The sequence below is a fragment of the Micromonospora sp. NPDC049230 genome (genome assembly GCF_040647875.1).
Lineage (GTDB): Bacteria > Actinomycetota > Actinomycetes > Mycobacteriales > Micromonosporaceae > Micromonospora.
This window is the reverse complement of the sequence record NZ_JBEZCZ010000010.1, coordinates 113,862-171,532: the sequence shown is the minus strand read 5'-3', so window position 1 is coordinate 171,532 and position 57,671 is coordinate 113,862. Positions and strand designations below refer to the sequence as shown.

The following is a 57,671-nucleotide window of genomic DNA, read 5'->3' as shown; positions in this document are numbered from 1 at the left end:
CTCGCCCGGTCCGAAGACCGAGCGCAGCGCTCACCGCCGGTGGCGAGCTGACGGGTAACGCGATGTTGCGATCCTCTCCCGGTCCGAAGACCGGGCGCAGCCGCCAGCCCGGTCGAGCGCCTCGTAGCTCTCGTAGCCGTTGCGATCCTCGCCCGGTCCGAAGACCGGGCGCAGCCAGTTCCGGAGGGAGCATCCCGGATTCCACGTCCCAGTTGCGATCCTCGCCCGGTCCGAAGACCGGGCGCAGCAGCCCGCGACCCCGACGTACGTTGGGGTCAAGGTCGTGTTGCGATCCTCTCCCGGTCCGAAGACCGGGCGCAGCGATGGCCTTCGCATACTTCGCCTTGCTGGTCAGCCAGTTGCGATCCTCGCCCGGTCCGAAGACCGGGCGCAGCGTGCGTGTGGTTGGTGTTCTTGTTCCGGTAGGCGACGTTGCGATCCTCGCCCGGTCCGAAGACCGGGCGCAGCCGAGCTGCAAAAGATCATCCGGCAGACCATCACCGCGTTGCGATCCTCGCCCGGTCCGAAGACCGGGCGCAGCTTGCACGGCTCGACGTCGACGCGCTGCCGGTCATCGAGTTGCGATCCTCTCCCGGTCCGAAGACCGGGCGCAGCGTTTGAACGGTGGTCGATCGCGTCGCGCGAGTCCGGGTTGCGATCCTCGCCCGGTCCGAAGACCGGGCGCAGCACGCCGCCGTGGTACTCCATCCACCAGTCGTTCTTCATGTTGCGATCCTCGCCCGGTCCGAAGACCGGGCGCAGCGCTCGCCGCCGCACTCGGCGCCGCGCTGGGCAGACCTGTTGCGATCCTCGCCCGGTCCGAAGACCGGGCGCAGCGGGCGAGCATCTTCAGGCGTGACCAGTCGGTGTCCTCGTTGCGATCCTCGCCCGGTCCGAAGACCGGGCGCAGCACCAGGGCGACGACCGCGCCAAGGTGGTGACACCCGTGTTGCGATCCTCGCCCGGTCCGAAGACCGGGCGCAGCGCCGCCGCCGGCCCACGCCACGTGGGTGGTTGTGGTTGTTGCGATCCTCGCCCGGTCCGAAGACCGGGCGCAGCACTGAGCCGGTGGGGCAGTTGGGTCCGTGGCTGCTGGAGTTGCGATCCTCGCCCGGTCCGAAGACCGGGCGCAGCTCGGCGGGGTGGCCCTGGCTGCCCGTGACCCTCGGGTGTTGCGATCCTCGCCCGGTCCGAAGACCGGGCGCAGCTCGCGATGACCGCGCCGGTCAGCGGGTTGATGCCGTGGTTGCGATCCTCGCCCGGTCCGAAGACCGGGCGCAGCCAGCGACGTCAGCGGAATGGACGTCTCCCCGGAGAAGTTGCGATCCTCGCCCGGTCCGAAGACCGGGCGCAGCACCACGTCGGCATCCTGTTCCAGCGACCCCGACTCACGTTGCGATCCTCGCCCGGTCCGAAGACCGGGCGCAGCGGCAGCGTCGAGTGCCGGGTTCCAGCGACGCTGCAAGTTGCGATCCTCGCCCGGTCCGAAGACCGGGCGCAGCGAACGGTACGCCCGGGGCCAGTTGATAAAGCTCAAGGTTGCGATCCTCGCCCGGTCCGAAGACCGGGCGCAGCGCCCCTCCTTTCAGGTGCCGCTACCCACGGCTGAGAGGTTGCGATCCTCGCCCGGTCCGAAGACCGGGCGCAGCCACCAAGGCCGTGAGGGGAATTGTCAAATGAGCGCAGGTTGCGATCCTCGCCCGGTCCGAAGACCGGGCGCAGCCGCCCCGGACGCTGCCCGCGCGTGGCCTGCCCACGACCGTTGCGATCCTCGCCCGGTCCGAAGACCGGGCGCAGCCAGCGCGAGCCCCGGCGGCGGTGCGCGCTTCCAAGTCGTTGCGATCCTCGCCCGGTCCGAAGACCGGGCGCAGCACCGCATCCGCCCCCGGCGCGCCCGACTGCTCGCCGTGTTGCGATCCTCGCCCGGTCCGAAGACCGGGCGCAGCTCCTGGGCCAAGATCCGCCGTAGTCCGCCGGCTACTCGCCGTTGCGATCCTCGCCCGGTCCGAAGACCGGGCGCAGCGAGTCGGTGTTGGTGTCCTTGTCTCGGATGCGCACGTTGCGATCCTCGCCCGGTCCGAAGACCGGGCGTAGCCGCTCGCACGGGTTGACAGGACGGCCGGCAATCACCAGGTTGCGATCCTCGCCCGGTCCGAAGACCGGGCGCAGCGGCCGACGCCTTCGCCTACGTGGCGACCCTGCTCGGCGTTGCGATCCTCGCCCGGTCCGAAGACCGGGCGCAGCGCCTCATGGCAGCGCCGATCCGTCAGGCGCCTTGTTCAGTTGCGATCCTCGCCCGGTCCGAAGACCGGGCGCAGCGCGCGGTCGGCGTGCGCCTGGTCCCCGCGGGCCAGGTTGCGATCCTCGCCCGGTCCGAAGACCGGGCGCAGCTAGAGGGCGAGGAATCGCTAACCGCAATAGCGGCTATGTTGCGATCCTCGCCCGGTCCGAAGACCGGGCGCAGCAACGGGCCGGCACCACGATGTCCGCCGCGCATCCGGGTTGCGATCCTCGCCCGGTCCGAAGACCGGGCGCAGCCTTCGGCCCGAACGACGAGTGGAAGACCCGCCCGAAGTTGCGATCCTCGCCCGGTCCGAAGACCGGGCGCAGCCGAGCAGCTCTACGAGGCGATTCGCCGGCCGGACAAGGTTGCGATCCTCGCCCGGTCCGAAGACCGGGCGCAGCGGCTCGTGAACAGCCAACATTCAATTTAGCCAGTAGTAAGCCATCAGCAACCACGCCCTGAAGAATCCCAATTAGTACAATTTGCCGGCTAGGAACGTCAGGCTGTCCGGGTGACTACTGGGGGTTCCTAGATCACGAACAGGCCGCAGGGCCAACATGCCGTGGCAGATCGGCCGGCCGACCGACGTTGATGCACCACTGGCGCAACAGCAACATCCTCAACCAAGCCACCTCGGGCAGTACGGACCGCACGATCTTGACCTGGTTCCCGCAGTCGCTAACCCCGGCCGTCGAGGCGACCGAAACACGATCCTCGACACTCACCTCGTCGTCACCGCCGCCGGGTTCGTCACGCTCGGCTCTACAATGACTGCTCTTTGTACGGCTTCGCTAACCAGCAATTGCATCTGATCGACCTGGACGAGTACCGATCGAGCCCTTCACCCTCGGCGCCGGCCGGCTTCCCGGATCACGCCGTTACGTGGCGCCGGAGGATTTGGTCTGCGGCGCGGTCATCGACGAGCACACCACTATCTACACGCTCGACCCCACGCTGCACCAGCTTCTCGAATCAGCCTCCGGCTGACAGGCACCGTGCGGCCCAGACGGACTGTCGCCGACTGGCGGTGCAGGCCTCGCCGACCGCCCGCCACCCGAGGGTGACAGTCCTAGTCCGCGCCCGGCATCTCGCAGCCGAGCGACAACCCCCACGCCAACGCCGTCTACCACCATCCGCCAGGGCTGGCCGCGAGGCTCCGCCCAGCCGACCGACACCACGCACTCATTACTCGACGTAACCGACCGACTGGTCGGCAGTCAGCTACGTTCCTCGATCGAGCGAGGCACCCCTCCTGAGACGCCCACCTATGTCTCGACAGCACTTCACCATCCACAATGCATTCGATGCATGCAGATGGGCGGATGGACTTCCCCAGGATTTCCCCATAACGCCAACCGAAAGCGTTCTGGGGTGACCACAAATATCCCACAAGGTAATCACTCAGCCACACTGCGTGGCCACGCCGATCGACCCTCCAGCACCTGCCCTGAGCTGCCAAAACAGCCCCGGATCAGCCCTTCAACAACTCCCGCGCCATGACGATCCGCTGGACCTGGTTGGTGCCTTCGTAGATCTGGGTGATCTTGGCGTCGCGCATCATCCGCTCGACGGGGTAGTCCCGCGTGTAGCCGTAACCGCCGAGCAGCTGCACCGCGTCCGTGGTGATCTCCATGGCGGCGTCGGAGGCGAAGCACTTGGCCGCCGCGCCGAAGTAGGTCAGGTCGGCGTCGCCGCGCTCGGACTTGCCGGCCGCCGCGTAGGTGAGCTGCCGGGCGGCTTCCAGCTTCATGCCCATGTCGGCGAGCATGAACTGGACGCCCTGGAACTCGGCGACCGCCTTGCCGAACTGTCGACGCTCGGCCACGTACCCCTTGGCGTAGTCGAGCGCGCCCTGCGCGATCCCGACGGCCTGCGCGGCGATGGTGACCCGGGTGTGGTCCAGGGTCTTCATGGCGGTGGCGAAGCCGGTGCCCTCCGCGCCGATCATCCGGTCGGCGGGGATCCGCACGTTGTCGAGGTAGACCTCGCGGGTGGGCGAGCCCTTGATGCCGAGTTTCTTCTCGGGTGCGCCGAAGCTCACACCGGGGTCGGACTTCTCGACCACGAAGGCCGAGATGCCCCGGGAGCGGGCGGCCGGGTCGGTGACGGCGAAGACGGTGTAGAACTCGGACACGCCCGCGTTGGTGATCCACCGCTTCACGCCGTTGAGCACCCAGTGATCCCCGTCACGAGCCGCGCGGGTCGTCATGGACGCGGCGTCGCTGCCCGCCTCGGGCTCGGAGAGGCAGTACGAGAACATCGCCGCACCGGAGGCGACCGGCGGCAGGTAGCGGCGCTTGACCTCCGCGGAACCGGACAACAACAGCGGCATCGTGCCGAGTTTGTTCACCGCGGGGATCAGCGAGGAGGACGCGCAGGCGCGGGCCACCTCCTCGATCACGATGGCGGTGGCCAGCGCGTCCGCGCCGGCGCCGCCGTACTCCTCGGGGATGTGCGGGGCGTGGAAGTCGGCCGCCCGCAGTGCCTCGTAGGACGCCTTGGGGAACTCCCCGGTCTCGTCGGCCTCGGTGGCGTGCGGGGCGACCTTCGCCGTGCAGACGGCACGCGCCGCCTCCCGGATCGCCTGGTGCTCCTCGGGCAACTGGTAGACGTCGAACGACTCGCCTGCGGCCATGTTGGCCCCTCCCCTTCACCGCTATCATGCGCAGTCTCTGACGACTCCTGACCGCCGACCGCGCAGACTGAAGACTAGCGACTGCAGTTCGAGTGATGTTACCGGCGCGTAGGTATGGGCATGAGGGTGCACCCACGCCGCTGGGCGATGATGGAGGAGAACAGTGAGCCACCCCTCCGGTGCCCCGCCAGGTGCCGCAGAATGCGACGCGACGACGCGCCGCCAGTGCGAGCGGAGAAGACAGGCGTGACGATCCCCTACCCCACCATCCAGCCGACCCCCGCCATCGCCGCGGTGACACCGCCCTCGGGCGCGCCTCGGCCGCGGGTGACGTTCCTGGGGACTGGTTACCTCGGTGCGACGTACGCCATCTGCTACGCCGAACTGGGCTACGACGTGCTCGGATTCGACGTCGACGCCGACAAGATCGCGACGCTGAACGCCGGGCAGGTGCCGATCCACGAGCCCGGCCTGGATGAGCTGCTGCGGCGCAACCTCGCCGCCGGCCGCCTCCGCTTCAGCACCGACATCGCCGAGACCGCCGACTTCGGTGACGTGCACTTCATCTGCGTCGGCACCCCGCAGCGGGCCGACGGGATGGGCGCCGACCTGTCGTACGTCGAGGCGTCGGTCACCAGCCTCGCGCAGCACCTGACCCGCAAGGCGCTGATCGTCGGCAAGTCCACGGTGCCGGTCGGCACCGCCGAGTGGGTGGAACAGCTTGTCGGCAAGCACACCCCCCACGACCTGGGCGTCGAGGTGGCGTGGAGCCCCGAGTTCCTCCAGGAGGGCTTCGCCGTCGACGACGTCCTGCGCCCCAACCGGATCGTGGTCGGTGTCAAGAGCGAGTGGGCCAACGGCATGCTCTACGCCGCGCACAAGGGCGTGTTCGACCTGGCCGCCACCGAGGACCGCGAGGTGCCCCTGGTGGTCACCGACTTCGCCACCGCCGAGCTGGTCAAGGTCGCCGCGAACGCCTTCCTGGCCACCAAGATCTCCTTCATCAACGCGATGGCCGAGGTCTGCGAGGCGTCCGGTGGCGACGTCACCCAACTGGCCCGCGCGATCGGTTACGACCCGCGGATCGGCAACCGGTTCCTCCAGTCCGGTCTCGGCTTCGGTGGCGCCTGTCTGCCCAAGGACATCCGGGCCTTCCAGGCCCGCGCCCAGGAGCTGGGTGCCGGCGAGGCGCTGCGCTTCCTGCACGAGGTCGACCTGATCAACCTGCGCCGTCGTACCCGGGTGCTGCAACTCGCCGCGGATCTGCTCGGCCGCCGCTCCGGTCCGGCCGGCCCGGACTTCTCCGGCACCCGGATCGCCGTACTCGGTGCGACCTTCAAACCCAACACCGACGACGTCCGCGACGCTCCGGCGCTCGCCGTCGCCGCGCTGCTGCACAAGGCCGGCGCCGAGGTGCACGTGTACGACCCGCAGGGCACCGAGAACGCCCGCCGTGCGGTGCCGGAGCTGACCTACGAGACCGGCATCAACGAGGCGGTCACCGGCGCCGACCTGGTGTGCGTCCTCACCGAGTGGGCCGACTTCCGCAACGCCGACCCGGTCGCGCTCGGCGAGTTGGTCAACGGCCGCAAGGTGGTCGACGGTCGAAACTGCCTCGACTCGGCGCTCTGGACCCAGGCCGGCTGGCAGTACCGGGGCATGGGCCGCCCCTGATCGACGGACGTCGCCGGCCGGCCATCGAGCATCTCGGTGGCCGGCCGGTGTCGTTGTTTGCCCCGGACCCGCCGACAAGAGTCGAAATCCGCGCCAGCTTTGGGCATGCTGCGACAGTGGGAGTCCACAGTGCGGGTGGAGGGGTGTCGTGGCGACCTTTCAGTGCTCCTCGTGCGGTCGGGAGATCAAGCCGGCCGTCCAGTGCCCGCATTGCGGGGCTGACCAGCCGCAATGGGTCGAACACCTCGCGGATATCGAGCGTTCGATCGCGGAGATGAAGGCGCGCGACGCCGCCATCGCCCGCGAGCAGCGGCAGATCGCCGCGAAGATGCAGGCCGCGCTCTTCCAGCGGGACATCCTCGCCCACGCAGGTGAGGAACGACTCAAGCAGGCCACCCGGCCGCGTCGAGTGCTCCGCCGCCGCCCCGGCCGCCGACCACCGACCGCCACCACCGGGGCGCCGCCCCGGGTCCCCCGCCAGGGCACTTCGCCCGCACCGGAGGACCCGCCACCTCCGCCGCCGCGGGCGAGCTGGTTGGACGCGGACGATCCCGAGCACCCTCCGGAGGCCTCGTCACGCGAGGTACAGAACATCCCTCTCGGGCTGGGCGCGTTGCTGCTCGCGGTCTCCGCGGTGGTCTTCGCCGTGGTCGCCACCAGCTCGATGGACGCGCTGGCCCGGCTCGGCATCCTGCTCCTGGCCACCGTGCTGATGCTGCTCGCCCCGCCGGCGCTGGCCCGCCGTGGGCTCACCTCCACCGCCGAGACCATCGCCGCGGTCGGCCTGCTGCTGGTGCCGCTGGCCGGCAACGCCCTCTGGGCGGTGGACCGGATCGGCGCCGGCGGCGCGTCCGGCACTGTCTTCGCCGGGGTGATCTTCGCGGTCACCGCGGCCGCCGCTTTCGGGTACGCCGGCTGGACGGGTCTGCGCGCACCCCGGTTCGCCACAGTGCTCGCCGCGCAGCCGGTGCTGCCGCTGCTGGCGTACGACCGGATCACCGGCCCGGGCGGCTGGGCGCTGGTGCTGGCCCTGGTCGCCCTCGTCGACCTCTGGCTGGCCCGCTCCGGCGTGGCCGTGGAACGCCCCGCCCGGCAGGACCTGCCACCCTCGGAAACCACGTCGGCACCCCGGCAGCGCAGCGGCGAGACCCGGCCGGAGGGCGACCCGGAGGAGGCCGCCGAGCTGATCGACGCCAGCGCGGGTTCCGCCGACACGCGACCGACCCGTCCGGTTCCCGGCCTGCGCGAGCTGACCTGGCTGCTGCACGCGGTGGCGGTCGCGGTCGCCCTGGCGTACGCGACCACCGCCCTCCTGCGGGCGCAGACCGTGCCGACCGCGACCGGCGCCGGGGTGGTGCTGCTGCTGGCCGCCCTGGTCGGGCTGGCCGGTGCGCTGGTGCTGCGCCGCCCGCCGCTGCCCGACGTCGCGGCGGGCATCGTCACCCTCGCCGTGATCGGCGCGCTCAGTCGGATCGCCTCGGTGGCCTTCCCGGGCCGGGCGCTGCTGTTGATCGCGGCGGTCATCACGGTGACCGGGCTGGCCGTGCGTGCGGTGCCCGAGGCGGCCCGACGCGGCCCGCAGATCGCCTCGGCGGTGGCGCTGACCGTCAGCGGTCTGGTGGTCGCCGGAGGCGCGCTGCGCGCCGGGTTGGCGCCGGTCCGGGCGGCACTGCCCGCCTGGGGTGCCGACCTCGACAGGTATCCGGCCGAGTTGGCCGCGGCGGTCGGGCCGACCTCCTGGCAGTTGGCCGGCGCGGCGTTCCTGCTCACCATCGCGGCGGTGCTGGCCCTGCCCACCGAGATCCGCAGTGAGTTCGCGGTCGCCGGCGCGGCGCTCACCGCGTTGGCCGTGCCGGCGTCGCTCGGCCTCGGTTGGGCGGCGGCGCCCTGGCCGATGGTGATCACCGCGATCGGCATCGGGGTCATCGGCCTCTCCGCCCGCACCGACCGGGCCGCGGCGGCGCACGCCATCGGGGCGGCAGTGGTGGGCCTACTCGGCGCCGGCGCCAGCCTGTCGCGCCCGGCCCTCACCGCCGCGGTCCTGCTCACCCTGTTCGCGGCCGGCACACTTGTCGCGCTGGCACCCCGGATCCGGATCGCCTCGGCCGCCTCCGACACGGTCACCGCCTGGGCCGCCGGAGGCGCGGCGTTCGCGCTGCCCGGGGCGGTGGCCGCGTTCGTGGCCGCCAGTGTGCCGACCGATCCGACCCCCACCCCGGCCAGCCTCCGGGAGGTGACAGTCCCGGTCCTGGCGGCCAGTTTCCTGGCGGTCTGCGTGACGCTCGGCTACGCGGCCATCGTGCAGGTGTCCCAGCGCCGCATCCCCGTACCGCTGTCGGTCGGCACGGGGTTGGGCGCGCTGCTGGTCACCGCCGCCGCGTTCGGGGCACCCGGCGCGACCGTCGCCGACGCCTGGGTGGGCGCGTTACTGCTGGTCGCGGCGGTGCTGCTCTTCCTCGCCCCGTCCATCGACGCCGGCCGTCGCGCCGATCTCACCCTCGACGGCTCGGATCTGGCCGCCGCGGCGGTCACCACCGCCCTGATCGCCACGCTGGTGCGGATCGGTGCGGTGTTCGCCCCGGGCGGGCAGTTGGCGGTGGCCGCCGCCCTGCTGTTGGTGGTCGCCGTGGGGGCACGCAGCATGCCGGAGGAGTGGCGACGCGGGCCGATCCTCGGCCTCGCCGTCGGCGGTCTCCTCATCGGCGTACTCGCCGGTTGGTCGGCGGCGCGCGGTGGGGTCGGCGTGCTGGCCACGCCCGGTCCGATCTGGCAGGGCGACCTGAGCGGCTGGCCGGCCTCGCCCGTTGGTGGCGCCACCTGGCAGGCGCCTGTCGCGCTGGCGCTGTTGGCGCTCGCGGCCGGCATCCTGCTCCCGCCGCCGTGGCGGTGGGACGTGTCGGGCGGGGCCGTGGTGCTCGCCACGATCGGCGCGCCGGCAGCGTTCGATCTGGCCTGGTGGTCGCCGGTCCTGGTGGGCGGAATGGTCGCCACCGTCTACGGGATGGCCGCGGTGGCCACGGAGGAGGCGCGGGCCGGGCTGTCCCGGGCGACAGTGGCCGGGGTGGTCGCGCTGCACGCCGCCGGAGCCGGTCTGGTCCGACCCTGGACCACGGCACTGGCCCTGGGCAGCATCGCGCTGATCGGCGTGGTGGTGGCGACGCTGGCACGCGTCCTGGCCGGCCCACAGGTGACCGACATCGACACCGAGGGGATGCCACCGCACCTGGTGCTCATCGGTGGCGCGGCCGTCGGTGGCGCCTTGCTCGCCCTCCCCGGTGCGGTGGCGGCACTGGCCGCCGAATTCGAGAACTCGACGCAGGTGGTGCTGACCGCCGCGCTGGCCGCGTCCAGCCTCGGCCTGGCCGCCGTGGCCGCGGTCCGCCGGCAGGTGCCGCAATATCTGCCCTGGGTGAGCGTCGCGGTGGTCGGCGGGGCCAGCATCAGCGCCCTCGCCGCCATCCCCACCGGCCTCCCCGCGGGTGTCTACGCGGCCGCCGCCGCCCTGCTGGGCGTGCTGGCCGAGCTGATCCGTGCGGCAACAGTGCCGCCCACCGGCTCCGCCCAGCCGGTCCGGCGCTGGGCGGTACGCCTCGACGGCGCGCTACGGCGACTGCCGGACGACCCGGAGCGACGCCGCTGGCGGGTCAACCCGGCGGCGGGTGCGCTGGCCGCGGCGGCCCTGCCAACCGCCCTGGCCCTCGCCTCGATCGCACCCGCGCTGGTTGCCGCGCTTGTCGAGCCACACCGCACCCTGACCCGGATCTGGCAGGGCCCGCCGCCGGAGCTGCTCACCCCACCACCGGACGTGGTCAATCCGACGCACGTGCTGACGGCTCTGCTGCTCACCGCGACCGCCGCGCTCGCCGCCACCGGCTTCAGCGGTGGTCGACGTTCCCGTGCCGTCCCCGTGGTGCTGCCCGGAGCCGCCGTCACGCTGCTGATCGCACCCATCGCGCTGGGCTGGGGCTGGCCCGCCGGCACCGTTGCCGCGCTCGCCGTCTTCACCATCGCGATGCTCGGCCTCGCGCTGACCCCACCGCCGCCGCTCGTCGAGCGGGCCCGCTCGCTGCGGCTGGCCCGGGTGCTGGTGTTCGTCATCGGTCTGGCCGGTGGCAGCGCCGGGCTCGCCGGCAGCCTGGCCGACCGGCAAATGACCCTGTTCACCCTCGGCAGCGGTGTCGGCGTCGGCATGGTGGCCGCCCTGTTCGGCACCACCCAACGGGCGCGCATCCTCGGCTGGCTCTTCGCCTCACTCATGGCGCAGCTCTTCGTCCTCACCGTCGGCCTGGTCGCCGGGCTGGCCGCGGTCTGGTCCGCGTTCGGAGTGCTCGCCGTGGGGGCGGTCCTCCAGGTGCTCGCCGCGACGCTGCCTCGACTCCGCCGCCCCGAGGCGCGGCGGGAAGCCTCCACAGTGGAGTGGACCGGGTACGCTGCGGCGCTCATCGCGTTGGCCCTCGCCTTCGACTCGCCCCGACACATCGCCGCCCTGCTGGCCGCCTGGGGTGCGGTCCTCGGCGTGGCGGCGACCCGGCCCGGTCGCCGGCCGGTGGAACGCCGGATCCTGTTCTGGGCGGTGGTGGTCTGCGAGATCACCGCGTGGTGGATCCTGATGCGGGTCGCCGAGGTGGCGCTGCCCGAGGCGTACACGCTGCCGTTCGCCGCGCTGGCCCTCCTCGTCGGCGTCCTGGAGCTGCGGCACCGACCGGACCTGAGCAGTTGGGTGGCGTACGGGCCGGCGCTGGTGGCGGCCTTCGTGCCGACGCTGGCCATCGTGCTGGCCACCGAGTCCAGCACGCTGCGGCAGATGCTCCTGCTCCTCGGCGCGGTCGCAGTGTTGATCTTCGGCTCGTCCAGCCGGCAGCAGGCACCGGTGATCGTCGGCGCGTCGGTCACCGCGATCACCGCGATCCACGCGCTGTTCAGCCTCGGCCCGTGGCTGGTGCTCATCCCGGTGGGCATCGTGCTACTCGTGCTCGGCGCGAGCAACGAACGCCGCCGCCGCGCCCAGGAACGCCTCCAAACCGCCCTACGCGGCATGAGATGACTAACCGGAGGCTGAGTGAGTGGGCACGACGAGCGGTCCGGGTTCCAGGACCAACCGCCCTCGTGTGTCGATCATGGAGTTGTGGTGGGTGACAAAAGCCCCGTAGTGCCTTCTTTTCGGCACCACAACTCCATGATCGACGCGGCTGCGGCCTGACCGGGAGGGTTAGGGGAGTGTTGCCTGGAGGTTTGCTTCCTTCTCGGCCACCAGCTTCTCCAGGTCTTGCTGGTAGGTCGTCATCCTGGCGCGCAGGTTCTCGTCGCTCGCGCCGAGGATGCGTACGGCCAGCAGGCCCGCGTTGCGGGCGTTGCCGATCGACACTGTGGCGACCGGGATCCCGGCCGGCATCTGCACGATGGACAGCAGCGAGTCCATGCCGTCGAGGTGCTTCAGCGGCACCGGCACACCGATCACCGGCAGCGGCGTCACCGACGCGACCATGCCCGGCAGGGCGGCGGCACCGCCAGCCCCGGCGATGATCACCTTCAGGCCCCGTTCCGCGGCGTCCCGGCCGTACTCGATCATCGCGACCGGGGTCCGGTGCGCCGAGATCACCCGCACCTCGTACGCCACACCGAAGTCGTCGAGCACCTCGGCGGCGGCCCGCATGGTCGGCCAGTCCGAGTCGCTACCCATGATCAGCCCGACCGTGGTCACCGGGGTCTCCTTCTCGACCGATGTCACTCGTGCCCCTCGCGCAGCCAGCGGGCGGCCCGTGCGGCCCGTGCCCGTACGTCGTCAAGGTCGTCGCCGAGCACCGTGACGTGCCCGATCTTGCGGCCGGGTCGCACCTGCTTGCCGTACAGGTGCACCTTGGCGCCCGGCTCGGCGGCGAAGAGGTGGTGCAACCGTTCGTCGATCGACATGCCGCCCGGCTCGCCGCCCAGCACGTTCGCCGACACCACCACCGGGGCGGTCAACGCGGTGTCGCCCATCGGGTAGTCCAGCACCGCCCGCAGGTGCTGCTCGAACTGTGAGGTGCGGGCACCCTCGATGGTCCAGTGCCCCGAGTTGTGCGGGCGCATCGCCAGCTCGTTGACCACGACCGCGGGCCGGCCGGCCTCGTCGCGCACCTCGAAGAGCTCCACGGCCAGCAGACCGATCACACCGAGCGCGGTGGCCAGGTCGATGGCGAGTTGCTGGGCGGCGACCGCCAGCTCCTCGCCCAGGTCGGGCGCCGGGGCCAGCACCTCCACGTTGATGCCGTCGGACTGCACCGTCTCGACCACCGGGTACGCGGCCACCTGACCGAACGGCGAGCGGGCCACCTGCACGGCCAACTCCCGCCGCAGCGGCACCCGCTCCTCGACGATCAGCCGGGTGCCGCCGGCGAGCAGTGTGGCTGCCAGTTCGGCGGCCTGGTCGGCGTCGTCGACCATCCAGACGCCCCGACCGTCGTAGCCACCCCGAGCGGCCTTGAGCACCACCGGCCAGCCGACCTGCGCGCCGAAGCCGACCAGGTCGGCGGGCTCGCCGACCGGGCGCCACGCCGGGTTGGGCGCACCCAACTCGGTCAGGCGTTCCCGCATGACCTGCTTGTCCTGGGCGTGCAGGAGCGCGTCCGCCGGCGGATAGAGAGTCACCCCTTCCGCCGCCAGCGTGCGGATGTGCTCGGAGGGCACGTGCTCGTGGTCGAAGGTGACCACCTCGCAGCCCTTGGCGAAGGTGCGCAGGGCGGCCAGGTCGGTGTGGTCGCCGTACTGGACGTCGGCGGCGACGAGCGCCGCGCCGTCTTCGGGGGCGGTCGCGAGCACACGCAGTGACTGGCCGAGGGCGATCGCGGCCTGGTGGGTCATCCGGGCCAACTGGCCGCCACCCACCATGCCGACAACAGGCAGACCGGTACGGGAATCCATAGCGCGGCCAGCCTATCCGGGCCCTCGGCGCGCCCACCCGGTGGGCCGGCGACCCGCCCCGGAAGCGCCGGGGAGGCCAGCCGGTGTGCGGCGTGGGCAACTACTGTGCGCTCAGCCCAGCTCGGCAACCAGCTCCTCGACCGAGGTGACCGGCCGCTGGCAGACGAAACCCCGGCAGACGTACGCGGCGGACCGCCCGTCGACAAGCGGCCGGTCGGCGAGCAGCGGCACACCGGGCTGGTCCGGACGCCCGGCGACGACCACCGCACCGGGCGGGGCATGCCGGTGGGCAGCGGCCACCAGCGGGTCCCCGGTCGGGTCGTCGGTCGCCACGGCGATCTCGTACGGCCCGGAGAGCAGCGCCTCGCCGACCATGGCCGCGTACCCGGCGAACCGGGGGTGCTGCCCGACGATCGGCGCGACAGTGGCGAGGGCCGCCTCGGCGGCCTCCCGGTAACGCGTCTCCCCGGTCAGCGCCGCGTACGCCACCAGCCCGGCGACCAGGGCCGACCGGCCGGACGGGGTGGCGTTGTCGGTCGGGTCGGCCGGGCGGGCGACAAGCCGCTCCGCGTCGTCGGCGGTGTCGTAGAAGGCACCACCGGGCGCCGCGAAGTGTGCCAGGGCGGCGTCCAGCAGCGCACCGGCCAGCGTGAGCCAACGGCCCTCGCCGGTGAGCTGGTGCAGCGCGCAGAATGCCTCGGCCACACAGCCGTAGTCCTCCAGAACGCCGGCCGGATCGCCGACCTTGCCGTTGCGGGAGACCCGACGCAGCCGGCCATCCACCAGGTGTACGGCGGCCAGATGCTCGGCCGCGTCGCGCATGGCGCCGTCGGCGACGATGGTGACGCCCTCCATCAGGTTGGCGTCCTCGTCCTGCGGGGACGCGGACAACGCGGCAACCTGGAGAAACTCGACGATCGCGGTGATCGCCAACCCGTTCCAGGCGGCCACCACCTTGTCGTCGCGCGCCGGCTGCGGGCGGGTGTCCCGGGCGGCGAGCAGTCGGCCCACCACCTGCTGCCAGCGGGCGCGGACCTCGGGTGCGGCGTCGTCGACGTCCCGGGCCAGCCTGAGCACGCTCATGCCGTGTTCGAAGGTGCCCTTGTCGGTCACTGTGAACAGGTCGGCGGCAAAGCGGCCGTCCTCCTCACCCAACGCCTCGACGAGCTGGGTGGGCGTCCACGCGTAGGTGAGCCCCTCGACGCCCTCGGTGTCGGCGTCCAGCGCGGACGCGAAGCCCTCCCCCGGCCGGTGCAGCTCGTCGGCGAGGAACCGGGCGGTGTCCCGGGCCACCCGGCGAGCCAACGGGTCACCGGTGAGCCGCCACAGCTGGGTGTAGACCCGCAGCAGCAGCGCGTTGTCGTAGAGCATCTTCTCGAAGTGCGGCACCGTCCAGTGCGCGTCCACCGAGTAGCGGGCGAAACCACCGGCGAGCTGGTCGTAGATGCCGCCACGGGCCATCGCCTCGGCGGTGTGTCGGGTGATCTCCAGGCTGCGCGGGTCACCCGTGCGCTGGTGGTGACGCAGCAGGAAGAGCATGTTCATGTGCGGTGGAAACTTCGGGGCGCCACCGAAGCCGCCGTTCGTCGCGTCGTACTCACCGGCCAGCCTGCCCGCCGCGGCGTCGAGCAGCGGCGCGTCCAGCGGGGCGGTGGGGCCACCCACGGCCTGCGCGCCACCGATCGCCTCGACCACCGCGGCGCCCTGGCCCAGCACCACCTCCCGTTGCTCCCGCCAGGCGGTGGTGACCGACTCAAGCAACTGGACGAAGGTGGGCCGCGGGAAATAGGTGCCGCAGAAGAACGGCGTGCCGTCCGGGGTGGCGAAGACGGTCATCGGCCAACCGCCCTGGCCGGTCATCGCCTGGGTCGCGGTCATGTAGACGGCGTCCACGTCCGGGCGTTCCTCACGGTCCACCTTGATCGACACGAAGTTGTCGTTCATCAGGGCGCCGACCTGCTCGTTCTCGAACGACTCGTGCGCCATGACGTGACACCAGTGGCAGGCGGCATAGCCCACCGAGATGAGCACCGGCACGTCCCGCCGTTTCGCCTCGGCGAACGCCTCGTCCGACCAGGGCCACCAGTCGACCGGGTTGTCGGCGTGCTGGAGCAGATAGGGGCTGGTGGCGTCGACGAGTCGGTTCACCCGACGACCATAACCACCCCCGGCGAACCGCGCCGGGCGCTCGCCCGGTCCGGCCGGACCCGTCAGGAGGCGCCGTCGGCGCGCAGCCGGAACACGTTCGACTCCGCCGAGTCCCGTAGCGACCCCAGGACGGCACCGATCTTGTCGGCCGGCATCGGTTTGAAGAAGTGGTATCCCTGCGCCGAGGTACAGCCCAGCTCGGCCAGGGCCATCCGCTGCTCGGCGGTCTCCACCCCTTCGGCGACCACCCGCAGCCCCAGCTCGTGGGCCAGGCCCACTGTCGTCCGGACGATCGCGGCGGCCTCCGGCGAGTCGGCCATCCGGATCACGAACGAGCGGTCCACCTTCAGCTCGTCCACCGCGATCCGGGTGAGGAAGGTCAGCGACGAGAAACCGGTGCCGAAGTCGTCGACAGCGAGCTGCACGCCCATCGACCGGAGCGTGGCCAGCACCTCGTCGATGACCTCCAGCTCGCTCATCACCACCGTCTCGGTGATCTCCAGGACGAGCCGGTGCGGTGGCACCTGATGGCGGCGCAGCGCCTCGGCGATCTCCGCCGGCAGGCGGGGGTCGAGCAGGCTGCGCGCCGACAGGTTGACCGAGATCGGGACGTCGAGGCCCTCGCGGGCCCAGCCGGCGGCCACGCCGAGGGCCTTGTCCAGCACGTAGCGGGTGAAGGTGCCGAGCTGCTCGCTGTTTTCCACCGGCCGGATGAAATCGGCCGGGCTCAGCCACCCACGCCGGGGGTGCTGCCAGCGGATCAGCGCCTCCACCCCGGTGGGCGCGCCGGTGGCCAGGTCGACAGCCGGTTGCAACGCCAACACCAACTGGTCGTCGACCTTCAGCGCCTCGCGTAGCTCCGCCAGCAGGGCAAGCTGATCGGTGCTGGCGGCGTCGCGGGTGCCGTCGTACGCGGCGACGTTGCCGCCGCCCTCCTTGGCCTGGTACATCGCGATGTCGGCCCGACGCAGCAGCTCGGTCAGGTCGGCGGTGCCGGCGTCGGCCACCACCACCCCGACGGAGACCTCGATCGACATCCGGACGCCGGCCACCTCGGTCGGCGCGGCCAGTCGCTCGGCGATCTCGCGGGCCTGGCGCAGTGCGTAGGCCATCGGAGCGGCCCGGTCGCCGAGCACCGGCACCGCGGTGAGCAGCAACGCGAACTCGTCGCCACCGAGGCGACCGAGCAGATCGCCGGGGCGGGCCAGCACAGTGAGCCGGTTCGCGGTCAGCCGCAGCAGTTGGTCGCCGGCGGCGTGACCGAGGGTGTCGTTGACCTCTTTGAACTGGTTGATGTCCAGCAGCAACAGCGCCACCGGATGATCGTGCGCGAGCTGCCGCAGCGACTGATCGCCCTTACCGAGCATCGCGGCCCGGTTCGCCAGCCCGGTGAGCGGGTCGTGCACCGCCTCGTACGACGAACGGGCGGTGACCAGTCGCAGCTCCCGGTGCGTCGCGGCGTCGTGCAGCGCGGCGGCGAGCGCGTCGCCGAACGCGGCCACCGCGTCGCGTTCCCGGGCGTTGGGCGGGGCCGAGCGGGGAAACCGGACCCGCAGCCGACCTACCGGCGCGGCACCGACGGACAGCGTCCGGCTCAGCTCGTGCTCGTCCGGATCGGGCAGGTCCGGTGGGCCCGTCTCCCGGTCGACGAACTGGCCGGTGGCGTCCCCCCGGTACCGGTGCCACAGGCCTTCGGTACGAAACACCTCGACGTCCACCAGCTCGGCGTTGAACAGCGTCAGCGCCCCGGTGACCGCCGCACTGGCCACGCCCCGCTCGTCGAGCTGGTTGAGGGCCGCCGTGGCTTCGGCGAAGGCTCGCCAGGTGCGACGCTCCTGATCGGAGCGCAGCCGGTAGCGGTAGGTCTGTTGCAGCAACCACAGCAGCGGTGGGAGCAACAGCAACCAGCGTGGGTCCAGCTCCAGCATGGCCACGACCACCAGACCGACCGCGACGTTGCCGACGAACATCAACAGTTTGCCGCGCAGCGCGGCGAGCAGCGGCGGCCCGATCGGCAGCCCGTGCCGCAGGCCCAGCGTCACCCCGCCCAGCCAGGCGGTCACCAGGAGGTAGGTCACCGACCCGGCGATCACGGCCAACGCCAGCATCGGGGTGGGCGGGGTGAGCAACGGCCGCCCCAGCGCGGTGGCCACGGAGACGGCGAGCGCCGACGCGGCGGCCAGCGACGCGGCGATCCGGACGATCTCCAGGGCCGGCCGACGGTCGGTGTGCAGGGAGAGCATCGTCCAGGCCAGGCCGGTGCCGAGCAGCGTGGCGGACGGCAACCAGCCGGCCGGTGTCAGATAGAGGCAGACGATCAACGCCGCCTCGCCCCAGGTGATGCTGACCATGCCCGCGGCCGACCGGAACCGCAGCCGAGCGAGCTGGGCGAGAGCGAGGACGGCGACCGCGATGCCGAATCGGGCCGGCCCACCGAGGGAGTCGTCGGGCGGCAGCCGGGCGGGCAGCGTCAACCCGACCGCGGAGGCGATCAGGGCGGTCACGGTGACGGCGGCGGTGAGCACGAGCAGGCGGCCTGGCGTGCCCCGCACCCCGAGCCGGTCGAACGGAGCGCCGGCCGGACCGGAGGTCATCGACCTCCCCCGTCAGCCGACCGACCGACGATACGGTGGGCGGCCGGTGCTGTGCTGGTCATCGGCGCCCCCTTCCGCACGCGGCTCGGAGACTTTTGGTCCCCCGGCGGAAGGCTAAGCCAAACCGGGTGGTCGCAACAGGGGGCGACCACCCGGTTCGGCGTGATTCACGTGCGGGCTACCCGTTCCGGTGCTGCTGGTGCCCGTTGGGACCAGGGGTGGATGAATCACGCCCTCCGGTCCCGTCTGTCGGATCGACGACTGCCGCATCGATCCTGGTCGGGTCGACCGGCCCCGTCTGCTGCGGAAACCGGTCCGGCAGGCGGCGCAGCCGAGAATTCATGTTGCGGATCAGCAGGATGGTCGCGGCAGCCAGCAGCAGGATGAGGAAAAGGCCCATCGGCCCGGCCAGACCACCCGTGCGGGTGTCTCCGAAGTTGTTCTCCGCGAGCACCTGGGCAGCGGTCAGCATGGCGTTCCTCCGATATGCGGTTGGTTACAGGGTAGCTCCGCCCGGAATCAGCGTGCGTGCGCCGTCTCCCGCACCCCCGCGAAGAGATCAGACTCGGGTAGCGGACTGTCGACCATTGACCGGGCGAGCTGAAAGTCCTCGGTTGGCCAGGCACGGCGCTGCAACTCCATCGGAACGTGGAACCAGAAGCCGTCCGGATCGACCTGGGTCGCGTGGGCGCGCAGCGCGTCGTCGCGGACCGGGAAGTACTCGGAGCACTCCACCCGGGTGGTGATCCGGGGGCCCTTGTCCGGCCGGTCCTCCCAGCGCTGGAGCCACTCCTCGTAGGGCGACTCCTTGCCCGCGGCCAGCATGCCCTCGTGCAGCGCCATGATCTTGGCCTTGGAGAAGCCGATGTCGTAGTAGAGCTTCAGCGGCTGCCAGGGGGCACCCAGCTCCGGGTAGCGCTCCGGGTCACCGGCCGCCTCGAACGCGGCCACGCTCACCTTGTGGCACATGATGTGGTCCGGGTGCGGGTAGCCGCCCTCCTCGTCGTACGTGGTCACGACGTGCGGACGGAACTCGCGCATCAGCCGCACCAGTGGGCCGGCGGCCACCTCGACGTCCTGTAGGGCGAAACAGCCCTCCGGCAGCGGCGGCAGCGGGTCGCCCTCGGGCAGCCCGGAGTCGACGAAGCCGAGCCAGGCCTGCTCCACACCGAGGATCGCCCGGGCGGCGTCCATCTCGGCGCGGCGGATATCGCCGATGTTGGCCCAGACGTCGGGGCGGTCGAGCTTGGGGTTGAGCACGCTGCCGCGCTCCCCGCCGGTGCACGTCACGACCAGGACATCCACGCCCTCGGCGACGTATTTGGCCATGGTCGCCGCGCCCTTGCTCGACTCGTCGTCCGGGTGCGCGTGCACGGCCATGAGTCGCAGCTGCTCTGCCAACTTTGGCACTCCTCGTCTGTGCCGGCCGGTGGACCCGACCGGGCTCGACCGGCGGACCTGCCGGGATCGTTGCTCACCGCACCCTGTCACCGGCCAGCACCGCAGGGCATGACCTGCCATTCCTGCCTCTGGACCGGGTGGGAGGATGGACTCTGTCATTCTTGCCGATGCTGCCGACAACAACGCCAGGAGATACCCGCCGGTGACCGAGACGCACGCCACAATTTCCGCCGGCGCTCCGGTTTTTCCGGCCGGACGCTACGGCCGTCGCCGGGCACCCGGCGGAGAACGCCGTCGCACCCTACTGGCCGCACTCGTGCTGCTGGCGCTCGTGGGAACGCTGACGGTGATCTCGGTGCGGCTCTACCGCCAGTACGGCGACCCTGTCTACGACGCCCAGGTGATCACCTACACCGACATCACGGACACACAGGTGGTTGTCGACTTCCGGGTGACAGTGCCGGCGGGCGGCTCGGCGGTCTGTGTGCTGCGCGCCCGCGACCGCGCGGGTGCCGAGGTGGCCCGCGACCAGATCACCGTGACCGCGCAGCCCGGCAACCGGCACGTGACGACCCGACACCGCCTCAGCACCACCGCGCGGCCGTTCATCGGCGAGGTTCTGCGCTGCCGACCCCCGTCCTGAGCTGCCCAAACAGCCTTCGCCGCCCGACTCGGAGGCCGCCTACCCGGGGTGTTGGATCCGGACACCCGCGGTGATGGCCGACACGCTGTGTCGTACCGCACTGGTAACTTGGTAGCTCACCTGTCAGCCAGCCACGCACAACTGAGGAGAACGCCTGTGTCCACTGGCAACGAGGCGCCCGCCACCTGGCTGTCCCAGGACGCGCACGACCGTCTCCAGGCCGAGCTCGACGAGCACATCGCCAACCGTCCGGTGATCGCCGCCGAGATCAACGCTCGGCGTGAGGAGGGCGACCTGCGGGAGAACGGCGGCTACCACGCCGCCCGCGAGGAGCAGGGCAAGGCCGAGGGTCGCATCCGCTACCTACAGGAGCTGCTGCGCACCGCGAAGGTCGGCGAGGCGCCGGCAGCGGACGCGGTGTCACCCGGCATGGTCGTGACGATCTACTTCGACGACGACGCCGACGACACCGAGACCTTCCTGCTCGGCTCGCGGGAGATCGCGGCCACCACCGACCTGACCGTCTACAGCCCCGAGTCCGCGCTCGGCAAGGCGATCCTGGGCGGCCGGCCGGGGCAGACCTGCACCTACACGGCCCCCAGCGGCGCCGACATCAAGGTGACAGTGGTCAGCTTCGAGCCGTTCTCCGGCTGACCCGCGCCGCCCGCGCGCGCCGCCGACCACGTCACGGCCACGCGAGGCCAGGTCCCCGTCACGGCCCCGCGAGCCGCTAACCGCCATCGCGAGCCGCTGACCGGCCTCGCCCGGGCGAGGCGCTGACCCCGGCACCGTCCGCGTGACGAGCACCTGCTTCCGAGGCGTGGCACCGACAGGTGTCACGCCTCGGCGGCGAAGACCACCTGGTAGCCGCTGGCCCGCAACGCGCTGATCAGGGTGTCCGAGTGCTCCACACCCCGGGTCTCGACCGACAGCGCCACCTCGACCTCGCCGAGACTGAGGTGCGGGTTGGCCCGTTGGTGCTCCACGTCCACCACGTTGGCCCGGTGCTCGGCGATCTGACTGAGCAGCGACGCGAGTTGTCCCGGCCGGTCCGAGCAGCGCACCGTCACCCGCAGGTAGCGACCCGCGGCGGCCAGACCGTGCTCGATCACCCGGAGCATCAGCAGCGGGTCGATGTTGCCGCCGGAGAGCACCGCGACGACCGGCGTCTCCACCTCGACCACGCCGGCCAGCAGCGCGGCGACGCCGACCGACCCGGCCGGCTCGACCACCTGCTTGCCGCGCTCCAGCAGCATCAGCAGGGCCCGGGAGATGTCCTCCTCGGAGACCGTGACGATCTCGTCGACGAGCTTGCGCACGTGATTGAAGGTGATCTCGCCGGGCCGACCGACCGCGATGCCGTCGGCGATGGTGAAGAAGGCGGGCAGTCGGACCGGCTCCCCGGCCACCAGCGAGGGAGGGAACGCCGCCGCACCGGCCGCCTGGACACCGATGATCCGGACGTCCGGCCGCAACGCCTTCACGGCGACCGCCATGCCCGAGATGAGACCGCCGCCACCGACCCCGGTGATGATCGTCTTGACGTCCGGGCACTGTTCGAGGATCTCCAGCGCCACGGTGCCCTGGCCGGCGATCACGTCCGGGTGGTCGAACGGGTGGATCAGCACCGCACCGGTGCGCTCGGCGTACGTGTGCGCGGCGACCAGCGACTCGTCGACGGTGTTGCCTGCCAACTCGACCTGCGCGCCGTACCCCTTGGTGGCTGCCACCTTCGGCAGCGGCGCGTTGACCGGCATGAAGACCGTGGCGTGCGTGCCGACCAGGCCCGCGGCGAGGGCCACGCCCTGCGCGTGGTTGCCCGCGCTCGCCGCGACCACGCCGCGCGCCCGCTCCGCCGCCGACAACCGGGAGATCCGCACGTACGCGCCGCGCACCTTGTACGAGCCGGCGCGCTGCACGTTCTCGCACTTGAGCCAGGTCGGCCCGCCCAGTGCCGCGCTGAGCGGACGGGAGGGCTCCAGCGGGGTGGTCCGGATGACACCGGCGAGCAACTCCCGTGCGGCCCGCACGTCGTCGAGACCGACCAGTTCCGTCATGCCCCGATCGTGCCACCCGTCTCCGGAGCCCTCTGCGGCGACACCGCCTCCGGCAAAGCCCCCGCTCGCCGTTCGCCGGTTGATCCACTCGACATCACCAAAACCGCGGTATCAACCTCGGCGTGACAGCGCGGTTTCCAGCAATCCCGTGTCGATCATGCGACCGCCGGCGACCCCGTTCCGACCCGGGGGTAACCAGGGGCGTGGCGTGCCCACGGGGCGGCCATCTCGAACTGGCCGGCCACACCGAGCAGCAGCAGCTCCGAGCCGGGCGGACCGACGATCTGCACGGCGACCGGCAGACCGTCCGGGCGGCGGCCGACCGGCACCACGATCGCCGGCAGGCCGGCGATGTTCCACGGCGCGGCGTACGGGGCGTACCGGATGTTGGCTGTCATGTTCGCCCGCCAGGACCGCTCCGACCAGCGTGTCGCCTCCGGAGGCGCGCTGGCCAGCGCCGGGGTGAGCAGCAGGTCGACCGAGTGGTCGGTGAAGAAGTCGACGGACCGCTGCCGCCACGCGGCCCGGTCCGCCTCCCGCACGTAGCCGCGACGCTGCGCCCACTCGCCCAACGCGACGTGCCGCCGGGTACGCCGTTGCAGGCCACGGCGGTCCAACCCGGCGGCCCGCACGTCGGTGGCGGCCGCGGCGAGCCAGGTGGCGATGCCCTGTAGACCCAGCGCGGTGGGGTAGACCGGGTCGGCGGGCACCGTGTCGTGCCCGGCGGCGGCGAGCAGCCGACCGGCGGCGGCGACCGCGTCCCGGTTGGGCGCGTCCGGTGCGACACCCCGCACCGGGGAACGCAGCGAGACACCCACCCGCAGCCGCTGCGGCGGGACCAGCTTCTCGGGACGCCGTCCGGCGAGCACCGAGAAGCCCACCGCGGCGTCGGCGACAGTGCTGGTCAGCATGCCGTGCTCGGTGAGGCCGAACCAGTCGTCCGCGCCCAGCTGGCAGGGCACCACGCCCCGGCCGGGCTTGAGCCCGACCAGGCCGCAACAGGCGGCCGGGATCCGGATCGAGCCGAGACCGTCGTTGGCGTGCGCGATCGGCACCAGCCCGGCGGCCACCGCGGCGGCCGCGCCGCCGGAGGAACCGCCGGGGGTACGCGTGCTGTCCCACGGATTGCGGGTCACCGCGTTGTCGTCGTCGGTGACTGCCCACAGCCCCAGCTCCGGCATCCGGGTCACACCGAGGATCACCGCGCCGGCGCCGCGTAACCGGCGCACCACCTCGTGGTCGGCCTCCGCGACGTCGGTGCGTGCCGCCGCCGACCCGTTCCAGGTGGGCAGACCGGCGACCGGAGTGTTCTCCTTGACCGCCACCGGCACCCCGGCCAGTGGCAGGTTGGCGAGGTCCTCCTGCTCGTCGACCTTCTCCGCCTCGGTGATCGCCTCGCCGCCGCGTACGGCACGGAACGCCGCCAGCTCACCGTCGGCACGGGAGATGTATTCCAGGTGGTCGGCGACGACCTGCGTGGCCGACACGTCACCTCGGCGTACGCCCCGGGCGATCTGCTTGGCGGTCGCTCCGACCCAGGTCGCCATGATGTCCTGCACGGCCATCCTTCCCAGCGGTCAGCCCAGTGCCTGCTCCAGATCGGCGAGTAGGTCGTCGACCGTCTCGATGCCGACAGACAGTCGCACGAGATCGCCGGGAACTTCAAGCGGCGAGCCGGCAGCACTTGCGTGTGTCATCCGACCCGGGTGCTCGATCAGGGACTCCACGCCGCCCAGCGACTCGGCGAGCACGAAGAGCTTGGTGCGGTTGCAGATGTCGACAGCGTGGTCCTCCCCACCGGCGGCACGGAACGAGATCATGCCGCCGAACCGGCGCATCTGCTTGGCGGCCACCTCGTGACCGGGATGCGACGGCAGCCCGGGGTAGATCACCTGGGCCACCTCGGCGTGCCCGTCGAGGTACCCGGCGAGCCGCTCGGCGTTGTCGCAGTGCCGGTCCATGCGTACGCCGAGGGTCTTGATGCCGCGCAGGGTGAGCCAGGCGTCGAAGGGGCCGTTGATCGCACCCATCGCGTTCTGGTGGTAGCGCAGCTCCTCGCCCAGCGCGGCGTCCGCGACGACCAGCGCACCGCCGACCACGTCGGAGTGCCCACCGATGTACTTGGTGGTGGAGTGCACCACCACGTCCGCGCCGAACGCGATCGGCTGTTGCAGGTACGGCGAGGCGAAGGTGTTGTCCACCACCAGCAGTGCGCCCGCGTCGTGTGCCACGGCGGCCAGGGCGGCGATGTCGGCGATGCCGAGCAGCGGGTTGGTCGGCGTCTCCAGCCAGACGATCTTCGTGCGGCCGGGCTGCACGGCGGCCCGGATCGCGGCCGCGTCGGAGACCTTGGCCGGGGTGAACTCCAGGCCCCAGCGCTGGGCGACCCGGGCGAAGAGCCGGTACGTGCCGCCGTACGCGTCGTCCGGGATCACCACGTGGTCACCCGGCTGGCACGCGGCCCGCAGCAGGGCGTCCTCCGCCGCCAGGCCGCTGGCGAAGGCGAGACCCACCGACCCGCCCTCCAGCGCCGCCAGGCACTCCTGGAGGGCGTCCCGGGTCGGGTTGCCGGAGCGGCTGTACTCGTAGCCGAGCCGGGGCGCGCCGACGGCGTCCTGGGCATACGTGCTGGTCTGGTAGATCGGTGGGATCACCGCGCCGGTCCGCGCCTCGGGGTCCTGACCGGCGTGGATGGCGAGCGTTTCGAAGCCGTGGTTCATTCTGGTGAGGCTAGTGCCCGCCCGAGACCGCCGGAACGGAACCCGCGCTCCCCGACGGGGCCGGACCATCCGGCCCGGCCCCGCGCTGACCGACCAGGGGTCGGCGGGCCGGTCAGCCGGCCGGAACGGGCAGGACGTGCAGGGTGACCGGGTGGTCCCCGGTCCAGTCGTAGGAGACCGCGTAGACCCGGGCTCCGTTCGGTGCCCAGGCCAGCGCGCCCGGGCTGAGGTCGTCGTTCAGCTCGAAGTGGGCCAGCTCGGTGCCGTCGGCCCGGAAGACGAACACGTCCGGGTCATAGGAGGCGTCCGCCCCGCCGGCGATCCTGGTGCCGTCGCGGGACACCTCGACCGCATTCGGGTACGCACCGGTGGGGTAGGTCACGGACGGGGTGCTGATGTCGGCGAACGGGAACGCCTGCACCACGTAGGGAGCGCCGGAAGCGGTGAAGACGGTGCTGCCGGTGGGGTCGAGCGCGACGTCCCGCAGGTTGCTGCCGACCGCCATGAAGTCGTTCTCCCTGGGCGCGCTCAGTGCGCCCCCGGTGCCGATCGTGTACGCGTACACCGACGCGGGGCTCAGCCCGGGCTGCCCGGCCAGCAGCACCGAACGGTTCTGGCTGGCGGCGGTCAGCAGCGGGGCGTCGTAGAAGTCCTGACCGGTGGCCACCCCGGTGGTCACCACTGCCGGTTGCCGGCCCAGATCGATCCGGCCGATGTTGCCGCCCCACTGGTCACAGCCGTAGCCGAACCACAGGTACCGTCCGGTCAGCGCGAGTGACGACGGGCACTCCCCCGCGCCGGTGTCGTACCGGGCCGACTCGGTCAGCGACCCGGTGTTGAAGGCGGCGATGGCGTTGGCGCTGGGCAGCGCCACGTAGAGCGTCTGCCGGTCGGCGCTGAGCAGCAGGTCGCCGGGGCCGGGCAGCCCCGACAGGGTGCCGACCACGGTGCCCGTCGCGCTTGTCACCACGACCTCGGTCGAGGAGTAGCCACCGCTGACGAAGACCCGGTCACCGGCCGAGACCACGTCGGCGACGCCCGGCAGCGACAGCGGGGTGGCCGTCTGCGCGGGAGCCGCCTGGGCGGGGGTCGAGATCGCGGCGGTCAGCAGCCCGACGGTCAGGGCGGCCAGCGCCACTGTCGGACCTCTTCTGATCTGCAAGGTGCGTCCTTTCGGAGTGTCGACGAGCGAGAACCACGACGGCCCGGGGTCCTGAGGCCGCAGCAAGGAATCGGATCGTCGCCGCGAGGGCGCCGTCCAGGCGACAGCCCGCCTCGGCCGACCGGCCGGGCGTCGCTGTCGCGACAGCACGTTGCCCCCGTGTGCTTATCCAGACCGGTCAATGACTATCACAGTCGATGCGCGCGTGGGGGGCACCGAGGCTCGTCAGCCCGTCGGCATAGCCTGGGCCGATGAGCGGTTGCGTGTTCTGCGGGATCGTGGCGGGTGAGGTGCCGGCGTTCCGGGTCGCCGACACTCCGGACGGGGTGGCATTCCTGGACACCCGGCCGGTGTTCAAGGGGCACGTGCTCGTGGTGCCGCGAGTCCACCTGGTGACCCTTGCCGAGTTGCCGGCGGACCTGCTGCCCGGCTACTTCGCGCTGGTCCAGCGGCTGGCGGTGGCGGTGGAGACCGGTCTCGGAGCCGGTGGGACGTTCGTAGCGATGAACAACAAGGTGTCCCAATCGGTGCCCCACCTGCACACACACGTCGTTCCGCGGACGAAGGGCGACGGGTTGCGGGGCTTCTTCTGGCCACGCACCCGGTACGACGACGACACCGAGGCCCAGGCGTACGCCGACCGGATCGCGACGGCGCTGCCCGGTGGGGCCTGACTCACTGTCACGCGGGTAAGAAAGCCAGACCCTCCGGTGTTACACGCTGGGAGAGGTACGAGAGGAGATCCCACCGTGTTTTTGCGTCGCATGAACGCCGAGCTGGTTTCGCCCGACCAGGCCCTGCCTGGCCGCTCGATCGCCATGCCGGTCGCTGATCGCCACGAGGTGCTGGGCACCCCACTGAAGGGCCCGTTCCCGGAGGGCCTACAGGTCGCGGTCTTCGGCATGGGCTGTTTCTGGGGGGCCGAGCGGCTGTTCTGGACGCTGCCCGGCGTCTACACCACCTCCGCCGGTTACGCGGGCGGCAGCACCAAGAACCCGACGTACGAGGAGACGTGTTCCGGCCGCACCGGGCACGCCGAGGTCGTCCAGGTGGTGTACGACCCCAGCAAGATCACCTACGAGGATCTGCTGAAGGTCTTCTGGGAGAACCACGACCCGACCCAGGGCATGCGCCAGGGCAACGACGTGGGCACCCAGTACCGGTCGGCGATCTACACGACCACCGACGAGCAGCGGGCCGTCGCCGAGTCGTCCCGGGACGCCTTCCAGCCGATCGTCACGCGGGCCGGCAAGGGTGAGATCACCACCGAGATCGCCCCGCTCGGCGATTATTTCTTTGCCGAGGACTATCACCAGCAGTACTTGGCACCGACGAAGAACCCGAACGGCTACTGCAACCACGGCCCGAACGGGCTGAGCTGCCCGGTCGGCGTGGCCCGTACCGCCGGCTGACCACCATTGCGTTGACTGGCAGGGCCACTGGGTTCGAACCCAGTGGCCCTGTTCGGTGTGGGAGCAGCGCTGCCCCCGCCCCACCCGACGGCCTTCCCCTGCTCGCCCCGAAATGCCCGCCAGCGTCAGCGTCGTGCGTCTGGACCGGTCTCGTACGCGCACGGAGACGAACATCTGCCACCGGCCGCATCCTCCACGATGAGCGCAGAGTTGCCCGCGTCAAGCCAGTAGCGCTGCCCCGACCGGACAAGCACGGGTCGCCGCAAAACCAGCGGCGCACCGCCGCCCAGGCTCACCTCAGAGATGAGCGTCAACCTCTCCGCGCGCGTCTCGCCTGCCATCGGCCAACGATAGACGCGGCTACGGCCGGCACCCTAGCCGCACTTCGCCTCGCTCCCACAGCGCCGCACAACCTGATGCCGCCTCGCCACCTCAAGATCACCAGGCTCGCCTTCGCCGCTGCCGGCCGCAGCGACTTCGCCCTGACTGGCGGGTACGCGGCGAGGGCTCACGGCACGGGCAGCCGACTCAGCGACGTGACGCGTCCTGACGACCACCCCTGGGCCGGTTGACACCTGGCCGGGCATTCCCGTTTGGCCCTGTGATCGAAATCCGTTGCAGACCCCGCCGGAGACTCGATAACGTGGCCGTACACGTGAAAGGAGGTGGTCCAGACTTGTATAGCAATCGGACTCGTGAGGTGGCTGTCAGCTAGCCGCTGTCCTCGACAGTGAACGGTCCGCCGCCAGGCGGGCACCAGCACCATCGTCGAGACCGTGTGGCAGCGGTGCGGCGAATCCACGACAGCCACCCGACCCCCGGGGTGCCGGCCAAGTCCAGCCGGCCCGCGCACCAGCGCGGAGCGCCCCGGGGGTCGCTCCATCTCCGGGGGAGCGGCGATGTCCATGCGCGAGCTGGTGATCCTCGGAACGGCCAGCCAGGCGCCGACCCGACAGCGCAACCACAACGGGTACGTGTTGCGTTGGGACGACGAGGTGATCCTCTTCGACCCGGGCGAGGGCACCCAACGCCAGTTCCTCTACACCACCGTCACGGCCAGCGACCTGACCCGGATCTGTGTCACCCACTTCCACGGCGACCACTGCCTCGGCCTGCCCGGCACCATCCAGCGCCTCTCCCTGGACCGGGTTCCCCACCCGGTCGCCGTGCACTTCCCGGCCGGCGGCGCCGAATACTTCGCCCGGCTCCGGCACGCGACCTCCTTCTACGAGACCGCCGAACTCCAGGTCACCCCGATCGAGGAGGACGGGCAGCGGATCGCCCTGCGCTGCGGCACGCTGGAGGCACGCCGGCTGCGGCACCCCATCGAGACGTACGGCTATCGGCTTGTCGAGCCGGACGGCCACCGGATGCTGCCGGAGCGGCTGTCCGCGTACGGCATCAGTGGGCCGGCCGTCGGCGAGCTGATCCGCGTCGGGCACCTCGACCTCGACGGGCGTCGCGTCACCCGCGACGAGGTGAGTGTGCCCCGACCGGGGCAGCGGTTCGCGTTCGTGATGGACACCGGCCTGTGTGACGGGGTCTACGCCCTCGCCGAGCACGCCGACCTGCTGGTCATCGAGTCGACCTTCCTGGAGTCGGAGGCCGCGCTCGCCGCCGAGGTCGGCCACCTGACCGCGGCGCAGGCCGCGCGGGTGGCCACCGAGTCCGGGGTACGCCGGCTCGTGCTCACCCACTTCTCCCAGCGCTACCCCGACCCGCGCCGGTTCCACGACGAGGCGCGCGCACACTTCGACGGTGATCTGATCATCGCCGAGGATCTGACCACGGTGCAGCTCCCACCTCGCCGGGTAGCCTCGGCCGGGTGACCGTCACGCTGCGCCCCGCGACCGCTGCCGACATGATGGCGGTGGGGGCCCTGCACCAGCGCTCCCGAGTCGCCGCCTACTCCGCGTTCCTGCCGGCGGACGCGTTGGCCGACCCGACACCGGAGGCGATGGGGCGGTACTGGGCGGAGCGGTGGCAGTGGGAGCGGGACACCCACCGGATGACAGTGGCCGAGCGGGCCGGGGCGCTTGTCGGGTTCAGCCACCTGGGCCCGGACGACGAGGACGACCCCGCCACCGGGCTGCTCAACGCGATCCACCTGGACCCGGCCGAGCAGGGCCGTGGCACCGGCCGTGCGCTGATGGTCGACGCCCTGGACGCCATGCGTGCGCTGGGCTGGCGGCGTGCGGTGCTCTGGGTGCTGCGCGACAACGCCCACGCCCGGGAGTTCTACCGCCGAGGCGGCTGGACGCCCACGGGAGACGAGCGGGACGAGGCAATCGGGTCGGCCTCGACCCGACAACTCCGCTACACCCGCCCCCTCTAACCCATAGCCCCGCCCTGCCCGCCCCCCTCACCGGGGTCAATCATGGACTTGTGGTGGGCGTTTTAGGCACGGGTGCCTGCTTTGCGCCCCACCACAACTCCATGATCGACACGGGTGGGGGGTGGGGTGGGGTGGGGTGGGTTAGTGGGCTCCTAGGTGGGACAGGAGGTCTTGGCGGGTTAGGACGCCCTTGGGCTTGCCGTCGACCAGGACGAGCGCGGCGTCGGACTTCTCCAGCATGCCGACCGCCTCGCTCACCGGCTGGCCGCCGCCGATCATCGGCAGCGGATCGCCCATGTGCCGCTCGATGGTGTCGTGCAGGTGGGCCTGGCCGGTGAACAGCGCGTCGAGCAGGTCCCGCTCGGCGATCGAGCCGGCCACCTCACCTGTCACCACCGGCGGCTCGGCCTTGAGTACCGGCAACTGCGAGACGCCGTACTCGCGCATGTAGTCGATCGCGTCGCGGACGGTCTCGGTCGGGTGCACGTGCACCAGCTCGGGCAGGCCGCCCGGCTTGCTCGCCAGCGCGTCGGCCACCGTCGGCTCGGCGCCGGAGTTGTCGAGGAAGCCGTACCGGGCCATCCACGAGTCGTTGAAGATCTTGGAAAGGTAGCCCCGACCGCCGTCGGGCAGCAGCACCACCACCACGTCGTCCGGGCCGGCCCGGCGGGCGACCTCCAGCGCGGCGACCACCGCCATCCCGCAGGAGCCGCCGACCAGCAGCCCCTCCTCGCGGGCCAGCCGCCGGGTCATCTCGAAGGACGCCTTGTCGGAGACCTCGACGATCTCGTCGGCGACACCCCTGTCGTACGTCTCCGGCCAGAAGTCCTCGCCGACGCCCTCCACCAGGTACGGACGGCCGGTGCCGCCGGAGTAGACCGAACCCTCCGGGTCGGCGCCGATGATGCGCACCCGACCCTCGGAGGCCTCCTTGAGGTACCGCCCGATGCCGGAGATGGTGCCGCCGGTGCCGACGCCCGTCACGAAGTGGGTGAGCCCGCCCTCGGTCTGCTTCCACAGCTCCGGGCCGGTGGTCTCGTAGTGCGAGCGCGGGTTGGCCGGGTTGCTGTACTGGTTGGGCTTCCAGGCGCCGGGGATCTCCCGGGTCAGCCGGTCGGAGACGTTGTAGTAGGAGCGCGGGTCCTCCGGGGCGACGGCGGTCGGGCACACCACCACCTCGGCGCCGTACGCCCGGAGCACGTCCTGCTTGTCCTGGCTGACCTTGTCCGGGCAGACGAAGACGCACTTGTAGCCCTTGAGCTGGGCCACCAGGGCCAGCCCGACGCCGGTGTTGCCGCTTGTCGGCTCGACGATGGTGCCGCCGGGCTTGAGCAGGCCGGCGGCCTCGGCGTCCTCCACCATCCGCAGGGCGATCCGGTCCTTGACCGAGCCGCCCGGGTTGACGTATTCCACCTTGGCCAGCACTGTGGCCTGGATGCCCTTGGCGACGTTACGCAGACGCACCAGCGGGGTGTTGCCGATCATGTCGACGACGTTGTCGTAGTACTGCACGGTGTGCCCTTCGTTGCGGCACCGGCAACGGCGGCCGGGCAGACGTTTCCTCGTCGCCCAGCGTACGTGTCGTCAGGGCACCAGCCCCCCGGGGATGACGGAGCTGCGCGCCGCCTCCCACTCCAGGAACCGGTCGGTCTCGGCGAGCACACTGCCCGCCAACCACGTGATCATGACCGCGTCGTCGGCCAGCCCGAAGATCGCCAGCGGGATCTCCGGGAGCAGGTCGATGGGCGAGACGATGTACGCCGTCGCCGCCGTCATCAGGGCCAGCCGGAGGCCGCCGTCGTACTCGCCCCTGGTGGTGGCCCGGATCATCCGGGGCAGGGCGGCCAGCCGGGTGCCCAGCGACGGCCCCCCGCGCGCCCCGGCCAGCAGCGCCCGCGCCAGGGCCGTGAACGCCGCGCTGCGCTTCAGTGTCTTCCCCATCGTCGCGCTCCTCTCCGCCGAATCAGCGTGGCGGGTCGGCGCAAATCGGCCGGCCTCTGCGCAGAGATACCCCGCCGCGTCGGTTTCCAGGCACCCGGGTGCCGTCACGACGACAGCGGCGTGTCGGGGCGGCGCGATAATGTCGCGGTATGGGGGTGGCTGATTCCGTCGTACCCGGTGAGCGCTGGCGGCAGACCCGGCGGTTCGTCCGCCTGGCCGCGATCGGGACGGGCGCCACCGCGGCGGCCGCGGTGGCGACCGGCGGGGTGTTGCTCGGTCAGGCCCGACAGGCCCGACGCACCATCCCGATGGCCCAGGCACCGCCACCGCGCTGCGACGGGATCTACGGCGCGAAGTTCCCCGGCCCGGCACTCACCATGGTCGTCCTCGGTGACTCGTCGGCTGCCGGCTACGGGGTGCACCGCCGTCGGGAGACACCCGGCGCGCTGCTCGCCACCGGCCTGTCCCGTCGACTGCACCGGCCCGTGCAGCTACACCGCTTCGCGGTGGTCGGTGCCATCTCCGCGGCGCTTCGCCACCAGGTCGAGGCGGCGCTGGAGTGCCGACCCGACATCGCGGTGATCCTCATCGGCGGCAACGACATCACCAACCGGACCCCGCGCGGGCTGGCGGTGCGTTATCTCGTCGAGGCGGTACGCACGCTGCGCGCCGCCGGGTGCGAGGTGATCGTCGGCACCTGCCCCGACCTGGGGGCGATCCGCCCGATCCAGCCCCCGCTGCGGTGGTTGGCGCACCGGTGGAGCCGCCAACTCGCCGCCGCCCAGACGGTCGCGGTGGTCGAGGCGGGCGGTTGGACGGTCTCCCTCGGTGATCTCCTCGGCCCCCGGTTCGTGGCGGAGCCGACCCGGATGTTCGCCTGGGACCGCTTCCATCCCTCCGCCGAGGGGTACGCGATGGCCGCCGCCGCACTCCTGCCGACGATGCTGTCCGCGCTCGGCGCAGGGCCGGAACGACGGGCCACGCCGACGTGGGGAGAGGGCGTACGGTCGCTGCCGGAGGCCGCGCAGGAGGCGGCCCGGCACGCCGGCACCGAGGTCAGCGGCACCCAGGTCCGGGGCCGTGACCGGGGACCGGCCGGCCGGTGGGCGCAGTTGCGCCGCCGGGCGTTCTTCGGTGTCGGCGCGGTGCCGCAGCACGGGCCCGCCCCGGACACCTCGACAGTGGAGGGACTGGCATGAACGAGCGCAGCGAGCGGGGCGTGATCACCGGCCTCGCCGGCCGGCTGGGTCGGGCGGCGGCGTTCTCGCTGCTCGCCGGCACCGTCGGTGGGGCCGCCGTCCTCGCCGGTCAGGCGTTCGTCGCGCGGCACCGGCGCTACGCCCAACCGGAGCTGGGGTTGGCCCTGCGGGCCACGATCGGCCGGACGGGTGCCCCGCCGCTGCGGCTGGTGCTGCTCGGCGACTCGTCCGCGCTGGGGGTGGGTGTGGACCGCCTCGAGGACACCATCGGCGGACAGTTGGCCCACCTGCTCGCCGAGGGCCCGACCGGTCGACGCGTGCACCTGTCCAGCGTCGGCGTCTCCGGTTCCCGCTCGACCGACCTGGCCACCCAGGTGGCTCGGGCTCTGCTCGGTGAGCGGCCCGACGTGGCGCTGATCCTGATCGGCGCGAACGACGCCACCGGGCTGCGCCGGCCCACGGACGCCTCGGCCTATCTCGCCGCGGCGGTGCACCGGCTACGTGAGGCGCGGGTCGAGGTGGTGGTGGGCACCTGCCCCGACCTCGGCGCGGTGCGTGCCATCGCACCCCCGCTGCGCCAGGTGGTCGGCTGGTCGGGGCGTCGGATGGCCCGCGCGCAGACGGCGGCCGTGCTGGACGCCGGCGGCTCGGTGGTCGACCTCGCCACCGAGACCGGGCCGGTGTTCCGGGCCGACGTGGGGACGCTCTGCCACGACGGCTTCCACCCCTCGGCCGACGGTTACCGGGTGTGGGCGCACGCGTTGCTGCCCGCCATCGCCGCCGCCGCGGCGGCCACGACCCGGCGCTAGGGCGTGTGTCGAGTCCTCGGTCGAGCCGAGGCTGGTCGTCGTCTGGGCCCGCCGCAGGCCGGCCAGGGGCTTTGACCCACGCTCCAGTTCGTCGCCGGTCAGGGGTGACATTTCCCGCCGCGCCGGGTTCTTCCGCGCGATGTTACTGGCGAATTAACGTTGGCTCATGCCGATTGAGTCGTCCCGCGACGCCGTCATCGTCGCCACCGCCCGCTCCCCCATCGGCCGGGCGCACAAGGGGTCCCTGCGCGACGTCCGCTCCGACGACCTCGCCGCGACAATCGTCCAGGCGGCCCTGGACAAGATCCCCCAGCTCGACCCGACCACGATCGACGACCTCTACCTCGGCTGCGGTCTGCCCGGGGGCGAGCAGGGCTTCAACATGGCCCGGGTGGTGTCCACCCTGCTCGGTCTGGACACTGTGCCCGGTGCCACGCTGACCCGTTACTGCGCCTCGTCGTTGCAGACCACCCGGATGGCGATGCACGCGATCCGGGCCGGCGAGGGCGACGTGTTCGTCTCCGCCGGTGTGGAGATGGTTTCCCGCTACGCCCGGGGCAGCTCCGACGGGCTGCCGCCGGAGGCGCAGGCGCTTGTCGGCGGCGGTTGGGAGAACCCGCGCTTCGGGGCGGCCGGCGAGCGCTCGAAGCACCGCGCCCAGGGCGGCACCGAGGTCTGGACCGACCCGCGCGAGGCCGGTGAGCTGCCCGACATCTACCTGACCATGGGGCAGACAGCGGAAAACCTGGCCCAGGTGTACGACGTGACCCGCGCCGACATGGACGAGTTCGGCGTACGCAGCCAGAACCTCGCCGAGAAGGCCATCGCCGACGGCTTCTGGGCGCGGGAGATCACCCCGGTCACCACGCCGGACGGCACCGTGGTGAGCACCGACGACGGGCCCCGCGCCGGTGTCACGCTCGACGCGGTATCCGGCCTGAAGCCGGTGTTCCGCCCGGACGGTCGGATCACCGCTGGCAACTGCTGCCCGCTCAACGACGGCGCGGCCGCCGTGGTGGTGATGAGCGCCCAGCGGGCCGAGGAGTTGGGGCTGACCCCCCTCGCCCGGATCGTCTCGACAGGCGTGACAGCCCTGTCGCCGGAGATCATGGGCCTCGGGCCTGTCGAGGCGTCCCGGCAGGCGCTGCGCCGCGCCGGCATGACCATCGACGACGTCGACCTCGTCGAGATCAACGAGGCGTTCGCCGCGCAGGTCATCCCCTCCTACCGCGAGTTGGGCATCCCGGAGGAGAAGCTGAACGTGATGGGCGGCGCGATCGCGGTCGGCCACCCGTTCGGCATGACCGGCGCCCGGATCACCGGCACCCTGCTCAACGCCCTGGAGTGGCACGACAAGACCATCGGTCTGGAGACCATGTGCGTGGGCGGCGGCCAGGGCATGGCCATGGTGCTCGAACGGCTGAGCTGAGCTGACGCCCGGCCTGCCGCACGCTCGTGGAGTAGGCCACAGAGCGCGCCGCGGGTCGGGGGTGAGCACGCCGCGCGCCGCAGGTCGAGGGTGAGCACGTCGCGGGTCGCGGGTCGCGCGTCGCCGGTCGCCGGTCGCCGGTCGCGGGTGGCCCTCAGAGCACGCCGCGGGTCGCCGTCACCTCGGCGGCGGCCCGCGCCAGCACCTCGTCGTCGGCTCCGGCGGCCACCAGATCGGCCGCCACCACCCGGAGCTGGTCGGGCAGGGCCAGGTCGTTGTCGAGCCGGGGCACCACCCGGCGTGGCTGCCCCTCGGCGTCGGCGGCCAGGTTGGCGACCTCCTGTACCAGACGGTGCACCAGGTCGGCGCGGGGCACGTTGCCGGTGGTCGCGACCGCCGCCCACCGTGGCTGCTGCCAGTGCCCGACCTGACCGACCAGCAACCGCACGGCCTGGTCCAACTCTGCTGCGCTCATCGGCACCGAGTCTACGGCCGGCCGCCGCGTGGCCCGAGATCGACTCGACTTCCTGAAAGTCGCGGCATCACCGCGACCCGGACACCCCGACTTCATGAAAGCCGAGTCGATCATGCCGCCGGGCCCCGCCGTGCCGGGGCAGCCGGGGCCGGGCAGGGCCGGGGCAGGCCGGGGCCGGGCAGGGCCGGGACAGGCCGGGGCCGGGCAGGGCCGGGACAAGGCCGGGGCCGGGCAGGGCCGGGACAAGGCCGGGGCCGGGGCAGGCCGGGCCGGCAGGCCGGTCAGCGGCGTAGGTAGCTGAGCAGCCGGAGCAGCTGCCAGTACAGGAAGACCAGTCCGGTGAGCAGGCCGAACGCGCTCAGCCACGCGTACCGGCGGGGTCGGCCGTCGCGCACCGACCGCTCGACGAGGTCGAAGTCCAGGATGAAGCTGAACGCCCCGGCGATGATGGCCACCACCGAGAAGGCGTACGGAAGCCAGCCCACCTGCCCACTGACGCTGTAGACCTCCAGACCCGGCCGGCCGGAGATCAGGTACGACACCAGGTTGACCACGCTGAGCACGGCGATCCCGAGCAACGTCCCGATCACCAGGCGGGCCAGCCGGGGCGTCGCCCGGATCACCCGGGCCCGGTAGAGCGCCGCCATGCCGAGGAAGACGCCGAACGTGCCCGCCACCGCCTGCACCACGATGCCCGGGTAGACCTGCTCGAACGTGCGGCTCGCCACCCCCAGCAGCAGGCCCTGGAGCACGGCGTAGCCGACGATCGGCACCGGGTTGGTGATGCCCCGCAACGAGATGACCAGGACCAACGCGATCGAGGCGAGCGCGCTGCCGGCCAGCGCGGCGCCAAGCCAGGCCGCGTCGGGGATGACCGCCCAGGTCACCGCCGCGGCCGCGCCGGTGACCAACAGCAGTCCGACGGTACGGGTCACCACGTCGTCGACAGTCATGGGCTCGACGTCGCGGGCACCGAGCACCCGTGCCTCCACCCGGCCGGTCTCGTCCAGCCGGTTGAGCACCGGGTTGTTGCTGCGCACCGCCGCCTCCTTCGCCCGCGTACCCCGCAGGGCAGGTGCCCTCGCAGTCACTCTGCCCCGGGCGGACCGGCGGTGGCGGGGAAACGGCGCTGACGACGGCGCCCGCCCCCACCGAAGTGGGAGCGGGCGCCGGTCGGCGGTGCGGACGAGGTCAGTCGTCGCCCTGGAAGTAGCTCAGCAGGCGCAGGATCTCGATGTAGAGCCAGACCAGGCTGACCAGGATGCCGAACGCGGCAGTCCAGGAGTAGCGCTGCGGCAGGCCCATCCGGACGCCGTCCTCGATCTCCTTGAAGCTGAGCACGAAGCTCAGCGAGGCGACCACGATGCAGACCAGGCTGAAGCCGATGGCCAGCGGGCTGCCGTCGCGCAGGCCGGTGTTGACGCCGAACAGCGCCAGCACCAGGTTGATCAGCATGACCGCGAAGAGGCCGGTCATCACCGCGATCATGCCCTTGACGAAGACCGGGGTGGCCCGGATGACCTTCGCCCGGTAGAGCATCGCCATCAGGAAGAAGATGCCGAAACTGGCGGCGGCGGCCTGGAGCACGATGCCGTCGTAGGCCGTCTCGAACGCCTTGCTGATCATGCCGACGAGGACACCCTCGACCACCGCGTACGCGATGACGAGCGCCGGGTTGGCCATCCGGGAGAACGAGATGATCAGGCCGAGCACCAGGGTGACCACCAGCGCGCCGATCCAGGCGGTGCCGACCAGCGAGTCGGGCACGAGCACCCAGGCTGCCGCGGCGGTGATGCCGAGGATGCCGAGGAGAGCGACCGTCTTGACGACGACATCGTCGACAGTCATCGGCGCCACGGTGGGCGGCGCGGCCGGGTAACCGGCCTGGGACGGGTACTGCTGGGGAATGCCGGGCTGTCCGTACGGCCCGGCCGGGGCGTACCCGGCGGAGCGCTCCCGCTCGGCCGCCTGGCCGAGCCGGGCGAGCACCGGGTTCGAGGTCTTCACTGTCTGGCCTCCCTCAGGGGGTCGTTTGCACGTGGAACGTGCCCCTCAAGAGTAAACGGCGCAGCCAAGTCCTGGTGATCGCGAATGAGAACGCGTCGAGCTGATGGGTGCCCGGGGCGGGGGTCGAACCCGCACGCCTTGCGGCAGCCGCTTTTAAGGCGGCCGTGTCTGCCTTTCCACCACCCGGGCGGGTGGCACCGGCGCGCGCCGACACGCACGGTGCAGTGTCACCGTAGCGGGTTAGCGGCGACGCGACGTACCCAGCAGGGCTTGCCAGATTAGGGTCGAGGCCGTGAGCAGCGCAGCCCCCACGGCCCCCGACTCCGCCCCTGAGCAGGCCCTCCGCCTCGCTGGTCGGGTCGACCGTCGGCTCCGGATCGCGCGGCTGCTGGCCGCCGTCAACCGGAACCGTACGGATCTGCTCGTCGCTCTGGTCTACGTGGTGCTCGCCGGCTGGCTCACCCACGGACTGTGGCTCGATCCGGCCGGCCGCACCCTGGCGCTCAATCCGGAGGACCAGACCCTCTACGAGTGGTTCCTGGCGGTCGACGCCCGCGCGTTGCTCGGCGACTTCCACCTGCTCACCGACCGACTCAACGCGCCCGGCGGCGTCAACCTGATGGCCAACACCACGGTGATCGCGCTCGGCGTCGCCGTCGCGCCGGTCACCCTGCTGCTGGGCGCACCGGTCAGCTTCGCGCTGCTCGCCGCCGCCAACCTCGCCGGCACCGCTCTCGCCTGGTACCTGCTGTTCCGCCGGACGCTGCGTGCCCGCCGGCTCGCTGCCGCGCTCGGCGGCGGGCTGTGCGGGTTCGGTCCCGGCATGGTCTCGCAGACCAACAGCCACCTGCACATGACCGCCCAGTGGCTGGTGCCGGTGATCGTCTGGCTGGTGGTTCGCCTGCTGCGGGCAGCCGACCCGGGCCCTCCGGCACCTGACGAGAGCGGTCTGGCCCGACCCGTCGGGCCGGACCGCCGACGGATGTTCACCTCGGCGGTGGGGCTGGCCGCCGCGGTCAGCGCGCAGGTCTTCATCGGCGAGGAGGTGCTGTTCCTCACCGCGCTCACGCTGCTGCTGATGGCGATCGGCTACGCCGTGACGGACCGGGAGCTGGCTCGGCGCGCACTACCCGGCTTCGCCGGTGGGCTGGCGATCGCCGCCGGGCTCGCCCTGCTGGTGCTCGCCTATCCGTTGTGGTTCCAGTTCGCCGGGCCGCGAGGTGTTGCCGACGGGTTGTTCAGGCCGGCGAACTTCTCCGCCGACCTGAGCAGTTGGTGGGCGGTTTCCCCACTGTCGGTGGCCGGGAGCGTCGAGTCCGCCCGGCTGACCACCGGTCCGGCCGAGTACAACACCTTCCTCGGCTGGCCCCTCCTGCTGGCCGCCGTGGCGTGCGCGGTCTGGGTCGGGCGACGCCGGCTGGTCTTCGCCTGCGTGGTGGCGGGCCTGGTGATGGGCACGCTCTCGCTCGGCCCCGAGGTGGTGCTCGGCGGCACCCGGACGGCGCTTCCCGGCCCGTACGCCCTGATCGGCGGGCTGCCGGTGGTGGACGGCGCGTTGCCGATGCGGTTCGCGCTGGCGGTGCTGCCGATCGTCGCGACGCTGCTGGTGCTGGCGGTCGACCGGGCCCTGCGTGGCACCGGTCGGGCGCGGCGGCTGGTGCCGCTGGCCGTCGGCGCGGCGCTGCTGCCGATCTTTCCGACTCCCCTGCCGACGATCGGACGGCCCGCCGTGCCGGAGTTCGTCACCGGCGGGCACTGGCGGCAGTGCGTACGCCCCGGCGGGGTGTTGGTTCCGGTGCCGCTGCCCACGCCCAGGGAACCCGGGCCGATGCGCTGGGCGACCGCCGCCAACGCCGCCTTCGGTCTGCCCGAGGGGTTCTTCATCGGCCCGTACGGTCGGGGCGGCACCGCGGCGATGGGCACGTTCAAGCAGCCCACCTCGGCTCTGCTGGCGGAGGTGGCCCGGCGCGGCGACCAGCCGGCGATCGGCGACGAGCAACGCCGGCAGGCCGTCCGGGACGCGGACTTCTGGGGTGCCTCCTGCGTGGCACTCGCCGATGACGCCCCGCACGCCGAGAGCCTGCGGAACACCCTGGAGCAGCTCTACGGCCCCGCGACACGGGTGGCCGACGTGTGGATCTGGCGCGTCTAAACCCCGTCGATCTTGCACTTACCGCCCGGACGAGACACACCAAGAGGTGCGTTACGGCAACAGAAAGTGCAAGATCGACGGGGTCAGTGGGCGGGGTAGGTCAGACGCGCGGGGCGCCGACCGGTTGGGATGCCTCGACGAACTCCTCGCGCGGGTCGTGCAGCTGCCCCAGGGCGACCACCTCACGCTTGAGGAAGAACGCCAACGACCAGTCCACCACGACCCGGACCTTGCGGTTGAACGACGGGATCCGGCTCATGTGGTACGTCCGGTGCATGACCCAGGCCGGCCATCCGGTCATCTTGATCCCGTAGACCTGGGCGACGCCCTTATGCAGGCCGAGGCTCGCGACGCTGCCGACGTGCTTGTGCTTGTAGTCGACAGGCTCGCGGCCACGGATCACGGCCACGATGTTGTCGGCCATCCGGGCGGCCTGACGCACCGCGTGCTGCGCGCTCGGCGAGCAGAAGTTACCCGGCTCCTTGGTGAGGTCCGGCACGGCGGCGCAGTCACCGGCGCTCCACGCGCCCTCGACCAGCCGGTCGCCGTCGACCACCTGGAGGGTGGGCAGGCAGGTGATCCGCCGACGGTCGTCGCGCGGGAAGTCCGTCGCGTCCAGCATCGGCGACGGCTTCACGCCGGCCGTCCAGACGATCGTGTCGGACCGGAAGCTGTCACCGTCGGAGAGCTTGACCAACCCGTCGACGCAGGACTCAAGCCGGGTGTCCAGCCGGATGTCCATGTTGCGCTTCATCAACTGCTGAACGGTGTAGGCGCCCATGTCCCGGTCGACCTCGGGCAACACCCGCTGGGTCGCCTCGACCAGCACCCAGCGCACCTCGTCCTGCTTCAGCTCCGGGTAGTAGCGCAGGGCGTCGCGAGCCATGTCCTCCATCTCGGCGAGCGCCTCGATGCCGGCGTACCCACCGCCGACGAAGGTGAAGGTGAGCGCGGAACGGCGGACCTCCGGGTCCGGCGTGGCGGCCGCCACGTCGAGCCGGTCCAGCACATGGTTGCGCAGGTAGATCGCCTCGCCGATGGTCTTGAACCCGATGCCCTGCTCGTGCAGGCCGGGAATCGGCAGGGTGCGGGAGACCGACCCCGGGGCGACGATCACGTGGTCGTACGGGATCTCCCGGGCCGGGCCGCTGATCGGCTGGACGGTGGCCACCTTGCGGTCGTGCTCGATCCGCGTGACAGTGCCCGCCACCATCTTGCACCGCCGCAACTCGCGGCGCAGCGGCACCACGGAGTGCCGTGGGGAGATGTTGCCCGCCGCGGCCTCGGGCAGGAACGGCTGATAGGTCATGTGTGGCTGGGGATCCACCACCATGACCTCAGCCTCACGGGAGCTGAGCTTCTTCGACAGGCGCAGCGCCGCGTAGAGACCGACGTGCCCGGCACCAACCACAAGGATCCGCTTCGGATTCACGTTGACTATCTTTCCCCGGCCGGCTCGGGTAATGCCGCTCGCGCCCCCCATCTGTGACGGAGCACAACCCATGTGACCTGCGTAACCCTCGTGTCCCAGCGGTCACCGGCGCCGCAGGAGCCAGCCCAGCAACCCTGCTGTCCCCACCGCCACCACCAGCCCCAGCAGTGTCACCCACTGGTAGCCGCTGTCCCCACCCATGCCGGCGGCCTGTAACAACAGCACGCCCAGCACCGCGCTGCCCAGCAGGACGGCAGCCGCCCGCAACAACCACCTGGTGATCAGCTCGGGATCCACCACCGCGTCGTAGGGCAGCAGTGCGGCGAGCGCGCAGAGGGTGTGCCCCAGGTAGAGCAGGGCGGCGACGGCGAGGAGCCGCCAGAGGGCGACCGGACGGCCGTACCCGTCGGTGGCGAGCAACCAACCGCCGACGGTGACCAGAGCCGTGAAGGTCGCCCAGATCCGGCGCGGACCGAAGGCGGGCAACAGCGCGGCAGCCGACAGAAACAGGAGCGGCCGGCCGGACAGCACCTCGGCGGGAAAGGCCAGGGCGAACCCGGCAAACACGATGACGAAGATTCCGACCCGGACCAGCATCGGGGCGACGCTGACGCGGGCCACGGCGTTCTTGGCGGCCCGAGCCCGCCCGGTCACCACGTCGATCATCTGCCACCAACCCTCGGAGCGGTCGCCAACCGGGCCACGTCCCGCAACACCAGGTCCAGGCTGCCGGCACCGGCCCAGCGCACCACAGGTACGCCGTGCTCCCGGAGCTGCCCGATCATGACGTCCCGATCCAGGCGCCACAGCCGGTACGCCACCTCGGCCCAGCCCCGATCCTTCGGCGACGGCAGATCGGTCGGCAGTGTGTCGACGGCCACCACGAACCGCCCGGCGCGGGCCAGCCGGGCGAGCATCTGCGCCGACCGTTCGTCCAGCAGCGGGGTCAGCACCACCACCAACGCGTCCGAGGAGAGCAGTTGCGGGCCGAAGACCTGGTCGTACGGCTCGTGCGAGGACGGGTGGACCCGGACGTCGAGCAGCCACTCCAGGACGGTCAGGTACTGCCGACGCCCGGCGGCCGGACGCAGCCGGCGAGCGGCCGGCCCGTACTCCAGCAGCGACACCCGGTCGCCGCGGTGCAGGTAGTGCTCGGCGATCGCGGCAGTGGCCCGGACTGTGGTGTCCAGCACCGAGGCCGCGCCGCTCACCCCGCCGGAACGGCCGGCCTCGGCGAGCACGTCGAGCAGCAGCACCACCTCGGCGTCGCGGTCGGAGAGCGTGGCGGCCACGTGCAGCTGCCGGGCCCGCAACGACACCCGCCAGTCGATGCGACGCAGCCGGTCCCCGGGGCCGAAGCGCCGTACGCCGGCCAACTCGCCGCCCTCGCCGGGCCGGCGGGAGTGGTGCGCTCCGACCAGACCGGCGGCGCGGGGCATCGCCTCGACCGCCTCGAACGGCTCGGTACGCGGGTAGACCCGCACCCGAACCGGCTCGGTGATCACCGCCCGGGAGACCAGCAGGCCGCCCGCCGTGGCGACCCGGGCGCCGGCCGGGCCCACCGGATGCCGGCCCCAGCGCAGGGCGTTGCCGGCCAGTTCGAGGTCCACCACGGCGCCGGTGGGCACCGACGTCACGAACGGCCGGTCGGCGACGGAACGACCCGTGCTGTCGGCCGGAGCCGTCGCGCCTGTCGCCGCAGTGGTGCTCGGCGGCACCTCCTCGGCGGCCTCGTTGCGGGCGAAGCCGGCCCGGACGATGCGCAGCCACGGCGACACGCGGGAACGCACCACCACCAGGTCGTAGTCGACAGTGTCCGGGTTGCCGACGCTCACCGCCGCCGTCACGTCGCCGCCCTCGACAAGCGGCTCGCCCGCACCCTGGCTGACCCAGACCTGCGGCAGCGCGGTGGGCCGCCGGCGCAGCGCGTACGCGGTGCCCAGCGCCAACGGGGCGGCCAGCACGATCAAGTCGACCCGGCCCAGCAGCACCCCTGCCACCAGCAGGAGGCCGGCGAGCAGCACCGCCCGGCCGAGCGCCCGGGTGGGTGCCCAGCCGGCAGCCGGTTCCGGCTCGGTGGCCTTCGGCACTGTCGGTCCGGTCATCAGTGCCGAGGCCCGCCCGCTGCGTAGCTGGGCAGCGCGCCACTCGCCGGGACGGGGGTGGACTCCAGCACCTCACCGACCACGAACGCCGGGTCGACCCGGCGCAACCACATCTCCGGGCGCAGGGTGATCCGGTGGGCCAGGGCGGGGGCCGCCACCTCCTTGACGTCCTCCGGCACCACGTAGTCCCGGCCGCCGAACACCGCGCGGACCCGGGCCAGCAGCAGGAGCGCCAGCGAGCCACGCGGTGAGGCGCCGACAAGCACCGACGGGTGCTCACGGGTGGCCGCGGTGAGGGAGACGATGTAGCGGCCGATGGAGTCCTCCACCACCACGTCCTCCAGAGCCGCCTGCATGGCCCGCAGCGTGGCCGCGTCGACCACGGCGTTGATGTCCGCCTCCTCGCGGCGACGACCCATCCGGCGGCGGAGCACCTCCCACTCCTCCTCGTGCTGCGGATAACCGAAGGAGACCCGCAGCAGGAACCGGTCCAGCTGTGCCTCGGGCAGCGGGTACGTGCCCTCGTACTCGATGGGGTTGGCGGTGGCCAACACGTGGAACGGTTCGTCCAACTTGTAGGTCACCCCCTCCACCGAGACCTGCTTCTCCTGCATCGCCTCCAGCAGCGCGGACTGGGTCTTCGGCGGCGTCCGGTTGATCTCGTCGGCAAGCAGCAGGTTGGTGAAGACCGGCCCGGCCCGGAAGGTGAAGTCGCCGTTGCGCTGGTCGTAGAGGAAAGAGCCGGTGACGTCGGCCGGGAGCAGGTCGGGGGTGAACTGCAACCGGCGGAAGTCCAGGCCCAACGCCTGGGCGAACGAGCGTGCGGTGAGCGTCTTACCCAGCCCCGGCAGATCTTCGAGCAACACGTGACCGCCCGCCAGGATGCCGGCGAGGACCAGCTCCAAGGCGTCCCGCTTGCCGACCACGACGGTGCCGACCGCGTCCAGGACCGCCCGAGCCAGGTGACCAACCTCGGCGGGGGCAATGCTCCGGTCCACGTCGTTCATCAGATTTTCTCCAGTTCGGCGACGATCACCGCGAGGTCGCGCGGCGACGGGGTGCGGTGAGGCGGGGTCTCCAGGAACGTCCACAGTCGGTCACCCAGCAGGACACGGGCGCGGGCTGGGTCCGACTCACGGGTGACGCCGTGCTTCAGGCGCATCCGCTCGTCGGCCAGTTCGCCGATCCGGGGCAGGACCACCCCGGTGAAACGTTCGGGTCGGGTCATGGACCAGTCCAGAGGCCATTCCCAGCGGTTGATCGCGGTGCGTAGCGCGTCCCGGGCGCCCCAGTTGTAGCTGCCGTCGTCGTCACCCGTCCCGGCCCGGCCACCCGCCGGCGACGGAGGCGGCGGTGCGAGCAGGGCGGTGACCTTGCGGATCGCCAGCACGGCGAGCACCCCGGCGATGAGCACCGGCAGCGAGACCTGGAGGCCGACCGCGCGGAGGCCGACGAGCAGCACCGCGACCACCGCGGCGGCCAACGCGACAGCGCGCACCACCGGGCCGGTCCGGGAACGGGGCTCCTGCGGGTCTCTCGGCGCCGCCTCCTCCTCGAACGCGAGCAGGTCGTCGATGCTGGTGCTGCTCATGGGGTCACCACAGTAAGCTCGCCGCGCAGCCGGCGAAGTGCGGCGCGGGCCTGGTCGCGGGTGCGTTCGTCGACCGGTCGGGTCGCGTAGCGGGCCTCCCGGTAGACGTGCGCGAACTCGGCAAGCACGTCGGCGCTGACGATCGCCGGAACACCGGCCGCCGGGTCACCGCGCAGCAGCCGGCTGACCAGGTCGGTAGGGGTGTCCCCGGCGAGCCGTGGCACGCCGGCAGCGGCCGCGGCCTCCTCCAGGCGCACCCAGCAGGCGATCACCGCCACCCGGGGATCGGTGTCCCGGTCGTCGAGTTCCACAAGGCCGGCGTCGAGGGCGGCGGCCACCTCGCGGGCGGTGCCCTCGGCGGTACGCCGGGCCCGCTGCGCCGGCAGCGCCCGGGTGGTGCGGCGCAGTGCGCCCCGGATCAGCACCCAGGTCAGGTAACCGAGGGCGGCGAGGAGGGCCAACCCGAGCAGGATCGTCGCCGCCCTGGCGACCCACTCCGGGATGTGCGCCTGGGTGGCCTCACCGGCGTCACGCGGCTCGACCCGAATGGACGGCGACGGTTCGGCGGTCGGGTACTCGGGCACCCACGGAACGTTCTCCGCGGCCGGCGGGATCCGGCTCGCCCCGATCGACGAGTGGGCGGACGCCAACGCGGCACCGGCGAGCAGTGCGGCGATCGCGGCGACCGGCCACCACCGGCGAAGCAGGCCGAGCGCCGGGCGCAACACCCCCGGCTCGGCGGCCGCGAACGGCGTGGGTGGCTGTGTCCGGTCTGTCATCGCCACCGCCCCACGCGTGTCTCAGTCCACCCCGGCCAGCTGCTTAGCCTGGCCGAAGACGTCGTCCAGCATCCCTGGTGTCAGCCGCCCGGTGAAGGTGTTCTGCTGGCTGACGTGGTAGCAGCCCAGCAAGTCCGGAGCGTCCGTGCCGGACCAGTGTGCCCCATGACCGAACGCCGGTCGCGGGCTGGGCGGGCGCTGCCCGTACACCTGGCGAAGCACCGGCCACCACGCGGCCCAGGCGAACGCGCCAAGCGCGACGACGACGCGCAGCGTGGGCCGGATGAGCGTGACCTCCCGGTGCAGCCAGGGTGCGCAGGTGTCCCGTTCCGGTGGGGTCGGCTTGTTGTCCGGCGGCGCACACCGCACGGCCGAGAAGATCCGCAGGTCCCGCAGGGCGAGCCCGTCGTCAGCGGCGACACTTGTCGGCTGGTTGGCCAGCCCGGCCCGGTGCAGCGCGGCGAACAACACGTCACCGGACCGGTCACCGGTGAAGATCCGGCCCGTGCGGTTGCCGCCGTGCGCGGCGGGCGCCAGCCCGAGAATGGCGATCCGGGCGTCGCCGGTGCCGAAGCCCGGCACCGGTCGACCCCAGTACTCCTGGTCGCGGAAGGCGGCCCGGCGGGTGCGGGCCACCTCCTCCCGCCACTGGACCAGGCGGGGGCAGGCGAAACAGTCGCTCACCGCCGCGTCCAGGTCGGCCAGGTCGGTCGCCCGCGCCGCGCGGGCGACCACCTGCTCGGGGGTACGCGACTCAGCCAAGCTTGGCCCGGAAGAGTTCCAGGGTGCGGGCCCAGGCGCTGGACGCGGCGCGCTGGTCGAACGCCTCCGGACGGTCGTCGTTGAAGAAGGCGTGCGAGGTGCCCGGGTAGTCGTAGAGGTGGCAGTCGCCGCCGGCCTCCTCGATGCCCCGGCGGGCGGTCTGCACGCCCTCGGTGGCCGAGGTGCCGTCCTCCTCGGAGCAGTGGATGACAGCGGCCTTGCCGGCGTAGTCGGCCCAGTCCGGGCGCATCGACTCCCAGGGCAGCACGGGATAGAAGCCGACGGTGGCGACGATCCGCTCGGAGATGGTGGCCGACCAGAGGGCGAGGCTGCCACCCGCGCAGAAGCCCACCGCGCCGACCTTGCCGGTGACCTCCGGCCGCCCGGCGAGATAGTCGGCCGCGCCGGCGATGTCCTTCGCGGCCTCGTCCATCCGCATCGCCATCAGCAACCGCTGCGCCTCGTCCGGCTCGCTTGTCGTCTCACCGTGGTAGAAGTCCGGGGCGAGGGCGACGAACCCGGCCTCGGCGAACCGCTCCGCTACCGACCGGATGTGCGGAACCAGGCCCCACCACTCCTGGATGACGATGACGGCGGGGCTGGCCATGCCACTGGCGGGTATCGCGAGATACCCCTCGCTCGTGCCCCCGTTGCTGCGGTAGGTCACCATTTCGCCCATGGGCCGTCCTCCTAGCGGTCAGTCATCGTTGGCTGGTCGCCCAGTGGTCCTAGTGCCGGTAGCCTGCCATGCCGCGCCGCCGCCGGGAAGACGCCGGAACAGTGGCATTCACCTCCCGTTTGCCGGCCGATGACTCCGGGTACGCCGACGGCGGCGGGTAGGCTCCCGCCGCCGTCGATGCTGACCTCAGGCCGCGGTCAGGCCTTCTTGGTCAGGCAGAGCACGTAGCCCGTCTTGCCGGGCTTGATGCTGGAGTAGATGTACCCCTCCTCGGCCGGCTTGAAGAACTGCTCGCAGGCGGTGGGGGCCTTGGCCTGGGCCTCGGTCTGGTTGTCGACCCGACCGACCACGTTGTACGCCGCCTCGGTGGAGGTGCACGCGACGATCCTGGCGTTCGTGACCTTCTCCTGCTTGGTGCCGGTGACCTCGGGCAGCTTGGCGATGCAGTCACCGGCCTTGGCGTCCGCCGTCTCGTCCCTGTTGACCAGGTTGCCGACCGCCGAGATGACACCGAACTTCAGGCCGGCGACGACGAGTACCGCGAGGATCGCGCCCACGATGCCGAGGGCCTTCAACGCACCGGACTTCTTCGCCTCCGGCTCGCCCGCCTCCGACTCGGTCGACTCCGACCCGCCCGCCTCCGGCCCGGTCGGCTCCGACCCGGCCGACTCCAACCCGGACGCACGCGGCTCGGTCGACGCCGGCTCGGTCGACTCCGACTCTGACTCGGCCGGACGCGGCGCGACCAACTCCGACTCCGACCCGGCCGGACGCGGCTCGGCCGATGCCGGCTCGGTCGACTCCGGCCCGGTCGACTCCGGCCCGGACGCACGCGACTCGGTCGCCTCCGGCTTCGACTTCGAGTCCGGCTCCGGCTCGCTTGGACGCGGCTTGGTCAGCTCCGGCCCTGCCGACTTCGGCTCGGCGGGACGCGGCACCCCCGCCTGCGGCTCGGCCGACTGGGGCGTCTCGACGGCCGGCTCCGGCGTCGCGTTGGCCGGCTCGGCTGGTGCACCATCGGAGGCGGGGGGCGTTGCGACCTGCTCTGGCACGGGGGTTCCTTCCGAGGGGTGGATGAGCAGACGACACCGTAACGATCATTGATTTCCGGTGTCGTCCCGCCCGCCTCGTCCGTTCAGTTATTTCCCACCCTGGCCCGCATGATCCAGTTCACACCGTTACTCAGCTCGTCGGGGTGGGGCTCGGCGTGCCGGCCGGCGTCGCGGTCGGGTCCGCCGAGGGCTCGTCGGTCGCCGTTCCGCCCGCCGTCGGCGTGCTGGTCGGCCCGGCCGGCGGGGTGCTGGTCGGCTCCGCCGGTGGCGAGCTGAGCGCGGGTGGCGTCAGGATGGGGTTGGACCCGACCGGAGCGCGAGGGCCGAAGGGTGCCCGGCCCACGCAGTACGGGTACGGCCGCAGCAGCGGGGCACCGTAATCGTTCACCGGACCCTCGCAGTCCGGGTAGCCGAGGCGGATCGGATTGCCGTCCTGGTCGAAGAGCCGGGCGTTCTCCACCAGCCGGCCCTCACTGTCGTAGACGAAGACGTCCCGGACCCGGCTGTACTGGCTGTCGACAGAGGTCTGGTCGTAGTAGTAGTCGTTGGCGTGCCGACCCTCGGCGTCGACAAGCCCGACGAGCGCGAAGACCACAAGCACCGCGCCGCCCACCTGCACGGCCGAGCGTGGCCAGCGGGTCAGCTGGGCCGACCGGCGACCGAGCCAGATCGAGGCGAGGACGAAGCCGACCAGCATGATCAGGCCGGCCAGCAGCTCACCACCGAAGCGGGGCAGCAGACCAAAGCTGCCGTCGGTGCTGATCACGGTGACAAGCATCGCCGCCAGGTAGCCGCGCAGCACCCACCAGCCGGGGCGCAGGAGGCGGAGGAAGTCGCTGGCGTGCGCGTACCCCAGGGGTGGGCCGAGCCGGGCGTCGATCGCGCTCAGCCGGCCGCGGGCCTGGACCAGCGCGGCGGCGACCCGCTGGTCGAGATTGCGCCCACCGCCGCCCGGCGCGGCACCGGCCGCGGCGCGCAGCTCGGCCGCGTACGTCTCGGGCTCGCCCAGCCGCTCGACGAGGGTGCCCTCGGCCTCGGCGGCGACCTCGGTGAGGTGGTCGGCGAGGTCCTCGGTCAGCTCGTCGCGTTGCGTGGTCGGCAGGTCGGCCAGAGCGGCCCGGACCCGCGCCACGTAGTCGGTGATCTCCTGCTCCGTGACGGTCATGCCGCCAACCCCCGATCGTCGAGCAGAGTGTCCATTGTGGTGGCGAACGAGCGCCAGAGCTTGCCGGAGCGGGTCAACTGGTCACGCCCCGCGGCGTTGAGTGAGTAGTACTTGCGGTGCGGCCCGGATTCGCTCGGCACCACGTAGGTGGTCAGCAGGCCGGCGGCGAAGAGGCGGCGCAGCGTCCCGTAGACCGAGGCGTCTCCGACCTCTTCCAGGCCGGCCTCGCGCAACCGGCGCAGGATGTCGTAACCGTAACCGTCCTCCTCCCGGAGCACGGCCAGGACGGCCATGTCGAGCACGCCCTTCAGCAACTGTGTGGTGTCCACGCAATGCACACTACTGTGCATTGCGAAGTACCGTCAATGATCTCGCCCCCGACACGAGCGCGAGCACACCCGCCCGTGATCGACTCGGCTTTCAGGAAGTCGGGGCGTCCCGGCGACCCGGACACCGCGACTTTCAGGATGACGAGTCGATCAAGCGGCTGGCTGGAGACTCCAGGCGATGCCGTCGAGGATGTCGTGCTCCGAGGCGACCACCGATGGCATCCCGGCCCGCTCCATGATCACGCGGAGCACGAGGGCACCCGCGCCGATCACGTCGGCTCGGCCCGGGTGCATCACCGGGATCGCCAACCGCTGCGCACGGGTCTGGCCCAACAGGTCCGCTGTCACCCGGACGACCGCCTCGTACGGCACGCGGGCGTGGTGGATGCGCTCCGGGTCGTACTCCCGCAGGCCCTGCGCGATGGCCACCACCGTGGTGACCGACCCGGCGAGGCCGACAAGGGTGGCCGCCTCGCGACCGGGCACCACGGCGAGCGCCCGGTCCACCGCGGCCGCGATGTCGGCCTGCGCCGCAGCGACCTGCTCGGGCGTCGGCGGGTCGCCGGGCAGGTGCCGCTCGGTCATCCGGACGCAGCCGATGTCCACCGAGATCGCCGCGCGCACCCCGTCGGCCCGGTCACCGACCACGAACTCGGTCGAGCCGCCGCCGATGTCGACGACCAGGAACGGCTCCTGCGCGTCGGCCGGTAGGCCGCGCACCGCCCCGGTGAACGACAGCCGGGCCTCCTCGTCGCCGGTGACGACCTCGGGCGCGACGCCGAGGGTGCTGCGCACCATCTCGGTGAAGTCGTCGGCGTTGGCGGCATCCCGGGAGGCCGAGGTGGCACACATCCGAACCCGCTGTGCGCCAAACTTCTCGATGTCCGCCGCGTACGACGACAGCGCCACCCGGGTTCGTTCGATCGCCTCCGGCGCCAACCGGCCGGTGCGGTCCACACCCTGGCCGAGCCGGACGATCTCCATCCGCCGGGTCAGGTCGACGAGCGGCGCCGGCGACCCGGTGGACTCCTCGGGCAGGTCGGCGACCAGCAGTCGGATCGAGTTGGTCCCGCAGTCGATGGCCGCCACACGCGTCGTCACGGCAGCAACCATACGGCAGGACGGGCCGGCACCCCGCCGCCTAGCCGGCGGCCGAGTCGCCGGGTGAGCCTCTCGACAACTGGGCGCCGAGCGCGGTCAGGTGATGCCGAACCGCCCCGCCGTCCCGCTCGCTGGCCACCAGGCCGGCCGAGCGCAGCGCGGTGGCGTGCTCCGAGGCCGAGGACAGGCTGATCCCGACGGCGCGGGACAGCACCGTGGTGGTCAACCCGCCCTCGGCCGCCAGCCGACGCAGCACCAGCGCCCGGGTGACGCCGAGCAGCCGGCCGAGGGAGTCACCCCCGGCGCTGATCCCGAGCGCGGGCATCACCGTCGGATAGACGAGCAGGATCGGCTGGTCGGGCTGCACCAGCACCCGGGGGCGGGGTCCGGCCAGCGGGGAGGGCAGCAGGATCAGCCCGTGGCCGGTGCCGGGCAGCTCCCCACTCCACCACGTCCGTACCTCCAGCACCGGCTCCCGCCACCGGATCGCCGGGTGCAGCCCCGCGAGGAGGCCGTCCAGGCCATGGTGCGCCAGCCGTTGGCTGGCACAGGTCACCTGCTGGCGGTACGCGGGCGTCAGGTCCGGCCAGAGCGGTGCCAGGACCGCGTCGAACCAGGTGCGGACGGCCCCGCCGAACAGGCCCAACACCTCCGGGTCGGCAGCCGCGAACCGCCGCCGCAGCGGGGAGCTGGCCACGTGCGCGTACGCCTCGGTGGTCTCGACGCGGATCCGCTGTGCGGGGGTGGCCCGGATCGCCTCCAGGCCGGCCTCGACCGACTCCAGGCCGGACAGTGGGGTGACGAAATCCGGCAGTCGCCCCCGGGCGGGCAGCAGGTGTCGCAGCGTCGCGGTGGCGGCCTGTGCGTCGCCAGTGCTCTGCACCGTCGCCGCCCGCTCGGCAAGTGTCGGTGCCATCGCCGCGACCGTCGGGTCCCGCAGCCACTGACCGGCCAGCAGCGCGGTGCCGACCGGGTGCAGCCGATCGGCGAACCGCACCCGGCAGAGGTCGGCCGGCCCGAGCTGGAGACGAAGCATGAGGGACAGCCTGCCTCCCTTCGCCCAGGGCCGAAAGGGTTGATCCGTGGGCAGGCCGCCTCCAGCATGGAGCGCAGGTCTACGGGGGGTGGCCGAAGTGCGACGAATGATGGCGGCGTTAACGGGGCTCTGCCTCATTGTCATGGTTGCGGCTTGCGGTGAGCGGGGGCGGCCCGCGCCGGCCCCGCCCTCCGCGTCCAGCGAACCACTGACCGCGGGCAACCACGACCTCACCCTCAGCCACAACGGCCAGGACCGCACCTACCTGCTGCACGCACCATCCGGGTACGACCCGAGCCGGTCGCCCGCGCTGGTCATCGCCCTGCACTTCTATCCCGGAAGCGCCACCGGCGTGCAGGAGCTGGCCGGCCTGGACGCGAAAGCCGACAAGGACAACGTGCTGGTCGCGTACCCCGACGGGGTGGACGGCGGCTACAACGCGCTGGTCTGCTGCGGCAGCGCGGACGACGTCGGCTTCCTCACCGCCCTCACCGACCACCTGGTGCGGACCTGGCACGCGGACCCGAACCGGGTCTTCCTCACCGGCATCTCGAACGGCGGCGACATGAGCTTCCGGGCGGCGGTGGAGAGCACCGGCACGTTCGCCGCGATCGGGGTGGTCAGCGGTGGGTACAGCGGCAAGCTGACCACGGCCGAGAGTTACGTGCCGAAGAGCCCGGTCTCCGTGATCACCTTCATCGGCGGCCAGGACCAGTACGCTTCGACGTTCCAGACCGGCATCAAGACCTGGCAGCAGCGGCTCTCCTGCCGGCCGAGCCCGAAGGCGTCCGGGGTGCCGGGCGTGACGCACACGGTGGCGAGCTGCGCGGACGGCAGCGAGGTAAGCGTCTACACCCTGCCCGAGATGGGCCACAGTTGGCCGGGGGCGACGATCGGGGCGCTCGCCGCCTCCTCCGCGGGCCTGTCGGCCACCGACCTGATCTGGGAGTTCTTCGCCGCGCACCCCCGCGGGGCCTGACCTACAGGCGCAGCAGCATCCGGGTGTTGCCCAACGTGTTCGGCTTGACCCGCTCCAGGTCCAGGAACTCCGCGACACCCTCGTCGTACGAGCGCAGCAACTGCTCGTACACCGGTTGTGGCACCGGTGCGCCGTCGATCTCCTGAAAACCGAACGCGCCGAAGAACCGCGTCTCGAAGGTGAGCACGAAGATCCGGGCCACCCCCAGCTCCCGGGCCGCGTCGATCAGCTCCCCCACCAGCCGATGCCCGATCCGCCGGCCCCGACAGACCGGATCCACAGCGACAGTGCGGATCTCGGCCAGGTCCTCCCACATGACGTGCAGCGCGCCGCAGCCCACCACCGTCCCGTCGGAGGGGTGGACCGCCACCCGGAACTCCTGCACCTGCTCGTAGAGGGTGACTGTCGCCTTGCTCAGCAACCGCCGGTCGTTGGTGTAGGTGTCGACGAGCCGCCGGATGCCCCGCACGTCCCCGGTGCGGGCCCGCCGCACGACGATCTGACTCTCGGGTGCCGAGGACCCGGCCGACGCGCTCACTCGCCCGCCGGGACGTCCACGCACGGACCGGCCGCCCACCAGGGCTCGACCAGCTCCAACGTCTCGTCGCCGAACGGGTTGACCCCGGGGCCTGCGCCCAGCGCGTGCCCCAGGTGCACGTGCAGACACTTCACCCGGCCCGGCATCCCGCCGGCCGAGATACCGGCGATCTCCGGCACCTCGCCGATGGCCTCACGGCGGGCGAGGTAGTCCTCGTGCGCGGCACGGTAGTGAGCGGCCAACTCGGGATCCGTCGTCAGCCGGTCCGCCATGTCCTTCATCAACCCCGCCGACTCCAGCCGGCTGCACGCCGCCGTGGCCCGGGGGCAGGTCAGGTAGTAGAGCGTCGGGAACGGCGTGCCGTCGGCGAGGCGGGGAGTCGTCTCCACCACGTCCGGCAGCCCGCACGGGCAGCGGTGGGCCACCGCCCGGGTGCCCCGGGGCGTGCGGCCGAGCTGCGCGGCCACTGCGGCCAGGTCGGCCTCGGTGGCCGGCTCGCGCTGCGGCGGAGGTACGGAATCCGCCGCCGGCTTCGACGGTGGTACGACAGTCACGGTGCCCATCTCTTCCTGGTGCGCTGGTCGGTGGATCATTTACCCGGTTGCTGGCTGTCCGCCGCCCGCACGCTCGACCAGAGCGTGTCGTACCAGGTCACCGGCCCGCTCGGGGCGGCCGCTCCGGCCGACTTCCCGGCGTCCCGGGCGGCACCCTGCGCGTCGTGCAGCACCACCATCATCTTCTCGCCCGGGGCGCCCATGAAGAACCGCTCCCGGGCCTGCGTCTTGATGTACTCCTCGTCGTTCCAGTTGGCGGCCTCGGCGGCGAGCTTGGCGATCTCCGCCTCCTGTGCCGCCTGGGCCGCCTCCATCCGCTCGATGTCGGCCTGCTGGTCCAGGTAGACCCGGACCGGGTACGTGTAGGCCAACGCGAGCGCGATCAGGACCGCGAAGAGCACTGTTGCCCGACCGGTGAAGCGACGGGGGTGGGGTGCGGCGAGCCGCTTGACGGAACCACCTGCGGCGGTACGCCGAGCGGCGGCCGGACGATTCGCGGAGCGCACGCCGTCGGCGCCCCGGGACGCGCCCGGAGCCCGACCAGCGGTGCCGCGCGGCTCGGCGCGTACGCCGGCCTCACGGACCGATCCCCGCGTGGCGCGGCCACCACCCGGCCGGCCGGACTGACCCGGCCGGCGGGCGGGACGCTGACCACCCGGTGTGCGGCGCTGCTGCATCGTCACACCCCTCCCCCGAGGCTTTCCGTGCTCAGGCCGAACGGTAGCGCGGGAACGCGCCGGCGCCGGCGTAGCGCGCCGCGTCGGCCAGCTCCTCCTCGATCCGGAGCAACTGGTTGTACTTCGCGACGCGGTCCGAGCGGGCCGGAGCGCCGGTCTTGATCTGGCCGCAGCCGGTGGCCACCGCCAGGTCGGCGATGGTGGTGTCCTCGGTCTCGCCGGAGCGGTGGCTCATCATGCACTTGAAACCGGCCCGGTGGGCCAGGTCCACCGCGTCCAGGGTCTCGGTCAGCGAACCGATCTGGTTGACCTTGACCAGGACCGCGTTTGCCGACTTCTCCGCGATGCCGCGGGCGATGCGCTGCGGGTTGGTCACGAACAGGTCGTCACCGACGATCTGCACCCGGTCGCCGATCGAGGCGGTCAGCGTCTGCCAGCCACTCCAGTCGTCCTCCGCCAGCGGGTCCTCGATCGACACGATCGGGTAGTCACCGGCCAGCTTGGTGTAGTAGTTGCTCATCTCCTCGGCGGACTTCGCGGCACCCTCGAACGTGTAGGTGCCGTTGTCGAAGAACTCCGTGGCCGCCACGTCGAGCGCGAACACGATGTCGGTGCCGAGCCGGTAACCGGCCTTCTCGACCGCCTCGGCGATCAGGTCCAGGGCTGCCGCGTTGGTCGGCAGGTTCGGCGCGAAGCCACCCTCGTCGCCGAGCCCTGTCGACAGGCCCTTCTTCTTCAGCACCGACTTCAGCGCGTGGTAGACCTCCGCGCCCGAGCGCAGCGCCTCCCGGAAGGTGGGCGCGCCGATCGGCGCGACCATGAACTCCTGGATGTCGACGTTCGAGTCGGCGTGCGCGCCACCGTTGAGGATGTTCATCATCGGCACCGGCAGGAGGTGCGCGTTCGGGCCGCCCAGGTAACGGAAGAGGCTCAGCTCGGCGCTGCCGGCGGCGGCCTTCGCCACCGCCAGGGAGACCCCGAGGATGGCGTTCGCGCCCAGCTCCGACTTGCTGTCGGTGCCGTCGATGTCGAGCATCTTCTGGTCGATCAGCCGCTGCTCGCTGGCCTCGTACCCGATGATCTGGTCGACGATCTTGTCTTCGACGTTGGAGACCGCCTTCTCCACGCCCTTGCCCTGGTAGCGGTCGGCGTCACCGTCGCGCAGCTCGATCGCCTCGAAGGCGCCGGTGGAGGCGCCGGAGGGCACGGCGGCGCGGGCGACCGTGCCGTCGTCCAGGCCGACCTCGACCTCGACCGTGGGGTTGCCCCGCGAGTCGAGAATCTCCCGGGCGACGATTCCCTCGATGGTTGCCACTAAGTCGCTCCTCGTTGTTGTGATCCGGTCCGTGGGTGGGCCGCGACGGTGCGGCTGAGGCAGGTGTTGAACGCAGCGTATCGGGCCGCGCGAACGGGCACGGCGTCGCCCGCGCACCCGAGTCGCCCCGCGTTGACGGACATTCCCGGATTTCCGGGCGTCAACCGGCAACGGGTTTGCGCTGCGCGGACCAGATCCACCAGGCTGGTCGCCATGCCCGCCGCCTCGACCACTCTCCGCATGCTCGCCGTGTCGGTCATCGCGTCGCTCACGGTCACCGGCTGTCAGACATTCGAGGACGCCGGTGTCGCCATGGGTCGCTCGGAACTCGTCAACGATCTCGCCGCCCGGCTCGACCGGGCGCTGGAGTTGACCTACTCGGCCGACTACCAACTCCCGGGCGGCCAGAGCGCCGCCATCGTGCAGGCGCAGGACCCGGCCAGGTCCGCGTACACCTACCCGGGCGGGCGACTCACCGTCACCCCGGAGGCCATCACCCGGTGTACGACGACAGGCTCCCGACCCGAGTGCACGGTTCTCGCCCCGCCCACCCCGGGCAGCAAACCCACTGTGACGCTCTTCGGCGAGGCCAACCGCCAGGGCCTCGTCACCCCGCCGGTGGTGGTCGGGCTGCTGACCGCCGCCGCGCTCGACCCGCAGGCGGTCATCAGGCAGAGCGACACCACTGTCGCCGGGCACCACGCCGCCTGCGTCGAGGTGCAGAGCTCGTCCGGCGACTTCACCGCCTGCGTGACCACCGAGGGCGTGCTCGGCAGCTTCGTCGGGCCGGTCGACGGCGAGCCTGTGGACGTGGCGCTGAGCCGCTACTCCGCCACCGTCGACACTGGCGCGTTCGAGCCGCCCGCCGGCGCCGGTGTCGTGGACCGTCGCCCCGGCGGCTCGTGACCGACCGGACGGCTGGGCGCGCCGCTGCCACCTCCGCGGCACCGCCGCTGGAGGCGGCGGCGCACCGGGAGGTCGGCGAGGAGGTCCGGCTGTCCGTGGACCGACTGGCCTACTTCGGCAGCCAGCCGTGGGCGATCTCCGGCCCCGGTGTGCTGCTCGCCGGGTTCACCGCCCGTGCGCGGACCCGCACGCCGAGCCGGTGGTCGACGGCGAGGAACTGACCCAGGCTCGGTGGTTCGGCCTGGACGCGCTGCCGGCGGAACTGCCGCCCGCGTATGCCATCTCGCGCTGGCTGATCGACGCGACGGTGACCGCCCGGCGGCGCTGACCCGCGCGCTGCGCGCCGATCAAGCTCCGGGCAGCTTCAGGGATGTTGCTGCCTCGAACGCGCCGGAGGCAGCAACATCAGCGAAGTTGCGCGGATCTTGACGGGCGCGGGGTGCGCGGTGCGGGCCGGTGCGGGGGTCTAGATCGCCAGGAGGGTTCTCAGGTGGCGCGGGGGCGGGCAGTCGTGGGCGAGCATGGCGTCGTGCCAGTCGCGGACCGACACGCCGTCCGGGCGGGCAGCGGCGATCTCGGCGACCTCGCTGTAGCCGACGAAGTAGGTGGAGAGCTGGGTGGAGGTGAGCAGCGCGCGGCGCCACTTGCCGGCCGCCTCGCCCTCCTCCTGGAAGCCGCGCCCGGTCATCAGCGC

General features: G+C 72.0%; 50 protein-coding genes, 1 tRNA gene and 1 CRISPR repeat array (2 of these 52 cut by a window edge). Of the genes, 16 read left to right on the top strand and 35 right to left on the bottom strand.

Features of this window, described 5'->3' with window-relative positions; all coding sequences use genetic code 11:
* Positions 1–2,685: direct repeats of the CRISPR family, unit length 37 nt; unit sequence GTTGCGATCCTCGCCCGGTCCGAAGACCGGGCGCAGC; it reaches 970 nt to the left of the window's first position.
* A 1,070-nt stretch (positions 2,686–3,755) separates the two neighbouring features.
* Positions 3,756–4,919 (bottom strand): acyl-CoA dehydrogenase family protein, encoded by a 1,164-nt coding sequence (locus tag AB0A95_RS12305; protein ID WP_357555734.1) that lies wholly within the window; start codon positions 4,917–4,919, stop codon positions 3,756–3,758.
* A gap of 246 nt (positions 4,920–5,165) precedes the next feature.
* Here AB0A95_RS12305 and AB0A95_RS12300 point away from each other — a divergent pair, with 246 nt between their 5' ends.
* Together AB0A95_RS12300 and AB0A95_RS12295 are read left to right on the top strand one after the other, a co-directional pair.
* Positions 5,166–6,593 carry a UDP-glucose/GDP-mannose dehydrogenase family protein gene (locus AB0A95_RS12300; protein ID WP_357555733.1) on the top strand — a complete coding sequence of 476 codons (1,428 nt, stop codon included), beginning with the start codon at positions 5,166–5,168 and terminating at the stop codon, positions 6,591–6,593.
* Between the two features lie 148 nt (positions 6,594–6,741).
* Positions 6,742–11,637 carry a permease gene (locus AB0A95_RS12295; RefSeq protein ID WP_357555732.1) on the top strand — a complete coding sequence of 1,632 codons (4,896 nt, stop codon included), beginning with the start codon at positions 6,742–6,744 and terminating at the stop codon, positions 11,635–11,637.
* Positions 11,638–11,802: 165 nt separating this feature from the next.
* On the opposite strand, the gene purE is transcribed toward AB0A95_RS12295, so the two are convergent.
* The 6 genes from purE to mca form a co-directional block, all read right to left on the bottom strand.
* Positions 11,803–12,294: a 5-(carboxyamino)imidazole ribonucleotide mutase gene (gene purE / locus AB0A95_RS12290; protein ID WP_357555756.1), complete on the bottom strand. Its 492-nt coding sequence runs from the start codon at positions 12,292–12,294 to the stop codon at positions 11,803–11,805.
* Positions 12,295–12,317: 23 nt separating this feature from the next.
* Positions 12,318–13,493, bottom strand: coding sequence for a 5-(carboxyamino)imidazole ribonucleotide synthase (locus tag AB0A95_RS12285; protein WP_357555731.1), 1,176 nt, complete (start codon positions 13,491–13,493; stop codon positions 12,318–12,320).
* A 111-nt stretch (positions 13,494–13,604) separates the two neighbouring features.
* Entirely contained in the window at positions 13,605–15,641 is a 2,037-nt protein-coding gene (locus tag AB0A95_RS12280; RefSeq protein WP_357555730.1) for a thioredoxin domain-containing protein, read from the bottom strand.
* Between the two features lie 62 nt (positions 15,642–15,703).
* Positions 15,704–18,235 carry a bifunctional diguanylate cyclase/phosphodiesterase gene (locus AB0A95_RS12275; protein ID WP_357555729.1) on the bottom strand — a complete coding sequence of 844 codons (2,532 nt, stop codon included), beginning with the start codon at positions 18,233–18,235 and terminating at the stop codon, positions 15,704–15,706.
* Positions 18,236–18,413: 178 nt separating this feature from the next.
* The gene (locus AB0A95_RS12270) at positions 18,414–18,707 is read right to left on the bottom strand and encodes a hypothetical protein (protein WP_357555728.1); all 294 of its coding nucleotides are present in this window, start codon (positions 18,705–18,707) and stop codon (positions 18,414–18,416) included.
* Between the two features lie 47 nt (positions 18,708–18,754).
* Positions 18,755–19,636, bottom strand: a complete 882-nt coding sequence (mca, locus tag AB0A95_RS12265) for a mycothiol conjugate amidase Mca (RefSeq protein WP_357555727.1) — start codon at positions 19,634–19,636, stop codon at positions 18,755–18,757.
* A gap of 202 nt (positions 19,637–19,838) precedes the next feature.
* Here mca and AB0A95_RS12260 point away from each other — a divergent pair, with 202 nt between their 5' ends.
* A complete protein-coding gene (locus AB0A95_RS12260; protein ID WP_357555755.1) occupies positions 19,839–20,279 on the top strand; it encodes a DUF4307 domain-containing protein in 441 nt (146 codons plus the stop codon).
* Between the two features lie 156 nt (positions 20,280–20,435).
* Positions 20,436–20,933 (top strand): transcription elongation factor GreA, encoded by a 498-nt coding sequence (gene greA / locus AB0A95_RS12255; RefSeq protein WP_357555726.1) that lies wholly within the window; start codon positions 20,436–20,438, stop codon positions 20,931–20,933.
* Positions 20,934–21,115: 182 nt separating this feature from the next.
* Here greA and ilvA read toward each other — a convergent pair whose 3' ends face one another.
* The 4 genes from ilvA to AB0A95_RS12235 form a co-directional block, all read right to left on the bottom strand.
* The gene (gene ilvA / locus AB0A95_RS12250) at positions 21,116–22,336 is read right to left on the bottom strand and encodes a threonine ammonia-lyase (RefSeq protein WP_357078995.1); all 1,221 of its coding nucleotides are present in this window, start codon (positions 22,334–22,336) and stop codon (positions 21,116–21,118) included.
* A 155-nt stretch (positions 22,337–22,491) separates the two neighbouring features.
* The gene (locus AB0A95_RS12245) at positions 22,492–23,901 is read right to left on the bottom strand and encodes an amidase (protein ID WP_357555725.1); all 1,410 of its coding nucleotides are present in this window, start codon (positions 23,899–23,901) and stop codon (positions 22,492–22,494) included.
* 12 nt (positions 23,902–23,913) lie between these two features.
* On the bottom strand, positions 23,914–25,056 hold the full coding sequence (locus AB0A95_RS12240; protein WP_357555724.1) for a cystathionine gamma-synthase: 1,143 nt from the start codon (positions 25,054–25,056) through the stop codon (positions 23,914–23,916).
* Positions 25,057–25,168: 112 nt separating this feature from the next.
* Positions 25,169–26,218, bottom strand: a complete 1,050-nt coding sequence (locus AB0A95_RS12235; protein WP_357555723.1) for a WD40 repeat domain-containing protein — start codon at positions 26,216–26,218, stop codon at positions 25,169–25,171.
* Between the two features lie 251 nt (positions 26,219–26,469).
* Here AB0A95_RS12235 and AB0A95_RS12230 point away from each other — a divergent pair, with 251 nt between their 5' ends.
* The 4 genes from AB0A95_RS12230 to AB0A95_RS12215 all read left to right on the top strand — a co-directional run bounded on the left by AB0A95_RS12230 (position 26,470) and on the right by AB0A95_RS12215 (position 29,965).
* On the top strand, positions 26,470–26,892 hold the full coding sequence (locus AB0A95_RS12230) for an HIT family protein (RefSeq protein WP_357555722.1): 423 nt from the start codon (positions 26,470–26,472) through the stop codon (positions 26,890–26,892).
* Between the two features lie 75 nt (positions 26,893–26,967).
* Positions 26,968–27,630, top strand: coding sequence for a peptide-methionine (S)-S-oxide reductase MsrA (gene msrA, locus AB0A95_RS12225; RefSeq protein ID WP_357555721.1), 663 nt, complete (start codon positions 26,968–26,970; stop codon positions 27,628–27,630).
* An 899-nt stretch (positions 27,631–28,529) separates the two neighbouring features.
* Positions 28,530–29,459 (top strand): ribonuclease Z, encoded by a 930-nt coding sequence (locus AB0A95_RS12220; RefSeq protein WP_357078970.1) that lies wholly within the window; start codon positions 28,530–28,532, stop codon positions 29,457–29,459.
* A complete protein-coding gene (locus AB0A95_RS12215) occupies positions 29,456–29,965 on the top strand; it encodes a GNAT family N-acetyltransferase (protein ID WP_357555720.1) in 510 nt (169 codons plus the stop codon). The genes AB0A95_RS12220 and AB0A95_RS12215 overlap by 4 nt, the downstream gene beginning before the upstream one ends.
* A gap of 141 nt (positions 29,966–30,106) precedes the next feature.
* Here AB0A95_RS12215 and AB0A95_RS12210 read toward each other — a convergent pair whose 3' ends face one another.
* Positions 30,107–31,477: a cystathionine beta-synthase gene (locus tag AB0A95_RS12210; RefSeq protein WP_357555719.1), complete on the bottom strand. Its 1,371-nt coding sequence runs from the start codon at positions 31,475–31,477 to the stop codon at positions 30,107–30,109.
* 72 nt (positions 31,478–31,549) lie between these two features.
* Positions 31,550–31,906 carry a YkvA family protein gene (locus tag AB0A95_RS12205; protein ID WP_357555718.1) on the bottom strand — a complete coding sequence of 119 codons (357 nt, stop codon included), beginning with the start codon at positions 31,904–31,906 and terminating at the stop codon, positions 31,550–31,552.
* Positions 31,907–32,055: 149 nt separating this feature from the next.
* Between AB0A95_RS12205 and AB0A95_RS12200 the strand changes: the two genes are divergently transcribed.
* The 3 genes from AB0A95_RS12200 (at position 32,056) to AB0A95_RS12190 (ending at position 35,343) form a co-directional block, all read left to right on the top strand.
* Positions 32,056–33,105: an SGNH/GDSL hydrolase family protein gene (locus AB0A95_RS12200; protein WP_357555717.1), complete on the top strand. Its 1,050-nt coding sequence runs from the start codon at positions 32,056–32,058 to the stop codon at positions 33,103–33,105.
* Complete coding sequence (locus tag AB0A95_RS12195) at positions 33,102–33,914, top strand: SGNH/GDSL hydrolase family protein (RefSeq protein WP_357555716.1); 813 nt, start codon at positions 33,102–33,104, stop codon at positions 33,912–33,914. Before AB0A95_RS12200 ends, AB0A95_RS12195 begins: the two co-directional genes overlap by 4 nt.
* 166 nt (positions 33,915–34,080) lie before the next feature.
* On the top strand, positions 34,081–35,343 hold the full coding sequence (locus tag AB0A95_RS12190; RefSeq protein ID WP_357555715.1) for an acetyl-CoA C-acetyltransferase: 1,263 nt from the start codon (positions 34,081–34,083) through the stop codon (positions 35,341–35,343).
* Positions 35,344–35,497: 154 nt separating this feature from the next.
* Here the strand turns inward: AB0A95_RS12190 and AB0A95_RS12185 are convergent, their stop codons facing one another.
* From AB0A95_RS12185 to AB0A95_RS12170, 4 genes are all read right to left on the bottom strand, one after another.
* Positions 35,498–35,818 (bottom strand): hypothetical protein, encoded by a 321-nt coding sequence (locus AB0A95_RS12185; RefSeq protein WP_357078948.1) that lies wholly within the window; start codon positions 35,816–35,818, stop codon positions 35,498–35,500.
* A gap of 281 nt (positions 35,819–36,099) precedes the next feature.
* Positions 36,100–36,858, bottom strand: a complete 759-nt coding sequence (locus AB0A95_RS12180) for a Bax inhibitor-1/YccA family protein (protein ID WP_357555714.1) — start codon at positions 36,856–36,858, stop codon at positions 36,100–36,102.
* Positions 36,859–37,009: 151 nt separating this feature from the next.
* Entirely contained in the window at positions 37,010–37,825 is an 816-nt protein-coding gene (locus AB0A95_RS12175) for a Bax inhibitor-1/YccA family protein (protein ID WP_357555713.1), read from the bottom strand.
* A gap of 108 nt (positions 37,826–37,933) precedes the next feature.
* A tRNA-Leu gene (locus tag AB0A95_RS12170) sits at positions 37,934–38,014 on the bottom strand.
* A 103-nt stretch (positions 38,015–38,117) separates the two neighbouring features.
* Between AB0A95_RS12170 and AB0A95_RS12165 the strand changes: the two genes are divergently transcribed.
* The gene (locus tag AB0A95_RS12165) at positions 38,118–39,977 is read left to right on the top strand and encodes a hypothetical protein (RefSeq protein ID WP_357555712.1); all 1,860 of its coding nucleotides are present in this window, start codon (positions 38,118–38,120) and stop codon (positions 39,975–39,977) included.
* A gap of 100 nt (positions 39,978–40,077) precedes the next feature.
* Here AB0A95_RS12165 and AB0A95_RS12160 read toward each other — a convergent pair whose 3' ends face one another.
* The 13 genes from AB0A95_RS12160 to AB0A95_RS12100 all read right to left on the bottom strand — a co-directional run bounded on the left by AB0A95_RS12160 (position 40,078) and on the right by AB0A95_RS12100 (position 52,008).
* Positions 40,078–41,409: an NAD(P)/FAD-dependent oxidoreductase gene (locus tag AB0A95_RS12160; RefSeq protein ID WP_357555711.1), complete on the bottom strand. Its 1,332-nt coding sequence runs from the start codon at positions 41,407–41,409 to the stop codon at positions 40,078–40,080.
* 102 nt (positions 41,410–41,511) lie between these two features.
* Complete coding sequence (locus tag AB0A95_RS12155; RefSeq protein WP_357555710.1) at positions 41,512–42,075, bottom strand: hypothetical protein; 564 nt, start codon at positions 42,073–42,075, stop codon at positions 41,512–41,514.
* A complete protein-coding gene (locus AB0A95_RS12150; protein ID WP_357555709.1) occupies positions 42,072–43,514 on the bottom strand; it encodes a DUF58 domain-containing protein in 1,443 nt (480 codons plus the stop codon). The genes AB0A95_RS12155 and AB0A95_RS12150 overlap by 4 nt, the downstream gene beginning before the upstream one ends.
* Positions 43,514–44,521 (bottom strand): MoxR family ATPase, encoded by a 1,008-nt coding sequence (locus AB0A95_RS12145; protein ID WP_357555708.1) that lies wholly within the window; start codon positions 44,519–44,521, stop codon positions 43,514–43,516. Before AB0A95_RS12145 ends, AB0A95_RS12150 begins: the two co-directional genes overlap by 1 nt.
* A complete protein-coding gene (locus tag AB0A95_RS12140; protein ID WP_357555707.1) occupies positions 44,521–45,105 on the bottom strand; it encodes a hypothetical protein in 585 nt (194 codons plus the stop codon). The genes AB0A95_RS12145 and AB0A95_RS12140 overlap by 1 nt, the downstream gene beginning before the upstream one ends.
* Complete coding sequence (locus AB0A95_RS12135; RefSeq protein WP_357555706.1) at positions 45,102–45,884, bottom strand: DUF4129 domain-containing protein; 783 nt, start codon at positions 45,882–45,884, stop codon at positions 45,102–45,104. Before AB0A95_RS12135 ends, AB0A95_RS12140 begins: the two co-directional genes overlap by 4 nt.
* A gap of 21 nt (positions 45,885–45,905) precedes the next feature.
* Positions 45,906–46,619: a uracil-DNA glycosylase gene (locus AB0A95_RS12130; RefSeq protein ID WP_357555754.1), complete on the bottom strand. Its 714-nt coding sequence runs from the start codon at positions 46,617–46,619 to the stop codon at positions 45,906–45,908.
* 19 nt (positions 46,620–46,638) lie between these two features.
* Positions 46,639–47,325, bottom strand: a complete 687-nt coding sequence (locus AB0A95_RS12125; RefSeq protein ID WP_357555705.1) for a dienelactone hydrolase family protein — start codon at positions 47,323–47,325, stop codon at positions 46,639–46,641.
* 197 nt (positions 47,326–47,522) lie between these two features.
* Entirely contained in the window at positions 47,523–48,377 is an 855-nt protein-coding gene (locus AB0A95_RS12120) for a hypothetical protein (RefSeq protein WP_357555704.1), read from the bottom strand.
* Between the two features lie 130 nt (positions 48,378–48,507).
* Entirely contained in the window at positions 48,508–49,542 is a 1,035-nt protein-coding gene (locus AB0A95_RS12115; protein WP_357555703.1) for a hypothetical protein, read from the bottom strand.
* The gene (locus tag AB0A95_RS12110; protein WP_357078910.1) at positions 49,539–49,871 is read right to left on the bottom strand and encodes a PadR family transcriptional regulator; all 333 of its coding nucleotides are present in this window, start codon (positions 49,869–49,871) and stop codon (positions 49,539–49,541) included. Before AB0A95_RS12110 ends, AB0A95_RS12115 begins: the two co-directional genes overlap by 4 nt.
* Positions 49,872–50,021: 150 nt before the next feature.
* Positions 50,022–50,960: a Ppx/GppA phosphatase family protein gene (locus tag AB0A95_RS12105; RefSeq protein ID WP_357555753.1), complete on the bottom strand. Its 939-nt coding sequence runs from the start codon at positions 50,958–50,960 to the stop codon at positions 50,022–50,024.
* Between the two features lie 52 nt (positions 50,961–51,012).
* Positions 51,013–52,008: a helix-turn-helix transcriptional regulator gene (locus AB0A95_RS12100; protein ID WP_357555702.1), complete on the bottom strand. Its 996-nt coding sequence runs from the start codon at positions 52,006–52,008 to the stop codon at positions 51,013–51,015.
* 142 nt (positions 52,009–52,150) lie between these two features.
* Between AB0A95_RS12100 and AB0A95_RS12095 the strand changes: the two genes are divergently transcribed.
* A complete protein-coding gene (locus tag AB0A95_RS12095; RefSeq protein ID WP_357555701.1) occupies positions 52,151–52,987 on the top strand; it encodes a PHB depolymerase family esterase in 837 nt (278 codons plus the stop codon).
* Position 52,988: 1 nt separating this feature from the next.
* On the opposite strand, the gene AB0A95_RS12090 is transcribed toward AB0A95_RS12095, so the two are convergent.
* From AB0A95_RS12090 to eno, 4 genes are read right to left on the bottom strand one after another with little or no spacing between them, the layout of a single operon-like run.
* The gene (locus AB0A95_RS12090; RefSeq protein ID WP_357555700.1) at positions 52,989–53,525 is read right to left on the bottom strand and encodes an amino-acid N-acetyltransferase; all 537 of its coding nucleotides are present in this window, start codon (positions 53,523–53,525) and stop codon (positions 52,989–52,991) included.
* Complete coding sequence (locus AB0A95_RS12085) at positions 53,522–54,079, bottom strand: DUF501 domain-containing protein (RefSeq protein ID WP_357555752.1); 558 nt, start codon at positions 54,077–54,079, stop codon at positions 53,522–53,524. Before AB0A95_RS12085 ends, AB0A95_RS12090 begins: the two co-directional genes overlap by 4 nt.
* A gap of 35 nt (positions 54,080–54,114) precedes the next feature.
* The gene (locus AB0A95_RS12080; RefSeq protein ID WP_357555699.1) at positions 54,115–54,756 is read right to left on the bottom strand and encodes a septum formation initiator family protein; all 642 of its coding nucleotides are present in this window, start codon (positions 54,754–54,756) and stop codon (positions 54,115–54,117) included.
* Positions 54,757–54,787: 31 nt separating this feature from the next.
* A complete protein-coding gene (eno, locus tag AB0A95_RS12075) occupies positions 54,788–56,071 on the bottom strand; it encodes a phosphopyruvate hydratase (RefSeq protein ID WP_184181511.1) in 1,284 nt (427 codons plus the stop codon).
* Positions 56,072–56,284: 213 nt separating this feature from the next.
* On the opposite strand from eno, the gene AB0A95_RS12070 reads away from it, so the two are divergent.
* From AB0A95_RS12070 to AB0A95_RS12060, 3 genes are read left to right on the top strand one after another with little or no spacing between them, the layout of a single operon-like run.
* On the top strand, positions 56,285–56,977 hold the full coding sequence (locus tag AB0A95_RS12070) for a hypothetical protein (RefSeq protein WP_357555698.1): 693 nt from the start codon (positions 56,285–56,287) through the stop codon (positions 56,975–56,977).
* On the top strand, positions 56,974–57,198 hold the full coding sequence (locus AB0A95_RS12065; protein ID WP_357555697.1) for a hypothetical protein: 225 nt from the start codon (positions 56,974–56,976) through the stop codon (positions 57,196–57,198). Before AB0A95_RS12070 ends, AB0A95_RS12065 begins: the two co-directional genes overlap by 4 nt.
* Positions 57,177–57,305, top strand: coding sequence for a hypothetical protein (locus AB0A95_RS12060; RefSeq protein WP_357555696.1), 129 nt, complete (start codon positions 57,177–57,179; stop codon positions 57,303–57,305). The genes AB0A95_RS12065 and AB0A95_RS12060 overlap by 22 nt, the downstream gene beginning before the upstream one ends.
* A 138-nt stretch (positions 57,306–57,443) precedes the next feature.
* Here AB0A95_RS12060 and AB0A95_RS12055 read toward each other — a convergent pair whose 3' ends face one another.
* Positions 57,444–57,671, bottom strand: partial view of a DUF885 domain-containing protein gene (locus AB0A95_RS12055; RefSeq protein WP_357555695.1) — the 3' end only. It continues 1,392 nt past the right edge of the window; 228 of the gene's 1,620 nt are visible here — the last part of the coding sequence; the start codon falls outside the window, past its right edge — the gene reads right to left on this strand; the stop codon is at positions 57,444–57,446.

Coding starts and splice junctions, on each gene's coding strand:
- AB0A95_RS12305 (WP_357555734.1), bottom strand. CDS start 4,919: ATGGCCGCAGGCGAGTCGTTCGACGTCTACCAGTTGCCCGAGGAGCAC.
- AB0A95_RS12285 (WP_357555731.1), bottom strand. CDS start 13,493: ATGGATTCCCGTACCGGTCTGCCTGTTGTCGGCATGGTGGGTGGCGGC.
- AB0A95_RS12275 (WP_357555729.1), bottom strand. CDS start 18,235: ATGACCTCCGGTCCGGCCGGCGCTCCGTTCGACCGGCTCGGGGTGCGG.
- AB0A95_RS12270 (WP_357555728.1), bottom strand. CDS start 18,707: ATGCTGACCGCTGCCCAGGTGCTCGCGGAGAACAACTTCGGAGACACC.
- ilvA (WP_357078995.1), bottom strand. CDS start 22,336: ATGACGGAACTGGTCGGTCTCGACGACGTGCGGGCCGCACGGGAGTTG.
- AB0A95_RS12245 (WP_357555725.1), bottom strand. CDS start 23,901: ATGGCCGTGCAGGACATCATGGCGACCTGGGTCGGAGCGACCGCCAAG.
- AB0A95_RS12240 (WP_357555724.1), bottom strand. CDS start 25,056: ATGAACCACGGCTTCGAAACGCTCGCCATCCACGCCGGTCAGGACCCC.
- AB0A95_RS12230 (WP_357555722.1), top strand. CDS start 26,470: ATGAGCGGTTGCGTGTTCTGCGGGATCGTGGCGGGTGAGGTGCCGGCG.
- AB0A95_RS12220 (WP_357078970.1), top strand. CDS start 28,530: ATGTCCATGCGCGAGCTGGTGATCCTCGGAACGGCCAGCCAGGCGCCG.
- AB0A95_RS12205 (WP_357555718.1), bottom strand. CDS start 31,906: ATGGGGAAGACACTGAAGCGCAGCGCGGCGTTCACGGCCCTGGCGCGG.
- AB0A95_RS12200 (WP_357555717.1), top strand. CDS start 32,056: ATGGGGGTGGCTGATTCCGTCGTACCCGGTGAGCGCTGGCGGCAGACC.
- AB0A95_RS12195 (WP_357555716.1), top strand. CDS start 33,102: ATGAACGAGCGCAGCGAGCGGGGCGTGATCACCGGCCTCGCCGGCCGG.
- AB0A95_RS12190 (WP_357555715.1), top strand. CDS start 34,081: ATGCCGATTGAGTCGTCCCGCGACGCCGTCATCGTCGCCACCGCCCGC.
- AB0A95_RS12185 (WP_357078948.1), bottom strand. CDS start 35,818: ATGAGCGCAGCAGAGTTGGACCAGGCCGTGCGGTTGCTGGTCGGTCAG.
- AB0A95_RS12155 (WP_357555710.1), bottom strand. CDS start 42,075: ATGATCGACGTGGTGACCGGGCGGGCTCGGGCCGCCAAGAACGCCGTG.
- AB0A95_RS12150 (WP_357555709.1), bottom strand. CDS start 43,514: ATGACCGGACCGACAGTGCCGAAGGCCACCGAGCCGGAACCGGCTGCC.
- AB0A95_RS12145 (WP_357555708.1), bottom strand. CDS start 44,521: ATGAACGACGTGGACCGGAGCATTGCCCCCGCCGAGGTTGGTCACCTG.
- AB0A95_RS12140 (WP_357555707.1), bottom strand. CDS start 45,105: ATGAGCAGCACCAGCATCGACGACCTGCTCGCGTTCGAGGAGGAGGCG.
- AB0A95_RS12135 (WP_357555706.1), bottom strand. CDS start 45,884: ATGACAGACCGGACACAGCCACCCACGCCGTTCGCGGCCGCCGAGCCG.
- AB0A95_RS12125 (WP_357555705.1), bottom strand. CDS start 47,325: ATGGGCGAAATGGTGACCTACCGCAGCAACGGGGGCACGAGCGAGGGG.
- AB0A95_RS12115 (WP_357555703.1), bottom strand. CDS start 49,542: ATGACCGTCACGGAGCAGGAGATCACCGACTACGTGGCGCGGGTCCGG.
- AB0A95_RS12100 (WP_357555702.1), bottom strand. CDS start 52,008: ATGCTTCGTCTCCAGCTCGGGCCGGCCGACCTCTGCCGGGTGCGGTTC.
- AB0A95_RS12095 (WP_357555701.1), top strand. CDS start 52,151: ATGGTTGCGGCTTGCGGTGAGCGGGGGCGGCCCGCGCCGGCCCCGCCC.
- AB0A95_RS12080 (WP_357555699.1), bottom strand. CDS start 54,756: ATGCAGCAGCGCCGCACACCGGGTGGTCAGCGTCCCGCCCGCCGGCCG.
- AB0A95_RS12070 (WP_357555698.1), top strand. CDS start 56,285: ATGCCCGCCGCCTCGACCACTCTCCGCATGCTCGCCGTGTCGGTCATC.